The sequence below is a fragment of the Streptomyces sp. NPDC050549 genome (genome assembly GCF_040655035.1).
Taxonomy (GTDB): Bacteria; Actinomycetota; Actinomycetes; order Streptomycetales; family Streptomycetaceae; genus Streptomyces.
Genome location: NZ_JBFAJD010000033.1, coordinates 1 through 57,223, shown reverse-complemented (window position 1 = coordinate 57,223; position 57,223 = coordinate 1). Strand labels below are relative to the sequence as shown.

The 57,223-nt window shown below is 70.6% G+C and carries 48 protein-coding genes and 4 pseudogenes; 22 read left to right on the top strand and 30 right to left on the bottom strand.

The features are described from left to right. The first annotated feature begins 27 nt into the window (after positions 1-27). On the top strand, positions 28-528 hold the full coding sequence (locus tag AB0I51_RS35660; RefSeq protein ID WP_362982457.1) for a PH domain-containing protein: 501 nt from the start codon (positions 28-30) through the stop codon (positions 526-528). Beyond that, on the top strand, positions 525-1,880 hold the full coding sequence (locus AB0I51_RS35655; RefSeq protein WP_362982455.1) for a PH domain-containing protein: 1,356 nt from the start codon (positions 525-527) through the stop codon (positions 1,878-1,880). Before AB0I51_RS35660 ends, AB0I51_RS35655 begins: the two co-directional genes overlap by 4 nt. A 28-nt stretch (positions 1,881-1,908) precedes the next feature. Here the strand turns inward: AB0I51_RS35655 and AB0I51_RS35650 are convergent, their stop codons facing one another. Together AB0I51_RS35650 and AB0I51_RS35645 are read right to left on the bottom strand one after the other, a co-directional pair. Next, positions 1,909-3,195, bottom strand: a complete 1,287-nt coding sequence (locus AB0I51_RS35650; RefSeq protein ID WP_362982453.1) for a hypothetical protein — start codon at positions 3,193-3,195, stop codon at positions 1,909-1,911. A 94-nt stretch (positions 3,196-3,289) separates the two neighbouring features. Beyond that, a complete protein-coding gene (locus AB0I51_RS35645) occupies positions 3,290-4,420 on the bottom strand; it encodes an alpha/beta hydrolase-fold protein (RefSeq protein ID WP_362982451.1) in 1,131 nt (376 codons plus the stop codon). Positions 4,421-4,643: 223 nt separating this feature from the next. Between AB0I51_RS35645 and AB0I51_RS35640 the strand changes: the two genes are divergently transcribed. From AB0I51_RS35640 to AB0I51_RS35615, 6 genes are all read left to right on the top strand, one after another. After that, positions 4,644-6,455, top strand: a complete 1,812-nt coding sequence (locus tag AB0I51_RS35640; RefSeq protein ID WP_362982449.1) for a phosphatidylglycerol lysyltransferase domain-containing protein — start codon at positions 4,644-4,646, stop codon at positions 6,453-6,455. Positions 6,456-6,583: 128 nt separating this feature from the next. Next, the gene (gene folP, locus AB0I51_RS35635; RefSeq protein ID WP_362982447.1) at positions 6,584-7,492 is read left to right on the top strand and encodes a dihydropteroate synthase; all 909 of its coding nucleotides are present in this window, start codon (positions 6,584-6,586) and stop codon (positions 7,490-7,492) included. Beyond that, the gene (locus AB0I51_RS35630) at positions 7,489-7,992 is read left to right on the top strand and encodes a nuclear transport factor 2 family protein (RefSeq protein ID WP_362982445.1); all 504 of its coding nucleotides are present in this window, start codon (positions 7,489-7,491) and stop codon (positions 7,990-7,992) included. Before folP ends, AB0I51_RS35630 begins: the two co-directional genes overlap by 4 nt. Before the next feature lie 268 nt (positions 7,993-8,260). Further along, on the top strand, positions 8,261-8,620 hold the full coding sequence (gene folB, locus AB0I51_RS35625) for a dihydroneopterin aldolase (RefSeq protein ID WP_362982444.1): 360 nt from the start codon (positions 8,261-8,263) through the stop codon (positions 8,618-8,620). Continuing rightward, positions 8,617-9,228, top strand: a complete 612-nt coding sequence (gene folK / locus AB0I51_RS35620; protein WP_362982442.1) for a 2-amino-4-hydroxy-6-hydroxymethyldihydropteridine diphosphokinase — start codon at positions 8,617-8,619, stop codon at positions 9,226-9,228. Before folB ends, folK begins: the two co-directional genes overlap by 4 nt. Before the next feature lie 59 nt (positions 9,229-9,287). Continuing rightward, complete coding sequence (locus AB0I51_RS35615) at positions 9,288-9,776, top strand: DUF3180 domain-containing protein (protein WP_362982440.1); 489 nt, start codon at positions 9,288-9,290, stop codon at positions 9,774-9,776. A gap of 66 nt (positions 9,777-9,842) precedes the next feature. Here the strand turns inward: AB0I51_RS35615 and folE are convergent, their stop codons facing one another. From folE to dacB, 6 genes are all read right to left on the bottom strand, one after another. Next, complete coding sequence (gene folE, locus AB0I51_RS35610; RefSeq protein ID WP_019070218.1) at positions 9,843-10,448, bottom strand: GTP cyclohydrolase I FolE; 606 nt, start codon at positions 10,446-10,448, stop codon at positions 9,843-9,845. 134 nt (positions 10,449-10,582) lie between these two features. After that, the gene (gene ftsH / locus AB0I51_RS35605) at positions 10,583-12,616 is read right to left on the bottom strand and encodes an ATP-dependent zinc metalloprotease FtsH (protein WP_359613968.1); all 2,034 of its coding nucleotides are present in this window, start codon (positions 12,614-12,616) and stop codon (positions 10,583-10,585) included. A gap of 186 nt (positions 12,617-12,802) precedes the next feature. Beyond that, positions 12,803-13,363, bottom strand: coding sequence for a hypoxanthine phosphoribosyltransferase (hpt, locus tag AB0I51_RS35600; protein WP_093627540.1), 561 nt, complete (start codon positions 13,361-13,363; stop codon positions 12,803-12,805). Between the two features lie 65 nt (positions 13,364-13,428). Next, positions 13,429-14,469: a tRNA lysidine(34) synthetase TilS gene (tilS, locus tag AB0I51_RS35595; protein ID WP_019070221.1), complete on the bottom strand. Its 1,041-nt coding sequence runs from the start codon at positions 14,467-14,469 to the stop codon at positions 13,429-13,431. Positions 14,470-14,662: 193 nt separating this feature from the next. After that, on the bottom strand, positions 14,663-15,784 hold the full coding sequence (locus tag AB0I51_RS35590) for a zinc-dependent metalloprotease (protein ID WP_362982436.1): 1,122 nt from the start codon (positions 15,782-15,784) through the stop codon (positions 14,663-14,665). 99 nt (positions 15,785-15,883) lie between these two features. Further along, positions 15,884-17,611, bottom strand: a complete 1,728-nt coding sequence (gene dacB / locus AB0I51_RS35585; RefSeq protein WP_362982434.1) for a D-alanyl-D-alanine carboxypeptidase/D-alanyl-D-alanine-endopeptidase — start codon at positions 17,609-17,611, stop codon at positions 15,884-15,886. 79 nt (positions 17,612-17,690) lie between these two features. Between dacB and AB0I51_RS35580 the strand changes: the two genes are divergently transcribed. Both AB0I51_RS35580 and AB0I51_RS35575 read left to right on the top strand, forming a co-directional pair. Next, a complete protein-coding gene (locus tag AB0I51_RS35580) occupies positions 17,691-18,182 on the top strand; it encodes an inorganic diphosphatase (protein ID WP_019070224.1) in 492 nt (163 codons plus the stop codon). Between the two features lie 105 nt (positions 18,183-18,287). Next, positions 18,288-19,925 (top strand): threonine/serine exporter family protein, encoded by a 1,638-nt coding sequence (locus AB0I51_RS35575; protein ID WP_362982432.1) that lies wholly within the window; start codon positions 18,288-18,290, stop codon positions 19,923-19,925. A 94-nt stretch (positions 19,926-20,019) separates the two neighbouring features. On the opposite strand, the gene AB0I51_RS35570 is transcribed toward AB0I51_RS35575, so the two are convergent. Continuing rightward, complete coding sequence (locus tag AB0I51_RS35570) at positions 20,020-20,937, bottom strand: VTT domain-containing protein (protein ID WP_362982545.1); 918 nt, start codon at positions 20,935-20,937, stop codon at positions 20,020-20,022. A gap of 144 nt (positions 20,938-21,081) precedes the next feature. Here AB0I51_RS35570 and AB0I51_RS35565 point away from each other — a divergent pair, with 144 nt between their 5' ends. Continuing rightward, positions 21,082-21,447 carry a YbjQ family protein gene (locus AB0I51_RS35565; RefSeq protein ID WP_362982430.1) on the top strand — a complete coding sequence of 122 codons (366 nt, stop codon included), beginning with the start codon at positions 21,082-21,084 and terminating at the stop codon, positions 21,445-21,447. 22 nt (positions 21,448-21,469) lie between these two features. Here AB0I51_RS35565 and AB0I51_RS35560 read toward each other — a convergent pair whose 3' ends face one another. Next, positions 21,470-22,252, bottom strand: a complete 783-nt coding sequence (locus AB0I51_RS35560) for a MerR family transcriptional regulator (RefSeq protein WP_362982428.1) — start codon at positions 22,250-22,252, stop codon at positions 21,470-21,472. Between the two features lie 126 nt (positions 22,253-22,378). Between AB0I51_RS35560 and AB0I51_RS35555 the strand changes: the two are divergent. Beyond that, a pseudogene (locus AB0I51_RS35555) lies at positions 22,379-23,661 on the top strand (ion channel protein). A 39-nt stretch (positions 23,662-23,700) separates the two neighbouring features. Continuing rightward, positions 23,701-25,107, top strand: a complete 1,407-nt coding sequence (locus AB0I51_RS35550; protein ID WP_362982426.1) for a glutamate decarboxylase — start codon at positions 23,701-23,703, stop codon at positions 25,105-25,107. Positions 25,108-25,266: 159 nt separating this feature from the next. On the opposite strand, the gene AB0I51_RS35545 is transcribed toward AB0I51_RS35550, so the two are convergent. From AB0I51_RS35545 to AB0I51_RS35520, 6 genes are all read right to left on the bottom strand, one after another. Beyond that, the gene (locus AB0I51_RS35545) at positions 25,267-26,028 is read right to left on the bottom strand and encodes an ABC transporter permease (RefSeq protein WP_362982424.1); all 762 of its coding nucleotides are present in this window, start codon (positions 26,026-26,028) and stop codon (positions 25,267-25,269) included. Continuing rightward, positions 26,025-26,990, bottom strand: a complete 966-nt coding sequence (locus tag AB0I51_RS35540; protein ID WP_362982422.1) for an ATP-binding cassette domain-containing protein — start codon at positions 26,988-26,990, stop codon at positions 26,025-26,027. Before AB0I51_RS35540 ends, AB0I51_RS35545 begins: the two co-directional genes overlap by 4 nt. An 83-nt stretch (positions 26,991-27,073) precedes the next feature. Beyond that, complete coding sequence (locus tag AB0I51_RS35535) at positions 27,074-27,715, bottom strand: PadR family transcriptional regulator (RefSeq protein WP_362982420.1); 642 nt, start codon at positions 27,713-27,715, stop codon at positions 27,074-27,076. 24 nt (positions 27,716-27,739) lie between these two features. Continuing rightward, a complete protein-coding gene (locus AB0I51_RS35530) occupies positions 27,740-28,288 on the bottom strand; it encodes a DinB family protein (RefSeq protein ID WP_362982418.1) in 549 nt (182 codons plus the stop codon). A 159-nt stretch (positions 28,289-28,447) separates the two neighbouring features. Continuing rightward, positions 28,448-29,908: an aldehyde dehydrogenase family protein gene (locus AB0I51_RS35525; RefSeq protein WP_362982416.1), complete on the bottom strand. Its 1,461-nt coding sequence runs from the start codon at positions 29,906-29,908 to the stop codon at positions 28,448-28,450. Positions 29,909-29,998: 90 nt separating this feature from the next. Continuing rightward, positions 29,999-30,823 carry a helix-turn-helix transcriptional regulator gene (locus tag AB0I51_RS35520; RefSeq protein ID WP_362982543.1) on the bottom strand — a complete coding sequence of 275 codons (825 nt, stop codon included), beginning with the start codon at positions 30,821-30,823 and terminating at the stop codon, positions 29,999-30,001. Positions 30,824-31,198: 375 nt separating this feature from the next. Between AB0I51_RS35520 and AB0I51_RS35515 the strand changes: the two genes are divergently transcribed. After that, the gene (locus AB0I51_RS35515) at positions 31,199-31,690 is read left to right on the top strand and encodes an ATP-binding protein (RefSeq protein WP_362982414.1); all 492 of its coding nucleotides are present in this window, start codon (positions 31,199-31,201) and stop codon (positions 31,688-31,690) included. A 66-nt stretch (positions 31,691-31,756) separates the two neighbouring features. On the opposite strand, the gene AB0I51_RS35510 is transcribed toward AB0I51_RS35515, so the two are convergent. The 5 genes from AB0I51_RS35510 to rpmG form a co-directional block, all read right to left on the bottom strand. Continuing rightward, positions 31,757-31,975: a DUF397 domain-containing protein gene (locus AB0I51_RS35510; protein ID WP_051105974.1), complete on the bottom strand. Its 219-nt coding sequence runs from the start codon at positions 31,973-31,975 to the stop codon at positions 31,757-31,759. Between the two features lie 317 nt (positions 31,976-32,292). After that, on the bottom strand, positions 32,293-32,526 hold the full coding sequence (gene rpsR, locus AB0I51_RS35505; RefSeq protein WP_362982412.1) for a 30S ribosomal protein S18: 234 nt from the start codon (positions 32,524-32,526) through the stop codon (positions 32,293-32,295). A gap of 2 nt (positions 32,527-32,528) precedes the next feature. Then, positions 32,529-34,019, bottom strand: a complete 1,491-nt coding sequence (locus AB0I51_RS35500; RefSeq protein ID WP_362982410.1) for a GTP-binding protein — start codon at positions 34,017-34,019, stop codon at positions 32,529-32,531. A gap of 2 nt (positions 34,020-34,021) precedes the next feature. Further along, the gene (locus tag AB0I51_RS35495) at positions 34,022-34,270 is read right to left on the bottom strand and encodes a type B 50S ribosomal protein L31 (protein WP_362982408.1); all 249 of its coding nucleotides are present in this window, start codon (positions 34,268-34,270) and stop codon (positions 34,022-34,024) included. A 5-nt stretch (positions 34,271-34,275) separates the two neighbouring features. Continuing rightward, positions 34,276-34,440 carry a 50S ribosomal protein L33 gene (gene rpmG, locus AB0I51_RS35490; protein WP_030361075.1) on the bottom strand — a complete coding sequence of 55 codons (165 nt, stop codon included), beginning with the start codon at positions 34,438-34,440 and terminating at the stop codon, positions 34,276-34,278. A gap of 74 nt (positions 34,441-34,514) precedes the next feature. On the opposite strand from rpmG, the gene rpmB reads away from it, so the two are divergent. The 4 genes from rpmB (at position 34,515) to AB0I51_RS35470 (ending at position 36,235) form a co-directional block, all read left to right on the top strand. Beyond that, positions 34,515-34,751, top strand: coding sequence for a 50S ribosomal protein L28 (gene rpmB, locus AB0I51_RS35485; RefSeq protein WP_262063132.1), 237 nt, complete (start codon positions 34,515-34,517; stop codon positions 34,749-34,751). Continuing rightward, positions 34,751-35,056 carry a 30S ribosomal protein S14 gene (rpsN, locus tag AB0I51_RS35480; protein WP_362982405.1) on the top strand — a complete coding sequence of 102 codons (306 nt, stop codon included), beginning with the start codon at positions 34,751-34,753 and terminating at the stop codon, positions 35,054-35,056. The genes rpmB and rpsN overlap by 1 nt, the downstream gene beginning before the upstream one ends. 74 nt (positions 35,057-35,130) lie before the next feature. Next, positions 35,131-35,661, top strand: coding sequence for a hypothetical protein (locus tag AB0I51_RS35475; RefSeq protein ID WP_362982403.1), 531 nt, complete (start codon positions 35,131-35,133; stop codon positions 35,659-35,661). Positions 35,662-35,713: 52 nt separating this feature from the next. Continuing rightward, positions 35,714-36,235, top strand: a complete 522-nt coding sequence (locus AB0I51_RS35470; protein ID WP_362982401.1) for a DUF4232 domain-containing protein — start codon at positions 35,714-35,716, stop codon at positions 36,233-36,235. Positions 36,236-36,241: 6 nt separating this feature from the next. Here the strand turns inward: AB0I51_RS35470 and AB0I51_RS35465 are convergent, their stop codons facing one another. Beyond that, a complete protein-coding gene (locus AB0I51_RS35465; RefSeq protein WP_362982399.1) occupies positions 36,242-37,357 on the bottom strand; it encodes a DUF2786 domain-containing protein in 1,116 nt (371 codons plus the stop codon). A 240-nt stretch (positions 37,358-37,597) separates the two neighbouring features. Between AB0I51_RS35465 and AB0I51_RS35460 the strand changes: the two genes are divergently transcribed. Continuing rightward, positions 37,598-38,314, top strand: coding sequence for a Clp protease N-terminal domain-containing protein (locus tag AB0I51_RS35460; RefSeq protein ID WP_362982397.1), 717 nt, complete (start codon positions 37,598-37,600; stop codon positions 38,312-38,314). 10 nt (positions 38,315-38,324) lie between these two features. Here the strand turns inward: AB0I51_RS35460 and AB0I51_RS35455 are convergent, their stop codons facing one another. Beyond that, positions 38,325-38,864 carry a Uma2 family endonuclease gene (locus tag AB0I51_RS35455; protein WP_362982395.1) on the bottom strand — a complete coding sequence of 180 codons (540 nt, stop codon included), beginning with the start codon at positions 38,862-38,864 and terminating at the stop codon, positions 38,325-38,327. A gap of 244 nt (positions 38,865-39,108) precedes the next feature. On the opposite strand from AB0I51_RS35455, the gene AB0I51_RS35450 reads away from it, so the two are divergent. Then, positions 39,109-40,800, top strand: coding sequence for a bifunctional 3'-5' exonuclease/DNA polymerase (locus tag AB0I51_RS35450; RefSeq protein WP_362982393.1), 1,692 nt, complete (start codon positions 39,109-39,111; stop codon positions 40,798-40,800). On the opposite strand, the pseudogene AB0I51_RS35445 reads toward AB0I51_RS35450, so the two are convergent. The 5 genes and pseudogenes from AB0I51_RS35445 to AB0I51_RS35425 form a co-directional block, all read right to left on the bottom strand. Then, positions 40,782-43,845 (bottom strand): annotated as a pseudogene (locus tag AB0I51_RS35445) (BTAD domain-containing putative transcriptional regulator). The gene AB0I51_RS35450 and the pseudogene AB0I51_RS35445 overlap by 19 nt on opposite strands. A gap of 405 nt (positions 43,846-44,250) precedes the next feature. Next, positions 44,251-45,144 (bottom strand): glycosyltransferase, encoded by an 894-nt coding sequence (locus AB0I51_RS35440; protein WP_362982391.1) that lies wholly within the window; start codon positions 45,142-45,144, stop codon positions 44,251-44,253. A 106-nt stretch (positions 45,145-45,250) separates the two neighbouring features. Continuing rightward, positions 45,251-45,697 carry a DUF3052 domain-containing protein gene (locus AB0I51_RS35435; RefSeq protein WP_362982389.1) on the bottom strand — a complete coding sequence of 149 codons (447 nt, stop codon included), beginning with the start codon at positions 45,695-45,697 and terminating at the stop codon, positions 45,251-45,253. An 18-nt stretch (positions 45,698-45,715) separates the two neighbouring features. Further along, positions 45,716-46,579 (bottom strand): hypothetical protein, encoded by an 864-nt coding sequence (locus AB0I51_RS35430; RefSeq protein ID WP_362982387.1) that lies wholly within the window; start codon positions 46,577-46,579, stop codon positions 45,716-45,718. Continuing rightward, entirely contained in the window at positions 46,576-51,771 is a 5,196-nt protein-coding gene (locus AB0I51_RS35425; RefSeq protein WP_362982385.1) for a caspase family protein, read from the bottom strand. Before AB0I51_RS35425 ends, AB0I51_RS35430 begins: the two co-directional genes overlap by 4 nt. A 300-nt stretch (positions 51,772-52,071) precedes the next feature. Between AB0I51_RS35425 and AB0I51_RS35420 the strand changes: the two genes are divergently transcribed. Beyond that, positions 52,072-55,128: an FG-GAP-like repeat-containing protein gene (locus tag AB0I51_RS35420; protein WP_362982383.1), complete on the top strand. Its 3,057-nt coding sequence runs from the start codon at positions 52,072-52,074 to the stop codon at positions 55,126-55,128. A gap of 100 nt (positions 55,129-55,228) precedes the next feature. On the opposite strand, the gene AB0I51_RS35415 is transcribed toward AB0I51_RS35420, so the two are convergent. Then, positions 55,229-55,633: a DUF5707 domain-containing protein gene (locus AB0I51_RS35415; protein ID WP_362982541.1), complete on the bottom strand. Its 405-nt coding sequence runs from the start codon at positions 55,631-55,633 to the stop codon at positions 55,229-55,231. A gap of 129 nt (positions 55,634-55,762) precedes the next feature. On the opposite strand from AB0I51_RS35415, the pseudogene AB0I51_RS35410 reads away from it, so the two are divergent. Beyond that, positions 55,763-56,494, top strand: a pseudogene (locus AB0I51_RS35410) (transposase); the annotation flags it as partial. Between the two features lie 598 nt (positions 56,495-57,092). On the opposite strand, the pseudogene AB0I51_RS35405 reads toward AB0I51_RS35410, so the two are convergent. After that, a pseudogene (locus AB0I51_RS35405) lies at positions 57,093-57,223 on the bottom strand (ABC transporter permease); the annotation flags it as partial.

The window sequence follows — 57,223 nt, the reverse complement described above, 5'->3', positions numbered from 1 at the left end:
ACAGTCTCTCGTACGTACGCTTGCGCCATGGAAACGGGGACTGCCGCCCAGGACGGCGCGGCGCGCGAGCCGGTGTGGACCGGGCTGCCGCCGGGGCTGCTGAAGATGCGACGGATGCTGCTGGTGGTGTGGCTGGGGGTGCTGACCGTCGCCCTCGGGGTGCCGCTTGCCCTGTTCGCCGGCCTGGGGTGGGCGGCGTTCGCGCTGCTGCCGCTCGGCCTCATGGCGTGGGGCTGGGTGGTGCTGGGCCGCAACTGGCGCTCCTGGCGCTACGCCGAGCGCGCCGACGACCTGCTGATAAGCAAGGGCGTGCTGTGGCACCACGAGACGATCGTGCCGTACGGGCGGATGCAGCTCGTGGAGGTGACCTCGGGGCCCGTGGAGCGGCACTTCGGGATCGCGAGCGTGCAGCTGCACACGGCCGCCGCGGCGACCGACGCGACCATCCCGGGGCTCGACCCGGCCGAGGCCGAACGGCTGCGCGACCGGCTCACCGAGCTCGGCGAGGCCCGATCGGCGGGGCTGTGACGACGCCGGGCGCCGACAAGGACGTACCCGGGGCCGCGGAGGTCGTACGGGAACAAGTGCCCGTGGTGGAGCGGCGGTTGCATCCGGTGACGCCGTTGCGCCGGGCGTGGGCGCCGGTCGCCGTCATCATCGGGTGGGCGGTGCACGACCCCACCCAGGCGCAGGAACAGCTGACGCGGCTGACCACCGTCACCCTGCTGATCGCGCTGGCCGTGATCGTGCCGGCCGCCGGTCTGTACGGCTTCCTGACCTGGTGGTTCACCCACTTCGCGGTGACCGACACCGAACTGCGCATCCGTACCGGCCTGTTGTTCCGGCGCACCGCGCACATCCGGCTGGAACGCATCCAGGCGGTCGACGTGACACAGCCGCTCCTCGCGCGCGTGGCGGGCGTCGCCAAGCTGAAGCTGGACGTCGTAGGCACCGACAAGAAGGACGAACTGGCCTTCCTGGGCGAGGGCGAGGCCCGTACGCTGCGGGCCGAACTCCTCGCGCGGGCGGCCGGGTTCGCGCCCGAGACCGCCCACGAGGTCGGCGAGGCGCCCTCGCAGCAGCTGCTGCACGTGCCGGCCGGGGTCCTCGCGGTGTCCCTGGTGCTGACCGGCGCCACCTGGGGGTCGCTGGCCGCCGCACTCGTCGTGCCGCCGCTGCTGTGGCTCGCCACCCACAGCGTGTGGACGGTCCTCGCGACCGCGCTGCCGCTGCTGGGCGCGGCGGGCGCGAGCAGTGTGGGGCGGTTCGTCGGCGAGTACGACTGGACGGTCGGCGAGTCCCCGGACGGGCTGCGCATCGATCACGGGCTGCTGGACCGCACCCACGAGACGGTGCCGCCGGGGCGGGTGCAGACCGTACGGATCGTGGAGCCGCTGCTGTGGCGGCGGCGCGGCTGGGTGCGGGTCGAACTGGACGTGGCCGGTTCGTCCAACTCCGTGCTGGTGCCGGTCGCTCCGCGCGAGATCGCCGAGTCGGTCGTCGCGCGCGTGCTGCCCGGTGTGACGGTGCCGCCGCGCTCGGCGCTGTCCCGGCCGCCGCGCAGGGCGGCCCGGTGCGTGCCGCTGTGGTGGCGTGGTTACGGCCTCGCGGTCACCGACACGGTGTTCGTGGCCCGGCACGGGCTGCTGCGCCGCAGCACGGCGCTGGTGCCGCACGCGAAGGTGCAGAGCGTACGGCTCACGCAAGGTCCCTGGGAGCGGCTCTGGGGGCTTGCCGAGGTGCACGTGGACACCGGGGCCAACGAGACCGTGACAGCCCGTCTGCGGGACGCGGACGAGGCCGCGGAGCTGCTCCGCGGCCAGGCCGAGCGCTCCCGGACGGGCCGCAGGGACGCCCGCCCGGACCGCTGGATGGCCTGAGGACGGCTCGAGAACCCGTCAGCGGCGGTCAGGAAGCCGCGCTGCGCAGTCCGGGAAGGTTGATCTGCTCGGTCTCGTCGTGTGCCGTCAGGTCGATGACCTGGACCGCGCCGACGCCCCGGGACCGCTCGTCGGCCGGCTTGAACTGCGCCTCGGCATCCGCCTTGTGCACCGCCAGGGCCTCCTGGCCCACGACGTCCGCGAGGTCCTCGTTCTGGACGGCGTCCATCTCGGCGGACGCCGCACCCTTATGCATGCCGAAGAAGTCGAACCCGCCCTCGACCATCGGCCGCCGCACGGGGGCCGCCGGTACGACCGCCACCGCGGTCGGCACCGTGAAGTGCCCCGACGGGTGCGCGGGTTGGTCGGACTTCGCGGCCGGGGGGACGGCGGCCGAGTGCTCATGCCCGTCGACCGCCTCGGGCTTCCCCTCCGCCTCGTTCTCCTGCGCGGCCTCCGACTCGGCCGCGGGGCCGCCGGTGGCCTCCACCGGGGCGGGTTCGGCCGGCGCGGAGTCGTCGTCCTTCGGCGCGGGCGCCGCGGACTCGGCGTCGTCGTCGAGCCGTACCAGTGCGGCCTGGGCCCGCAGGAACAGCTTGGACCCCTCCGGGGAGAACACCGGTGAAGCCGCCGGCTTCTTCTCCGCGACGGCCTCGGTCCCGGACTCCTCGTCGGCGTCCTCGGTCCCGTCCTCGGCGTCCGTCGCGGACTCGACCGGGGCAGCCACAGCCCCGGTGCCGTCCGACTCGGTGTCGTCGTCGGCGTCGTCCTGGAGCTCCACGAGATCCAGGTCCACGTCCGCCGGGGCCTCGTCGTCGCCGTCCGCCGCAACCGGTGGCAACGCGCGCGCGTTGGGTTCCGCGGCCTCTATCTCCAGCAGGCGGCGGCCCTCCAGGGCGCTGGCGCGCTCGGTCTCCGCCGTGGCGTACCGGCGCAGCAGCGCCGCGTGTTCGTTGCGCAGGCCCGCGAGCTCGGTGCGCTTGGCGCGCAGCTTGTGCTCCAGCTTGACGCGCAGTTCGCGCGACTCGTCGAGGTCGGACTCGAGTTCGGCGAGCCGCTCCTCGTAGCGCCACTCGTCGCTCGTACGCGCGCGTACCAGGTCGGCGACCTGTTTGCCCGCCTGAGTGTCCCAGCGGCGCATGACTGCCGCCCCGACGAGCGCGGTCGCGGCGGCGACCGCGGCGACTATGCGCAGCGCGGCGGCCTGCGAGAAGACCCACGGCCCGAAGGCGCAGACGAGCGACACGCCTGCGATCGCCGAGGGAGGCAACAGCCGGTGCAACGGCGGGGAATGGCGGTGACGTCCACGTGGCATGGCCAGAAACTTACCGCGCGTAGGCGAATCATGGTGCCCCGCCCGGTAAAAACACAGCCACCCCTCATCCCTCACCTGGCTTCAGCAGCCGCTTTCAGCCGTTGCCGAGCCGTCCGCTCACCCACTCCAGGGTCGCCGGGATCTCCCGCCGCCAGGTGTTGAAGTTGTGGCCGCCACTGTCCAGGATGATCGACGCGATTCGGGTGGAGTCGTTGGCCCTCACCCTGTCGATGAATTTCAGGGTGTCCTTGTAGTTGTGCTCCCCGGCCTTGCTGCTGGTGACGAGCAGTGAGGTGTCGGGCGCGGGCCGGTGCTTGAGGTACCACCACAGGTTCGCCTCGTTCCGCAGCCTCTCGTCGCCCTGGAAGAGGTCACCCGTGGTGGGGTCGGTCGGCGCCTTGTAGTACGGCGACAGGCCGGCGCCCGCCGCGTACACCCCGGGGTGGTGCATCGCGAGCTTCAGGGCGCAGTAACCGCCCGTGGAATCACCGACGATGCCCCAGCTCCCGGGCTTTTTGTCCACCCTGTAGTGGGCCGTCACGGCGTCCGGGAGGTCCTTGGCGAAGAAGGACTCGGTGTGCGGTCCGCCCGGGACGTCCACGCACTCCGTGTCGCGCGGCGGCGCCACCGTGGGACGCAGCATCACCAGGATCATCGGCCGCATCCTGCCGTCCTTGGCCAGCTGCAGTGCCGTGCGCGGGTAGTTGAGCTTGTCGACGAGCGCCTGGGCGGTGCCCGGGTACCCCGTGAGGACGACCGTCGCCGGGAACGTGCGGGTGCGGTACCGCGGCTGGAAGTACTCCGGTGGCAGGTAGACGTAGGCGGGGGTGGCGATGTGGGTCGTACGGCCCACTATGTCGACCCGCTGCACCTGGCCCACGCTGCTCGGCAGGGAGGCGCCGCCCGGGGCGTCCACCCGCCGGGTGCCGACCACGTGGAGCGGGCCGCCCGCGCCCCGGAGCGCCGTGTGGTCGACGACCACTCCCTGGTCGGTCTCCCTGCCGAACAGGTCGGACCAGCTGGCGTAGAACCCGAAGGCCTGGTTGGCGCCGAGGCCCACCGAGGCGAAGAGCACCAACTGCGTCGCCAGGAGCAGGCCCACGCGTCCGCTGACGGCCCGCCAGTTCCGCCGGGCCAGCCGCGGCCACAGCCACACCGTGCCGACGAACAGCAGCACGGCGCACACGAACGCCAGTGCCAACACCTTGTTGCTCGTGAGTCCCATCAGCTGTCCCCGCCTGCGCTTTCCGCCCGACGACACACAACCTTCGCGTGCCTTTGCCCCGGGCTTTCCACTGCCTTTGAACCGGCTTTCCGGTGAGGAAGGAACCTCCTTCCCCTAGACACCGTCCTAGAGGGCGCAATGTCGCCGGATGCCCGAATCGGGCCCGGGTCCAAGGTCTCTCGCAGAACTACGGGATGCGATGTCTGTCAGGATAGATGGGGAAATGTCGGGTGGGGTTCCGAGCCGGTCAGGCCGGGTCCGGCGCATAGTCCGAGGTCCGCGCCCCGAGGTCGTTCCCACGCTCGTCGCCAGGGCCTGCGCCCTCGTCGGCCTGCTGGACATCGCCGCAGGGGTGTTCCCGCGCTTCCGGCACAGCCGTATGCACACCATGGCGGAGGTGCTGCCGGGCGCGCTCGGCCCCTTCGCCGCGGCGCTCTCGCTCAGCGCCGGTGTACTGCTGCTGCTCCTCGCGCACGGGCTCAGGCGGCGCAAGCGCCGGGCCTGGCGGGCCGCGGTGGCGCTGCTGCCGGCGGGCGCGGTGGCACAGTTCGCGTACCGGCACTCGGTCATAGGAGTCGTCATCTCGGCCGCGCTGCTCGCACCGCTGCTGCTGCACCGCGACGAGTTCCGCGCACTGCCCGACCCGCGCAGCCGTTGGCGCGCGCTCGCCAACTTCGTGCTCATGGGCGCCGGTTCCCTCGTCCTGGGACTGGTCATCGTCAGCGTCCACTCCAAGCGCATGGTCGGCGACCCGAGCCTGGCCGACCGGATCAGCCACGTCCTGTACGGCCTGTTCGGCTTCGAGGGACCGGTCGACTACGAGGGCAGCACCTCCTGGACGGTCGCCTTCTCACTGGGCGCCCTGGGGCTGCTCACCGCCGTGACGACGATCTACCTCGCCTTCCGGCCCGAACACCCGGCCGCCCGCCTCACCCCGGAGGACGAGACGCAGCTGCGCGCCCTCCTGGAGAAGCACGGCCGCCGCGACTCGCTCGGCCACTTCGCGCTGCGCCGCGACAAGGCCGTCGTCTTCTCGCCCAGCGGCAAGGCGGCGGTGACGTACCGCGTCGTCTCCGGGGTGATGCTCGCCAGCGGTGACCCCATCGGCGACGTGGAGGCCTGGCCGGGCGCCATCGAGCGGTTCATGGACGAGGCGAAGGCCCACTCCTGGACGCCGGCCGTCATGGGCTGCTCCGAGACGGGCGGCGAGGTGTGGACCCGCGAGACCGGACTCGACGCCCTCGAACTCGGCGACGAGGCGGTGGTCGACGTGGCGGATTTCTCGCTCGCCGGGCGCGCGATGCGCAACGTACGCCAAATGGTGAAGCGCATCGAGCGGGCCGGCTACGAAACCCGGGTACGGCGTGTACGTGACGTCAGCGAAGGCGAACTGGAGCGGATCCGGCTCGCCGCGGAGGCCTGGCGGGGCACCGACACCGAGCGCGGCTTCTCCATGGCGCTCGGCCGCATCGGCGACCCCTCCGACGGCGACTGCTTCGTCGCCACCGCCCACAAGGCCGACGAACAGCCGGGCGAGTTCGGCGACCTCAAGGCGATCCTGCACTTCGTGCCCTGGGGCACCGACGGCATGTCCCTGGACCTGATGCGCCGCGACCGCGCGGCCGACCCGGGGATGAACGAACTGCTGATCGTCGCCTCCCTCCAGGCAGCGCCCAAGCTCGACATCACGCGCGTGTCACTCAACTTCGCGATGTTCCGCGCGGCCCTCGCCCGCGGCGAGAAGATCGGGGCGGGCCCGGTGCTCCGCGCCTGGCGCGGACTGCTCGTCTTCCTGTCCCGCTGGTTCCAGATCGAGTCCCTGTACAAGTTCAACGCCAAGTTCCAGCCCCGCTGGGAGCCGCGCTTCGTCGTCTACCGCGCCTCCGGCGACCTCCCCCGCATCGGCTTCGCCGCGATGCAGGCCGAGGGCTTCGTCAACCTCGCCCTCCCCCTGCCCCGCTTCCTCCGCCGCCGCACGGCCATGGCTCCGGCCTGCGCCCACGGCCTCGCCGAACGGGATGTGCGAGCCGCTTGACCGACCGGGCCGGTCCGGGCGAGCACCCCGCCTCCGGGCGGGGCGCGACAGCCCGGACCGGCCCCTTTGCATTCAGCCCGTTCGGCCCGCGGGACCGTCGCCCCTCCCCCAAGGCCTACGCTGAACGTATGAGCAAGCAGAGCGGGCGCGGGCGCGTCGCGGGCCTTCCGGAATGGGACCGCTGCGCGGTCATGGGGGTCGTGAACGTCACCCCTGATTCCTTCTCCGACGGCGGCCGCTTCTTCGACACCACGGCCGCCGTCAAGCGCGGCCTCGGCCTGGTCACCGAGGGCGCCGACCTCGTGGACGTCGGCGGCGAGTCCACCCGCCCCGGCGCCACCCGCGTCGACGAGGCGGAAGAACTCAAACGCGTCGTCCCCGTAGTGCGCGGCCTCGCCTCCGAGGGCGTCACCGTCTCCGTCGACACCATGCGCGCCTCCGTCGCCGAACAGGCCCTCACCGCCGGCGCCGTCCTCGTCAACGACGTCAGCGGCGGCCTCGCCGACCCCGCGATGATCCCGGTCGTCGCCGCCTCGGGCGCACCCTTCGTCGTCATGCACTGGCGCGGCTTCCTGGAGGGCGGCAACGTCAGGGGCGTCTACGACGACGTCGTCACCGAAGTCGTCGACGAGCTGCACGCACGCGTGGAGGCCGTTCTCGCCGGAGGCGTCGCCCCCGACCGCATCGTCGTCGACCCGGGCCTCGGCTTCTCCAAGGACGCCGAACACGACCTCGTCCTCCTCGCCCACCTCGACCGGCTGCTCGGCCTCGGCCACCCCCTCCTGGTCGCCGCCTCCCGCAAGCGGTTCCTCGGCCATGTCCTCGCCGGCCCCGAGGGAGCGCCCCCACCCGCGCGCGAGCGCGACGCCGCCACCGCCGCGGTCTCCGCGCTCGCGGCGCACGCGGGCGCGTGGGCGGTGCGCGTCCACGAGGTGCACGCCACCTCGGACGCCGTACGCGTCGCACGCGCCATCGAGGGAGCGCGCGCCACCGGTGCCCGCTCGGCCTCGCACACCAGCTCCGAGGGAGCCCGGTGAGCGCCCCCCACACCGACGTCGAGCAGGTCGAACTCGCCAACACCGCGTTCTACGAGACCCTGGAGCGCGGCGACTTCGACGAGCTGTCCGCGCTCTGGCTGACCCCGGCCGACCTGGGCGTCGACGAGGAGTACCACGACCCCGCGGACACCGGCGTGATCTCCTGCGTGCACCCGGGCTGGCCAGTGCTCACCGGACGCGGCGAGGTCCTCCGGTCGTACGCCCTGATCATGGCGAACACCGACTACATCCAGTTCTTCCTGACCGACGTGCACGTCTCGGTGACCGGAGACACCGCCCTCGTCACCTGCACGGAGAACATCCTCAGCGGCGGCCCGGCCCCCGACGACAGCGACGAACTCGGCCCGCTCGTCGGCCAGCTCGTCGTCGCCACGAACGTGTTCCGGCGCACCCCCGAGGGCTGGAAACTCTGGTCGCACCACGCGTCCCCGGTCCTGGCCGAAAACGACGAGGACGAGAGCGACGAGTCACCCTCCTGAGCGGGTAGGCGGCTCCAGAGGCGTCAGCCGGAACCCATCAGGACCAAGAAGTGGTTGGAATCACGAACCGGCGGGTAGGGGCGGCTACCGACCCATGAGCCGCCGGGTTCCCCGGGGGAAACGGTCGGCGAAACCTGCGGGCCCGGACGGCACCCACGCCCTCACGGCCCGGCACTGTCAGTGCCCGCAGGTAGATTCGTTCGAGGCCGGTGCACCGCCCGCACCCGGTACGAACCGGCCACCACCGACGATTGCAGGAGTGATTCGCGTGGATCGTGTCGCGCTGAGCGGCCTCAAGGCCCGCGGGTACCACGGCGTGTTCCCGAAGGAGCGCGCGGAGGGCCAGACCTTCGTCGTGGACCTCGTCCTGGGCCTGGACACCCGGCCGGCCGCCGCCGACGACGACCTGACGAAGACCGTGCACTACGGCATCGTGGCGGAGGAGGTCGTGGCCGTCGTCCAGGGCGAGCCCGTCAACCTCATCGAGACCCTCGCCGAGCGCATCGCGCAGACCTGCCTGAAGCACGAAGGGGTCGAGGAGGTCGAGGTCCGCGTCCACAAGCCGGACGCCCCGATCACCGTCCCCTTCGACGACGTGACCGTCACCATCACCCGGAGCCGAGTATGACCTTCTCGTTCACCGAGGGGCACAGCGACCCGACCGTCCAGCCGGTACCCGCCTCCGTGGTACGACAGGTGGACGCCGCCGACACCACCCTCAGCAACCCGAAGCGCGCCGTCATCTCCATCGGCGCCAACCTCGGCAACCGCCTGGAGACCCTCCAGGGCGCCATCGACGCCCTGGAGGACACCCCCGGCATCCGCATCAAAGCCGTGTCCCCGGTCTACGAGACCGAGCCCTGGGGCGTCGAGCCCGGCAGCCAGCCCTCGTACTTCAACGCGGTCGTCGTCCTCAAGACCACCCTGCCCCCGTCCTCCCTGCTGGAGCGGGCGCACGCGGTCGAGGAGGCCTTCCACCGGGTCCGCGAGGAGCGCTGGGGCGCGCGCACGCTCGACGTCGACATCGTCGCGTACGCCGACGTGGTCTCCGACGACCCCGTGCTGACGCTCCCCCACCCGCGCGCCCACGAACGGGCCTTCGTGCTCGTCCCCTGGCACGATGTGGACCCCGAGGCGCAGTTGCCCGGCCGCGGTCCGGTCGCCGCCCTCCTGGACGACATCACCCGTGACGGTGTCGCGCCCCGCAAGGACCTGGAACTCCGGCTGCCCGAGTAGTCGTTAAGGTCGAGACGACCACAACGCCCGGACAGGGCACGGGGAGCTGAAGGGACACCGTGAGAGAGCTGCGGATCAGGGTGCTGGCCGGCGTGTTCGTCGTCGCCGGAGTGCTGTCCTGGGCGGGTGCGCGACTGTGGAGCGCGGTGGGGACCCTGCCCAGCGTCCCGCTGGCCGCGCCCATCGTCCTCGCCGTGATCGCCGTCGTCCTGCTGGCCACGGCGCTCTCCCTGCGCGCCCGCCTCAAGGCGCAGCGCGAGCGCCGCCCCGGCGCCAAGGGCGTCGACCCCCTGATGGCCGCCCGCGCGGTCGTCTTCGGCCAGGCCAGCGCCCTGGTCGCCGCCCTCGTCGCCGGCATGTACGGCGGCACGGGCGCCTACCTCCTGGAGTCCCTGGACATCCCGGCCCGCCGCGACCAGGCCATCTACGCCGGCTTCTCGGTCCTCGCGGGCATCGCGGTGATAGCGGCGGCGATCTTCCTGGAGCGCGTCTGCAAGCTCCCGGAGGACAACGACAACAACGCGGCGGGGGCTACGCCGGTCACCTGAGCGCCCCAAAGGGGCGCGGGGAACTGCGCGACCAGCCACAAGAAGCCGCACCCGACCGACGCCCCCTCAGCGCGCCATGATGAGACTCATCGCCTCATTACGGGTCGCCGAGTCCCGCAACTGCCCCCGCACAGCCGACGTGATGGTCTTCGCCCCCGGCTTCCGCACCCCCCGCATCGACATGCACATGTGCTCGCACTCGACGACGACGATGACGCCCCGGGGCTCCAGGATCTTCATCAGGGAGTCGGCGATCTGCGTGGTGAGTCGTTCCTGCACCTGCGGCCGACGGGCATAGACGTCCACCAGCCGCGCCAGCTTCGACAGCCCCGTGATCTTGCCGTCGCTGGACGGGATGTACCCCACATGGGCGACCCCGACGAACGGCACCAGATGGTGTTCACAGCTGCTCAGGACCTCGATGTCCTTCACGAGCACCATCTCGTCGTGCCCCAGGTCGAACGTCGTCGTCAGCACGTCCTCGGGCTTCTGCCACAACCCCGCGAATATCTCCTTGTACGCCCGCGCAACCCGCCCCGGCGTCTCCCGCAGCCCCTCCCGGTCCGGGTCCTCGCCGACCGCGATCAGCAGTTCTCGTACGGCGTTCTCGGCGCGCTTCTCGTCGAAGACGCCGATCGCTCCGTCGCCGTCGAGCGTCACGGGGTCGGTCATGTCGTGCCTCGTTCCTGTGCGGGTCACGCGTGTGCGGGACACACGCCTCAGCTGCGGGCAAAACGAAAATGCCGCGTCCCCCAGGCTAAGACCAGGGGGACGCGGCATCCATTTCGGGCCGTGTGAGGCTCGCGTCAGTTCTCGGGGCGCTCCTCCGGGGCCTTCTCCAGCGTGGGAGAGGACTCGGCGGTCGCACCGGCCGTGATCGCGGGACCCGCGCCGTTCGATCCGTTCGTCAGTGACAGCTCCTTGGGGGAGAGCACGGGCGGGCGGGTGGACGGCGTGCGGCGGGAGGAGCCGGTCCACGAGGGGCGGGCCGGGCGCTTCACGATGGGAGCGAAGACCTCGGCGATCTGCTCCTTGTTCAGCGTCTCCTTCTCCAGCAGCTGGAGCACGAGCGCGTCGAGCACGTCACGGTTCTCGACCAGGATTTCCCAGGCCTCGTTGTGCGCGTTCTCGATGAGCTTCTTGACCTCTTCGTCGACGAGCGCGGCGACCTCTTCCGAGTAGTCGCGCGGGTGCGACATCTCACGGCCCAGGAAGGGCTCGGTGTTGTCGCCGCCGAACTTGATCGCGCCGAGGCGCTCGGTCATGCCGTACTGCGTGACCATCGCGCGGGCCGTGGCGGTGGCCTTCTCGATGTCGTTCGCGGCACCCGTGGTCGGGTCGTGGAAGACCAGTTCCTCGGCCGCGCGGCCGCCCAGCATGTAAGCCAGCTGGTCGAGCATCTCGTTGCGCGTGGTCGAGTACTTGTCCTCTTCGGGCAGGACCATCGTGTAGCCCAGAGCACGCCCTCGGGAGAGGATCGTGATCTTGTGGACCGGGTCGGAGTTGGGGGAAGCCGCCGCGACCAGGGCGTGTCCGCCCTCGTGGTACGCGGTGATCTTCTTCTCCTTGTCCGACATGATCCGGGTCCGCTTCTGCGGGCCCGCGACCACACGGTCGATCGCCTCGTCCAGCATGGAGTTGTCGATCAGCTTGCGGTTGCCCCGGGCCGTGAGCAGGGCGGCCTCGTTGAGGACGTTGCTCAGGTCCGCGCCGGTGAAGCCCGGCGTACGACGGGCGACCGCGGAGAGGTCGACGTCCGGTGCGACCGGCTTGCCCTTCTGGTGGACCTTGAGGATCTCCAGACGGCCCTGCATGTCCGGGCGGTCGACCGCGATCTGGCGGTCGAAGCGGCCGGGGCGCAGGAGGGCCGGGTCGAGGATGTCGGGACGGTTCGTCGCGGCGATGAGGATCACGCCGCCCTTGACGTCGAAGCCGTCCATCTCCACGAGCAGCTGGTTCAGCGTCTGCTCGCGCTCGTCGTGACCGCCGCCGAGGCCGGCGCCGCGGTGGCGGCCGACCGCGTCGATCTCGTCGACGAAGACGATCGCCGGAGCGTTCGCCTTGGCCTGCTCGAACAGGTCACGGACTCGGGAGGCACCGACACCGACGAACATCTCGACGAAGTCGGAACCGGAGATCGAGTAGAAGGGCACCCCGGCCTCGCCGGCGACGGCGCGGGCCAGCAGGGTCTTGCCGGTGCCGGGGGGGCCGTACAGGAGTACGCCCTTGGGGATCTTGGCGCCGACGGCCTGGAACTTCGCCGGCTCCTGGAGGAACTCCTTGATCTCGTGCAGTTCCTCGACGGCCTCGTCTGAGCCCGCGACATCCGCGAACGTCGTCTTCGGGGTGTCCTTGGTGATGAGCTTGGCCTTGGACTTCCCGAAGTTCATGACTCGGGAGCCGCCGCCCTGCATCTGGTTCATCAGGAACAGGAAGACGACCACGATGAGGACGAAGGGGAGCAGGGACAGCAGGATCCCGACGAAAGCGTTCTGCTTCGTCGGCGAGACCGTGTAGCCGTCCGGAATCTGCTTGTCCTGGTACTTGGTCTGCAGCGTGGCCGCGAGGTCCACGCCCTGGTCGCCGATGTAGCTCGCCTGGATCTTGGAGCTGCCCTCGACCTTGGAGCCGCTCTTGAGCGTGACCTTGATGGTCTGCTCGTCACCGGTGGTGATCTTGGCCGACTCGACCTTGTTGTCGTTGATCGCCTGGACGACCTGGCCGGTGTCCACCGTCTTGTAGCCGCCGGACGAGCCGACGACCTGCATCAACACGACCACGGCAAGGACGGCCAGCACGATCCACATGACCGGCCCACGGAAGTATCGCTTCACGTCCATCCATACGGAGCGAATTCGCTCCGTCCCTCCTGCCATAGTGAGTTTGATAAAGACAGTTCTTCTGACCGTACCCCAGCAATGTTGCCCGAAGTCGCACGGGACGGCTGGGAGACGTGTCTGCATGCTCCAACGGCGCGAAACCCGCTGGGGTTCCCGATCGTCTTACAGGGCTTGGGCCGAGTGGCCCTAGCCGCCGTAGACGTGCGGCGCGAGCGTACCGACGAACGGGAGGTTGCGGTACTTCTCGGCGTAGTCGAGGCCGTATCCGACGACGAACTCGTTCGGGATGTCGAAGCCCACCCACTCCACGTCGATGGCGACCTTGGCCGCCTCCGGCTTGCGCAGGAGGGTGCAGATCTTCAGCGACTCGGGCTCGCGGGAGCCCAGGTTGGAGATCAGCCAGGACAGCGTCAGACCGGAGTCGATGATGTCCTCGACGATGAGCACGTGCTTGCCCTTGATGTCGGTGTCGAGGTCCTTGAGGATCCGCACGACACCGGAGGACTGGGTGCCCGCGCCGTACGACGACACGGCCATCCAGTCCATGGTGACGGGGGTGGACAGTGCCCGGGCGAGGTCCGCCATGACCATCACCGCGCCCTTGAGGACGCCGACGAGCAGCAGGTCCTTGCCCGCGTACTCCGCGTCGATCTTCGCGGCGAGCTCCACGAGCTTCGCGTCGATCTCTTCCTTGGTGATGAGCACCGACTGGAGGTCGTCACCCATGTCTTTCGCGTCCACCCGCATCACTTTCGGTCGTCCAACCGGCTACTACCTGGCCCCACCCCCGGAGGTCCGGAGGGGGTGTCGATTCAGCCTTGCCGAATCACCAGTCTGCCACCCTGGCGCTGGGCGACGACCTTGCCCGGGAGATTGATGGCTCCCTGGCCGCGCCAGCCGGTGATCAGGCGGTCGACTTCCTCGATGTGCCGGGCAAACAGGGAACCGGCCGGAGCGCCCGCCTGGATGGCGGCACGGCGCAGGACGCGGCGGCGCACGGCGGGCGGCAGGGCGTAGAGCTTGGCGCACTCCAGGAGGCCGGTGGCGTCCCGTACGGAGGCCTCGGCCTGGCTGGCCCAGGTGTCGAGGGCGTCGGCGTCGTCCCGGGAGAGCTGCGCCGTACGGGCGAGCGCCTCTACGACGCCTTTGCCGAGGGCCTTCTCCAGGGCGGGCAGGCCTTCGTGGCGCAGCCGGGAGCGGGTGTAGGCGGGGTCGGCGTTGTGCGGGTCGTCCCAGACGGGCAGCGACTGGACCATGCAGGCCTTGCGGGCGGTCTGCCGGTCGAGCTGGAGGAAGGGGCGGCGGTAACGGCCGTCGGCCCCCGAGACCGCGGCCATTCCGGACAGCGAGCGGATGCCGGAGCCGCGGGCGAGGCCCAGCAGGACGGTTTCCGCCTGGTCGTCGCGGGTGTGTCCGAGCAGGACGGCGGCGGCGCCGTGGCGGGCGGCACACGCGTCGAGGGCGGCGTAGCGGGCGTCCCGGGCGGCTGCCTCGGGGCCGCCCTCGCGGCCCACGGTCACGGCGGTGGCCTCGACGGGGTCCAGGCCCAGTTCGCGCAGGCGCAGGACGACCTCGTCGGCGCGCAGGTCGGAGCCTGCCTGAAGGCCGTGGTCGACGGTGATGCCGCCGGCCCGGATGCCGAGTTTGGGTGCTTCGAAGGCGAGGGCAGAGGCGAGCGCCATGGAGTCGGCGCCGCCGGAGCACGCCACGAGCACGAGCGGCGAGGGCGGGCGCTCGTGCGGGGTGTGCCGGGAGGCGCCTACGGTCTGCAGGGCCTCGTGGTCGGTGAGGATGTCGTGGAGGACGCGGCGGACCGCCAGGCGTATCGCCGCGACCGCAGGATGGGGACCCATGTCCGGTTCCCTTCATGAAGTTTTCGGGGGGTTGGCCCGAGATCCGGTCACTCAGAGTGTGTAGATGGTGACAGAACCGGGGCGTTACCCGAGCATCGCACGCCCACCCATCGCTCACGGTCCCTCGGACGGGTGATTGCGGGGGCGTTCGCCTGCCGTAGGCCGAATCCGTTTCACCACATCCGCGACCGGTTCACGACTCGGCCTTGCGGTGCACCCGCGCGATCCAGTCCGCCGGTTTGGCGATCTCCGTCTTCGTCGGCAACGTGTTCGGGGAGGTCCACACACGGTTGAAGCCGTCCATGCCCACCTGTTCGACGACCGCGCGTACGAATCGCTCGCCGTCCCGGTACTGCCTCAGCTTGGCGTCCAGGCCCAGCAGCTTGCGCAGCGCCGAGTCCAGCCGGGAGGCGCCCTTGGCGCGCCGCTGCTGGAACTTCTCGCGGATCTCCGCGACGCTCGGCACCACCTCCGGGCCGACACCGTCCATCACGAAGTCGGCGTGCCCCTCCAGGAGAGACATCACGGCGGTGAGCCGGCCGAGGATCTCCCGCTGCGCGGGCGTCTGCACGATCTCCACCAGGGACCGGCCCTCGTCGTCCTCCTCACCCTCGGGCCGGCCGCCGGCCAGCGACTGGGCGGCCTCCCGGATGCGCTCCAGGACGGTCATGGGGTCGACCTCGGTCTCCCCCAGGAACGACTGGATTTCGCCCTCCAGGTGGTCCCGCAGCCAGGGCACGGCCGTGAACTGCGTGCGGTGCGTCTCCTCGTGCAGGCACACCCACAGGCGGAAGTCGTGGGGCTGTACGTCGAGTTCGCGCTCCACGTGCACGATGTTCGGCGCGACCAGCAGCAGCCGCCCGCCCTTCGCCCCCGCCGGCAGTTCGCGCGACGCCGGGGCGAACGTCTCGTACTGGCCGAGCACACGCGAGGACAGGAACGACAGCAGCATGCCCAGCTCGACGCCGGTCACCTTGCCGCCGACCGCGCCGAAGACCGCACCGCCCGGGGTGTTGCCGCGCCGCTCCTGCATCTTGTCGAGCAGCGGCTTGAGGATCTCCCGGAACCCGGCGACGTTCGCCCGCACCCAGCCGGGGCGGTCGACGACCAGGATCGGGGTGTCGTGGATGTCGTCCGTGCCCATCCGGGTGAATCCCCGGACGTGTTGCTCCGAGGCCTTCGCATGCCGGCGCAGTTCCGCGACGACGGCCCGGGCCTCGTCACGGCTCACCTCGGGGCCCGGGCGTACAAGTCGGGTCGCGGTCGCCACCGCGAGATTCCAGTCGACCATCTCGGCACCACCGATGCTCGTCATGCGTCAACCGTACGTGAGCGCTGCCGCTGGGGGCAGGCCGCGAGGTCGGTCAGGTGAGCGTCTGTTGGAACGGCACCCGGTGTTGATGGCTGTGCCCACCTATGAACAGCCGCAGGCCGCCAACGCCGTCGCCGTGTGGTCCAGGGCCGCCTGGGCCTCCAGTGCGTTCGTCGTGTTCGACGTCAGGAAGGCGAAGGCCAGGAGTTGGCCGTCCTTGTCGACGACCGTGCCCGCGAGCGTGTTGACGCCCGTGAGGGTGCCGGTCTTGGCGCGTACGACGCCTGCCGCGCCCGTGGCGTCCGTGTAGCGGGTCGTCAGGGTGCCGGTGAAGGCGGCGATGGGGAGGCCGGTGAGGACCGGGCGGAGTTCGGGGTGGGCCGGGGCGCCGGCCTTGACGAGGAGGGCGGTCAGGAGGTCGGCGGTGAGCCGGTCGTCGCGGTTCAGGCCGCTGCCGTCGTTGAACACCGCGCCCTTGACCGGGAGTTGGAGCTTCTTCAGCTGGGCGGCGATCGCGGCGGCGCCCCCGCCGAAGTCGGCGCGCCTGCCGGTCGCGACGGCGGTCTGGCGGGCCAGGGCCTCCGCGATGTCGTTGTCGCTGTTGGTCAGCATCCGCTCGACGATGTCGGACAGCGGGGGCGAGGAGACCGTGGCGAGGGTGTCGGCGCGGCCGGTCGCCTTCGAGGGACCCGGGGACGTCGTCTTGATGCCGTACTCCTCCAGGAAGCCCGCGAACTTCCTGGCCGCGTCCGCCGCCGGGTCCGTCACGCGCTTCACCGGACCGCTGGAGGAGTCGTCCATACGGCCCTCGTCGGCGGACAGGGCACTGACCGGAGCAAGGTTGTCGTTGACCCCGATCGGGTGGAGTTCGGAACCGGCGTACAGGGTCGTGTCGTACGACAGCGTCACCTCGCGCACGCCGCGCTTCTTCAGGGCCGCGGCCGTGTCGTCGGCCAGGGTGCGCAGGCTCGCCCAGCCCTCGGCGTCCTTGTGGGCGGTCAGGGTGGGGTCGCCGCCGCCGACCAGGACGAGTTCCCTGGTGTCGGGCTCCAGGGCGGTACGGGTGGTGAAGCGGTGGTCGGCGCCCATCGCGGAGAGCGCGGCCACGGCGGTGGCGATCTTCGTGGTCGAGGCCGGGGTCAGCGCGTCGTCGGCGCCCACTCCGTAGAGGCGCTTTCCGGTGGACACGTCGACCACGGCGGCCGTGTGGCGGGTGCCGAGCGCCGCGTTGTCCAGGAGGGGGTTCAGGACGTCCGCGAGGGCCGTTCCGGTCGGCGCGGACTTCACCGTGTTCGCGGAACCGCCGAGGGCGACCAGGACGGATGCGGCGCTCGGCGCGGGCCGGGGTGCCTTGGCGGACGTATCGGAATTACGGCCGTGATCTACGCCACCTGAACGTTCCTGTGCGACTGCGTGGTCCCGCTCGGCCGTACGCTGACCGGAAGAGTCCCAGGGACCGGCGGCGGTCACCACGACGGCGGCCAGCGCCATCCCTGCGGTGGTGGCGACGGCGGTGAACCGCCAGGTTCTGTCGGGCCGCGGCAACTTCGCGACCTGCGGTGACAGGGTCCGGACAAGCCGGACGACCCGCGGTGACACGGCGTCAGTGAGCCGCGTCACCCGGGGTTTCACAGCTTGCGTGATCCGCGTGACCCGGGGCTTCACGGCCTGGTTGATCCGTGCGGCCTGGGGTTTCACGGCTTGGGTGAGCCGCGTGACCTGCGGTTTCACGGATTGCGCGGCCCGCTCGAGACGGGGCCGGACGGCTCGCGCGATCCGCGCCACATGCGGTCTCGCGGCCCGCCAAGGCCTCAGCTCCGGCACGACCACCAGCCCCTTTCGCGATCACACACCTGCGTGAGGGACACTTAACCACCAGAACTATGTGCTGATCATGGAGGAGCCACCGGTGGAGTTCGACGTCACGATCGAGATCCCGAAGGGTTCGCGGAACAAGTACGAGGTGGACCACGAGACCGGTCGGATCCGCCTGGACCGTCGACTCTTCACCTCGACCAGTTACCCGGCCGACTACGGCTTCGTCGAGAACACTCTCGGCGAGGACGGCGACCCGCTGGACGCGCTGGTCATCCTGGAGGAGCCGACCTTCCCCGGCTGCCTCATCAAGTGCCGCGCGATCGGCATGTTCCGGATGACCGACGAGGCCGGCGGCGACGACAAGCTGCTGTGCGTCCCGGCGTCCGACCCTCGTGTGGAGCACCTGCGTGACATCCACCACGTGTCGGAGTTCGACCGCCTGGAGATCCAGCACTTCTTCGAGGTCTACAAGGACCTGGAGCCCGGCAAGTCGGTCGAGGGTGCCAACTGGGTGGGCCGTACGGACGCCGAGGCGGAGATCGAGCGCTCGTACAAGCGACTGAAGGAGCAGGGCGGCCACTGAGCCCCCTGTCCGCAAACGGGCCGCACGCGTGCGCGTGCGGCCCGTTTGCATGTCTGTGCGCATACTGAGGATCACCCGGAGGCGTCGTACAGGGAGTGCTACGGAGTGACGGAAGCGGAGGACCGCAAACCGCAGTCGGACGAGGTCAGGAGCGCGTTCACAGCTCCCTCGGGCGTCTCGGCCATTGACGGCGAGTCGTCCACGACGTCCGAGTTCGCCGTTCCGCGCGGGCTCGACGTGGCCGCGCCGGCCGCGGACGAGTCCGAGGGGTCGGCGTTCAGTCGGCCCAGCACCTACCGCGCCAGAGAGGCACCTCCCGCCTTCACCCCGCCCACCGGCATTCCCCTCGTCAGCCTCACCAAGGACGTGCCCTGGCAGGACCGGATGCGCACGATGCTGCGCATGCCGGTGACCGAGCGGCCCGCGCCGGAGCCGGTGCAGAAGCCGGACGACAGCGGCCCCGCCGTCCCGCGCGTGCTCGATCTGACGCTCCGCATCGGCGAGTTGCTGCTCGCGGGCGGGGAGGGCGCGGAGGACGTCGAGGCGGCGATGTTCGCGGTCTGCCGCTCCTACGGCCTCGATCGCTGCGAGCCGACGGTCACCTTCACACTCCTGTCGATCTCCTATCAGCCCTCCCTGGTGGACGATCCGGTGACCGCGTCGCGGACGGTACGGCGCCGGGGCACCGACTACACCCGGCTCGCGGCCGTGTTCCGACTGGTCCAGGACCTCAGCGACCCGGAAACCGCGCTCTCCTTGGAGGACGCCTACCGGCGGCTCGCGGAGATGCGGCGCAACCGGCACCCGTACCCCGGCTGGGTCCTGACCTCCGCGAGCGGGCTGCTCGCGGGCGCCGCCTCCGTGCTCGTCGGCGGCGACATCGTCGTGTTCTTCGCCGCCGCGCTCGGCGCGATGCTCGGCGACCGGCTGGCGTGGCTGTGCGCGGGACGCGGGCTGCCGGAGTTCTACCAGTTCACGGTCGCCGCGATGCCGCCCGCCGCGATAGGGGTAGCCCTCACGGTCGCCGACGTCGATGTGAAGGCCTCCGCGGTCATCACCGGCGGTCTCTTCGCGCTGCTGCCCGGGCGGGCGCTGGTGGCGGGCGTACAGGACGGCCTGACCGGCTTCTACATCACCGCGGCGGCCCGGCTCCTGGAGGTCATGTACTTCTTCGTCGGCATCGTGGCCGGCGTGCTGACCGTCCTGTACTTCGGCGTGAAGTTCGACGCCCAGCTCAACCCGGACGTGGCCCTGGGCAACTCCGAACGCCCCCTGTGGCAGATCGGCGCGTCCGTCCTGCTGTCCCTGACCTTCGCCGTCCTGCTCCAGCAGGAACGATTCACCGTGCTGCCCGTGTCCCTCAACGGAGGTGTCGCCTGGTCGGTCTACGGCGCGATGCACTACGTCGCCGGGATCTCGCCGGTTGCCTCTACGGCCGTTGCGGCGGGCCTGGTCGGGCTGTTCGGGCAGCTGCTGTCCCGGTACCGGTTCGCGTCGGCGCTGCCGTACACGACCGCGGCGATCGGGCCCCTGCTGCCAGGTTCGGCCACGTATTTCGGGTTGTTGGCGATCGCTCAGAACGAGGTCGACAAGGGGCTGGTGTCGTTGGCCACGGCGGCGTCGCTGGCCATGGCCATCGCGATCGGGGTGAATCTCGGGTCGGAGATCTCACGGTTGTTCTTGCGGGTTCCGGGGGCTTCGGCCGGGGCGCGGCGGGCGGCCAAGCGGACTCGGGGGTTCTGAGCGCCCAGTAGCTCGGGGGGCCTTGTACGTGGGCGGGTGCGGGTTCGTTGTGGCTGGTCGCGCAGTTCCCCGCGCCCCTTGGGGCGCGCTGTCGCTAGCCCTGTGGATAGCCCTGGTTGTTGTACGGCGGGTACTGCTCGTACTGGTCGTACTGCTGGTTGCCGTAGGGCTGCTGCTGGTACGGCTGTTGTTGCTGAGGCTGCGCGTAGTACTGGTCGTAACCGTTGTCCTGGTCGTAACCGTTGTTCTGCTCGTAGCCGTTGTTCTGCTGCTGGGGCTGCTGCTGAGGTGTGTCCACTCGGCGGAGCTGGGTCGTCGAGTCGTCCATGATGACCGGGAACGGCTGGGTCGCGGCCGGATCTGCGGGCTGCTCCTCGTGCCCCTGCGGGGCCTTCCTGGCCTTGGAGCGGGCGCGCAGGAACTCGATGACGATCGGGATCACGGAGACGAAGACGATCAGGATGAGGATCGCTTCGATGTTCTTGTGGACGAAGTCGATGTTGCCGAGCCAGGAGCCGAGCAGGGTCACGCCCGCGCCCCACAGCACGCCGCCGATGATGTTGAACGTGAGGAACGAGCGGTACTTCATGCCGCTGACGCCGGCGATGATCGGCGTGAACGTGCGCACGATGGGCACGAAGCGGGCCAGGACCAGGGACTTGGGGCCGTACTTCTCGAAGAACTCGTGCGCCTTGACCACGTTCTCCTGCTTGAACAAGCGTGAGTCCGGGCGGCTGAAGAGCGAGGGGCCGACCTTCTTGCCGAAGACGTAGCCCGCCTGGTCGCCGAGGATCGCAGCGACGCAGATCAGCGCGACGGCCGCCCACAGCGGGAAGTCCAGCGTGCCCGCAGTGATCAGCAGACCGCAGGTGAACAGCAGGGAGTCACCCGGCAGGAAGAACCCGATGAGCAGGCCGGACTCCGCGAAGACCACGAGCAGGAGGCCCCAGATCCCGAACCGGTCGAGCATGGTGTTCGGGTCGAGCCAGCTCGGGCCGAGGGCGAGCGTCATCACGGTTCCGGGCTCCTGAGGGGTGGAGGGAGGTGCCAGCGTCCAGGTACAGCCGCACAAAGCTATCAACGCGATGTGTCCGCCCCAGGTTCCACCGGTGTCTCCAGGATGCACTGTGGGCCGCATAGGACAAAGCTGTGAGCCATGGGTATCGACGAATACGGCGGCGGCCAGGGGCCGCAGGCCGATGTGCTGGTCGTCACGACGAACGACGTTCCGGGGTACCGGGTCGAGCAGGTGATCGGCGAGGTGTTCGGGCTGACCGTGCGCTCACGGCATCTCGGCAGCCAGATCGGCGCCGGTCTGAAGTCGATGGTCGGAGGTGAGCTGAAGGGGCTCACCAAGACCCTCGTGCAGACCCGCAACCAGGCCATGGAACGGCTCATCGAGCAGGCACGCGCGCGTGGCGCCAACGGCGTCCTGGCGTTCCGCTTCGACGTGACCGAGGCGGCGGACGTGGGCACCGAGGTGTGCGCCTACGGGACGGCTGTCGTGCTGGCCCGGCTGTGACGAGCACCCCGGGCCGGCACTCCTAGGAGGTGTGCCGGGACGCGTTCGACAGGATCGCGTCCCGGAGGTGTTCGGCCAGACCCGGTGCCATGGAGTCGTAGAACGCCTTGAAGCGCTCGTCGGAGACGTACATCCCGGCGAGGCAGACGTGCATCTCGTAGGAGCACGCGTAGAACCACCGGTCGATGTGGAGCCTGTGTTCCTCGGCCAGGTCCATGGCCTCCTCGGCGGTGGGTGGTTCGCCGGCGGTCACCAGGGTGGCGTAGCGCTCGCTCCAGTCGTCGACCTCCGCCTGGAGGCGCTTCCAGTCGGCCTTGGTGTAGCGGGCGGCCCTGCGCTGCGACTCGGCGTAGGACTCTGTGCCGCCCCAGCGCTGTTCGGCCTCTTCGGCGTACTGCTCGGGGTCCTTGTCGCCGAAGACCTCGAAGCGTTCCTCGGGGGTGAGGTTGATGCCCATCGTGCGTGCCTCCATGGCGTGTTCCACGGCCTCGGCCATCTTCTGGAGCTTCTCGATCCGGGCGGTCAGCAGCTCGTGCTGGCGGCGCAGATGCGCGCGCGGGTCCGTCTCCGGGTCGTCGAGCAGGGCCGCGACCTCGTCGAGCGGGAAGCCGAGCTCCCGGTAGAACAGGATCTGCTGCAGCCGGTCGAGGTCCGCGTCGCCGTAGCGCCGGTGACCCGCGTGGCTGCGCCCACTGGGGACGAGCAGGCCGATGTCGTCGTAGTGGTGCAGCGTGCGCACGGTGACCCCGGCGAATCCGGCGACCTGTCCCACGGAGTAGGAGCCCTGTCCCACGGAGTGGCTCACTTCCGCTCCCTTCTGTGTCCGCGCTCCACGGTGGGGCCTCACGTCACGTGAGGTGCAAGCCCCGCACGCTCTCAGGATGTTCGACCTCAAGATGTTGGGTCCGTTTTACCCACTTATGGTGAGCGCGTGGCCCAGGACAGCGTGCACCAGGCACCCGTTGCCCCTACGACCCCGGCGCGCACCCTGCTGCCGTCGATCGTCCCCGCTCTGGTCGTGGGCGTGCTCGCGAGCCTGCTGTTCATCGGCGTGAGCTCGGCGGCCGAGCAGCTCCAGCACGTGCTGTGGAACAACCTGCCGGACGCCCTGGGCATCGGCCGCTACTCGGTGCTGTGGATGCTCGTCATGCTGACGGCCACCGGCATCGCGGTCGGGCTCGTGGTGTGGAAGGCGCCCGGGCACGCCGGTCCCGATCCGGCCACCATCGGGCTGGAGGCCGCGGCGCTGCCGCCCGTCGTGCTGCCGGGCCTGGTGCTGGCGACCGCGCTGATGCTCGCGGGCGGACCGAGTCTCGGGCCGGAGAATCCGATCATCGCCGTGAACGTGGCACTCACGCTGTGGGCCGGACGCAGGCTGGCGCCCCGGGTGCCGGGCGGGGCGTGGGGGGCGCTGGCCGAGTCGGCGACGATCGGGGCGCTGTTCGGGACGCCGGTGGCGGCGGCGCTGCTCATCTCCGAGGCGCTGGCCGGACGGCAGACCAAGGGCGCCCTGTGGGACAACGTGTTCGCGCCGCTCGCCGCGGCCGGGGTGGGCGCCATGACGACCACCCTGGTGGCCCATCCGACCTTCGACCTGCATCTGCCCCCGCTCGGCCGGCCCGGCTGGAGCGACCTGCTGGCCGTCCTGGTGCTGGCGCCGCTGGCCGCGCTGCTGGGGATGGCCGCCGTCTACGTGTTCCCGTACGTCCACAGCGCCTTCTCCCGGCTCGGGCACCCCATGCTGGCGCTTCCGCCGGTGGACTGGTCCTGGGCCTTCTGGCGGCCGTGGGCGGCCAGCTGACGCTCTTCAAGGGGCTGGACCAGATCGGGACCCTGGCGGCCGATCCCGAGGGCTGGTCGGCGGGGCAGTTCGCGACGATGACGGTGGTGAAACTGGCCGCGATGCTCGTCGCCACGTCCTGCGGCTTCCGGGGCGGGCGCATCTTCCCGTCGGTGTTCATCGGCGTCGCCCTCGGCCTGTTCGCCCATGCGGTCGTACCGGCGGTGCATCCGGCGCTGGGCGTCGCCGCAAGCGTGCTCGGCATGCTCCTGGCGATCACCCGGCAGGGCTGGCTGAGCCTGTTCACGGCCGCGATCCTGGTGGCCTCGCCGGCGATCCTCGCCCTGCTCTGCATCGGCTCGCTGCCGGCCTGGCTGTTGGTGACCGGGAGGCCGCAGATGCAGTTGCGCGCCGACGGAACTCCGGTTCGCTAGTACCCGTTGGTTGTATTGATCCTTATCGGAGGCACGCCCATGCCGTTGCACAAAGGTCCCGAGCAGCCCGAAGAGCGCCCGATGTCGGTGAACCCCTTCTACGGGGAGGCCAATCCGGTCGGCGGCATGACCGAGGCGCCGCCCAAGCACCGGCTCCCGGACACGCCGCTGCCGCCGATGACGGCGGCCCAGCTGGTCCACGACGAGCTGATGCTGGACGGCAACTCCCGGCTGAACCTGGCGACTTTCGTCACCACCTGGATGGAGCCGGAAGCCGGCGTCCTGATGGCGGAGTGCCGGGACAAGAACATGATCGACAAGGACGAGTACCCGCGCACGGCCGAGTTGGAGCGCCGCTGCGTGGCGATGCTCGCCGACCTGTGGAACGCGCCGGACCCCTCGGCCGCCATCGGCTGTTCCACGACCGGTTCCAGCGAGGCCTGCATGCTCGCCGGAATGGCCCTGAAGCGCCGCTGGACGCAACGCAACAAGGACCGCTACCCGGCCGCCCGCCCGAACCTGGTGATGGGCGTCAACGTCCAGGTCTGCTGGGAGAAGTTCTGCAACTTCTGGGAGGTCGAAGCCCGCCAAGTACCCATGGAGGGCGACCGCTTCAACCTGGACCCACAAGCAGCGGCCGAGCTGTGCGACGAGAACACCATCGGCGTCGTAGGCATCCTCGGCTCCACCTTCGACGGCTCCTACGAGCCGATCGCCGACCTGTGCGCCGCCCTCGACGCCCTCCAGGAGCGCACCGGCATCGACATCCCGGTGCACGTGGACGGCGCGTCCGGCGCCATGGTCGCCCCCTTCCTGGACGAGGAGCTGGTCTGGGACTTCCGCCTCCCGCGCGTGGCCTCGATCAACACCTCCGGGCACAAGTACGGCCTGGTCTACCCGGGCGTCGGCTGGGCCCTGTGGCGCGACGCGGACGCCCTCCCGGAGGAACTGGTCTTCCGCGTCAACTACTTGGGCGGCGACATGCCCACCTTCGCCCTCAACTTCTCCCGCCCCGGCGCCCAAGTGGTAGCCCAGTACTACACATTCCTACGCCTCGGCCGCGAGGGCTACCGCGCGGTACAGCAGTCCACCCGCAACGTGGCCCGAGGCCTGGCAAACCACATCGAGGCCCTGGACGACTTCAAACTCCTCACCCGGGGCGACGAGCTGCCGGTCTTCGCCTTCACCACAAACCCAAACGTCAAGGCCTACGACGTCTTCGACGTCTCCCGCCGCCTACGCGAACGCGGCTGGCTGGTCCCGGCGTACACCTTCCCGGCAAACCGCGAGGACCTCTCGGTCCTCCGCATCGTCTGCCGCAACGGCTTCTCGGCAGACCTGGCAGAACTCTTCCTGGACGACCTGACGCAACTACTCCCCCAACTACGGAACCAGCCGTACCCCCTGACCCGCGACAAGGGAACAGCCACGGGCTTCCACCACTGAGCCCGTCGCCGCGTACGGCGCGAAGGTGCCGTGCCGGGGGTGTCCGCCCGCAGCGGTTGGCGCGTCAACACCGCCACGACCTTGAGCGACCGATTCCGCGCCGTTCCGAGGACGGACACCCCCCGGCGCGGCACCGACCCACACCAAACGGAAGGCGACTCACCGCCCGAGCCCCCGGAACCGCCGTACGGCGAGCGGGAAGAACACGGCCAACAGCGCGAGCGGCCAGGCAACCGCCGCCCACACGTGCCCCGCTTCCCCGCCGGGCCCGCCGAAGAGATCGCGTACGGCGGTCGCGGTCTGGGACATCGGATTCCACTGGACGACCGTGCCCAGCCAGCCGGGCATGGCAGCAGGCGTGGCAAGCGCGTTGGACAGAAAACCAACCGGCCAAACCAGGATCTGCACGGCCTGCACCATCTCGGGCCGCCCCGCGACCAGCGCCAGCTGAATGCCGACCCACAACATGGCGAACCGAAAAAGCAACAGCAGCCCCAAGGCACCCAGAAAGCCCCCGGGGCCACCCTGCGGGCGCCAGCCCAGCGCCAGCCCGACCCCGATCAGCACGACCAACCCGATCGCCGACTGGAGCATGTCCGCAGCCGAACGCCCCACCAGAACCGCTTCGTCGGCCATCGGCATGGACCGGAACCGGTCGATCACTCCCTTGTTGAGATCCTGGGTGACTGCCAGCATCGTGCCCTCCAGCCCGAAGGCCATGGTCAGCGCGAGCATCCCGGGAACCAGATAGTCGACGTAGGCGCCCTCGACCGCCCGCCCGCCGCCGATCAGATAGCCGAACATCAGCAGCAGCATCACCGGAAAGACGAGACTCACCACGACCCGCACGGGCTGCCGCGCCCAGTGGGCGAGTTCACGCCGGGTCATGGTCCAGGAATCCGTCAGGACATACGCGCTCACGCGGCCTCCTTCTCCGCTCCCGTGAGATGCAGGAACACCTCGTCCAGCGTCGGCCGCCGCAACGCCACGTCCTCGGCGTCGATCCCGGCCTCCTCCAGCGCCCGTACGACACCGGAGAGCGCCGTCATCCGGTCGGTGACCGGGGCGCTGAGCAGCCGGCGGTCGACGTCGACGGAGACGCCCGCCTCGGGGACGGGCAACAGGGCGACGGCGGCGCCCAGTTGACCCGCGTCGCGCAGGACGACGTCGATACGGTCGCCGCCCGTGCGGGACTTCAGCTCGTCCGGAGTGCCGTCGGCGATGACCCGACCCCGGTCGACCACCGAGATACGTCCGGCGAGTTGGTCCGCCTCCTCCAGGTACTGGGTGGTGAGCAGCACCGTCGTACCACCGCCGACGAGGGACCGGACCGCCGACCACACCTCGGCCCGGCCGCGCGGATCGAGCCCGGTCGTCGGCTCGTCCAGGAACAGGATCTCCGGATCGGTGACGAGCGAGGCGGCGAGGTCCAGACGGCGGCGCATGCCCCCGCTGTAGGCGCGGACGGGCTTGCGGCCGGTGTCGGCGAGGTCGAACCGCTCCAGGAGCTCGTCGGCACGCACACGCGCGTGGCGGGCGCCGAGATGGTGGAGGCGGCCGAACATCTCCAGGTTCTGCCGGCCATCCAACTCCTCGTCCAGAGCAGCGTGTTGACCGAGCAGACCAATCCGAAACCGAACCGCTCGCGCCTCGGCCAGCACGTCGTACCCGGCCACTTCCACTCGCCCGGAGTCGGGCCGCAGCAGGGTGGACAGAATGCGCACCAGGGTGGTCTTGCCGGCACCGTTGGGCCCGAGCACGCCATGCACGGTGCCGCGCATGACCCCGAGGTCGAGCCCGTCGAGGGCCTTCTTCACGTCCTTGCCCGTCTTCCCCCCGTACGTCTTGTGTGCGCCCTCAACGCTGATCGCCATGTCGGCCACGCGAGCACCCTCCACTAGTCAAGTTTGACTACCTGCTCGAAGGCTTCGAAGGTAACGCCACAGACAGCATTAGTCAAACTTGATTAGCGAGCATCCCCGGGATGCCGGTCACCCGTCGCGTAAGGGTTCTCCTCGCCGTCCTTCAGGACACCGACGAACGGCGCGCCCTCCCCCACGAACGTGTAGGCCCCGCCTTCGATCCGGTCGATCAGCCCCCGGGTCCACGCGGCCTCCGCGTCGGCCGTGTGGATCCAGAGGTTCATGATCTCGCCGATGTGGCCCAGCTGCTCGGGCCCGTCCTCGGGGATGTAGTGCTCGGTGACCGAGGCCCGCCACTCGGCGATACCCCGGGTGCGCTCCTTGAGCAGAGCCACCGCCTCGGCCCTCGGCAGGTCCACGATGCCCCCGATCGCCGCCGACTTCACGTCCATCTGCTGGTCGTAGGACTTCAACGCCTCGCGCAGCAGCCGGAAGTACTCCTCGGTGCCCCAGTCGGTGATCTCGTACTCCGTGCGGGGCGGTCCCCCGACGGTGGACGGCGCGACCTCATGAGCGTGCAGGAAGCCCTGCTTGGCCAGCTGCTTGAGCGCGTGGTAGATCGAGCCGGGTTTGGCGTTGGACCACTCGTGCGCGCCCCAGTACTCCAGGTCGTTGCGCACCTGGTAGCCGTGGGCCCGCCCGTGCTGGCGCACGGCGTTGAGCACGAGGAGACGGATCGCTGACATGGGGCCAGCGTAGGACCCGGCAGGTCACCCCCAGCTCGTGCCCTGCTCCTTGGCGACCAGCTCGAACGCGGTCGCCCCGTCGAGGGACTCGCGGACGATGTCGGCGTGGCCGGCGTGCCGGGCCGTCTCGCGGATCAGGTGCAGGCAGACCCAGCGCACGGAGACCCGCCCCTCCGGCGGGAACCACGGGTCGTTCGGCAGCGGAAACGTGTCGTCGAGGCTGGGCACCGACCGCACGTACGCCTCGGTCTCGGCGGCGACCTTCTCCCAGTAGGCGAGCTGGGACTCGACGGTCTCACCGTCGACCAGCTGGAACGTCTCGTGCCAGTTGGTCTGGTCCCGCTGGATGGCCGGCGGCTCCTGCTTGGCACGCGCGATCCAGCTCTGCTCGACCTCGGCGACATGCTTGAGCAGGCCGGAAAGGGACAGCTCACTCGCGCTGGGCTTACTGGCAGCCTGTTCCTCGGTCAGTCCGAGCAGCGCCCGGCGGATGCCGCCCCGCTGCTCCTCGATGAACGAGAGCAGCGCCCCGCGCTCGTCGCCCCGCGCCTCTGCCGCCACATGCGTGACCATGACCGTCACCTTTCGCCGATGCCGGCGGGGAGCCCGTCTCCCTGCCCGACACCGACGAAGCTACGGGCCATTGAGGTCAGGTTCTGTCCTCAATGGCCCGGCTTACGACGACGTACTCAAGACGGACGCCTCAAGACGGACGTACTCGCGAAGGACGAATCAGAACGGGAACCCGCTCCGCCCGTGCTGCACCGAGATCCACTTCAGAGTGGTGAACGCGTCCAGCATCGTGTCGCCGTTGAGGCGGCCGAGGCCGGAGGACTTCTCGCCGCCGAAGGGGACGATCGGCTCGTCGTGGACGGTGCCGTCGTTGACGTGGAACATGCCCGTGTCGATCTGCTTGGCGAAGTTGACGCCCCGCTCGATGTCACCGGTGTGGACGGCGCCGCTCAGCCCGTACGGCGTGTCGTTGACGATGCCCACCGCCTCCTCCTCGCCGTCGAACGGGATGAGGAAGGCGACCGGGCCGAAGACCTCCTGGCGGAGCAGTTCCGAGTCGGCGGGGAGGCCGGTGAGGACCGAGGGCTCGACCAGGTTGTCGTTGGTCGCGCCGTGGACCAGGGCCGTCGCGCCTTCCGCGATCGCCTGCTCGACGACACCCGAAAGGGCGTCCGCCTGCGAGGAGTTGATGACCGGACCGATCACGGTCTGCGGGTCGCGCGGGTCGCCGACCTTGAGGGACTTGACCTTGGCGACGAACTTCTCGGTGAACTCGGGGGCGATCGAGCGGTCGACCAGGACACGGTTCGCGGCCATGCAGACCTGGCCCTGGTGGACGTAGCGGCTGAAGACCGCCGCGTCGACCGCGTAGTCGATGTCGGCGTCGTCGAGGACCACGAGGGCGCTGTTGCCGCCGAGTTCGAGGACCGAGCGCTTGAACTGCGAGGCGCAGACGGTCGCGACGTGGCGGCCGACCTTGTCGGAGCCGGTGAAGGAGATGACCTTCGGTATCGGGTGCTCGATGAACGCGTCGCCGATCTCCGCGATGTCGGTGATGACGACGTTCAGGAGGCCGCCCGGCAGGCCCGCGTCCTCGAAGATCTTCGCGACCAGGGAACCGCCGACGATCGGGGTGTTCTGGTGCGGCTTGAGGACCACGCCGTTGCCCAACGCCAGTGCGGGGGCAACCGACTTGAGGGAGAGCAGGAAGGGGAAGTTGAAGGGGCTGATGACGCCGACGACGCCCACCGGGACGCTGTAGACGCGGTTCTCCTTGCCGTCGACCGGCGAGGGGATGATCCGGCCCTGGGGGCGCAGCGCGAGATGGATCGCCTCGCGCAGGAACTCCTTGGCGAGGTGCAGTTCGAAGCCGGCCTTGAGGTGCGTGCCGCCGAGTTCGGCGATGATCACCTCGGCGATCTCCTGCTCGCGGTCCTCGATGAGCCGCAGTGCCTTCTCGAACACGGCGCGGCGGGCGTAGGGGTTGGTCGCAGCCCACGTCTTCTGGGCCCGGGCGGCGGCCTTGTACGCCTCGTCGACCTCGTCGACCGTGGCTATCGTGATCGACGCCAGCTTCTCGCCGTCGTACGGGTTGAAGTCGATGATGTCCCAGGAGCCGGTGCCCGGGCGCCACTCACCGTCGATGTACTGCTGAGCCAGGTCGGTGAAGTAGGACGACATGTGTGATCCCTCAATCGCTAGCAGACACGATCAACAGCAGACCCGATCATCGATCATCACGGTCTGATCACACGTCATCGTACTTGTGTTTCAAGAGAGTTGAAGCAGTCCCCGGAGAAGATCCCGGCTCTCGTCCGGGCCCGGACTGTCCTGCTGGAGCTCCTTCAGCGCCTTCTCGTACTGGGCCACATCCTCGGCCTTGTCGAGGTACAGCGCGCTGGTGAGCTGCTCCAGGTAGACGACGTCGGAGAGGTCCGACTCCGGGAAGGAGAGGATCGTGAAGGCACCGGACTCGCCGGAGTGGCCGCCGAAGCCGAACGGCATGATCTGCAGCCGCACGTTGGGGTGTTCGGAGACGTCGATCAGATGCTGGAGCTGATCGCGCATCACCTCGCGGTCGCCGTAGGGGCGGCGCAGAGCGGCCTCGTCCAGGACGATGTGGAAGTCCGGGGCGTTCTCGTTCACCAGGTACTTCTGCCGCTCCAGGCGCAGCGCCACGCGCCGCTCGACGTCGGCCTCGCTCGCGCCCTTCATGCCGCGCCGGACGACCGCGCGGGCATAGGCCTCGGTCTGCAGCAGTCCGTGCACGAACTGCACCTCGTAGGCGCGGATGAGCGAGGCGGCGCCCTCCAGGCCCACATAGGTGGGGAACCAACTGGGCAGGACGTCCGAGTAACTGTGCCACCAGCCCGCTACGTTGGCCTCCTTCGCGAGGGAGAGGAGTGAGATGCGCTCCGCCTCGTCCGTGATGCCGTACAGCGTCAACAGGTCCTCGACATCCCGCGTCTTGAAGCTCACTCGACCCAGCTCCATGCGACTGATCTTGGATTCGGAGGCACGGATCGAGTACCCCGCGGCCTCGCGAGTGATCCCACGCGCTTCCCGCAGTCGCCTGAGTTGCGAGCCGAGCAGCATCCGCCGCACCACCGATCCGGGCTCTCCCGCGCTCACGTTCGCCAGCCTCCCCAACCGTCTTCAGGGGCCGCAGTCTGCCACTAAAACACTTCGAGCAGTACTCGTTCGATTACAGAAATGGAAAGAAGGGACTCCTGTTCACAGGAAGTTGCCAGGAAGAAGTCAGCAAGATGCAAGGTCCGAGGCCGAGATCGGCGTGAAGTTGGCGGAAAAAATGGCCAACAAGCGGTACGGGAGGGTCCAATTCGGTCAGCTGCACGTGCATCTGCCCTTGCATCTGCCCTACGCATCCGAAACCATGGTCTCGCGCCACCGCTGCATCGCAACGACCGCGAATTCCCGGGAGTGCCTCGCATGGGGACGAATGGATCGACCATGCTCGAGCCGTTACGGCAGGGCCTTCCGCCGCTGGACCCCTCGACCGTGTCCAGCGCCGCATCGTGTTCTCTGCCCGCCCGCTACGAAGCGGTGCGCGAGGCACGGCAGTTCACCCGTCGCACGCTCGACCAGTGGGACACAGGCGACCGCTTCGACGACGTCTGCCTGGTGGTCTCCGAACTCGTCACCAACGCGCTGCGGCACGCGCTGCCGGCCAACACCCCGCGCGCAGCCGAGCAGGGGCCGCCCGTGCGGCTGCATCTGATGCGGTGGACCGAGCGGCTGGTGTGCGCGGTGCGCGACCCCAGTCACGACAGCCCCGTCGCCCGCGACTCGGAGGACTTCTCGGCGGAGTCGGGCCGCGGCCTGTTCCTCGTCGACTCGTTCAGCGACGGCTGGGGCTGGCACCCGCTGGCGGGCACGCTCAGCGGCAAGGTGGTCTGGGCGCTGTTCCGGCTGCAGCCGGACTGTCTGCGCGATGACACGTGAGAACCGCGGCGCATTTTGGCGCCGCGGTTCTACGCGCGTTGTGGGCCCGGTGTCCTGCGGTGACGGCTATCCCGCTATCAGGTGGTCGAACTCGCCGTCCTTGATGCCCAGGAGCATCGCCTCGATCTCGGCGCGCGTGTAGACGAGGGCGGGACCGTCGGGGAAGCGCGAGTTGCGCACCGCGACGTCGCCGCCGGGCAGCCGCGCGAACTCCACGCAGGAACCCTGCGAGTTGCTGTGCCTGCTCTTCTGCCAGGCCACTCCGTCCAGCTGCGTGGCAGCCATGCCGTTGTACACGTCGTACCCCAAGTACACGCTGTCAACGCGGTGGTCCACAGGTCGCTCCCGGTTGTGCACTGGCTGGTGTGGCCATTGATGCAGTGGTCAACTGTTCCGGATCATAGCCCTGTTCATGTGCAGATGCATGGGCAGATGCACGTGCACGCGGCGTGCTCCTCCGGTTACAGCTTTGACGACCGCTTTACCGATGCCGTTCCAGCGTCTGCCCCGGTCCATGCGGGACATGTGCTTCCGCTACTTCCTCACAGGACGTGCACTAGTGAAGACGCGCGGCGGGGCCCCCGTGTTCCGGGAGGGGCCGGCTATCGCGTCGCGTAGGGCAACAATGCCATCTCCCGGGCGTTCTTGATCGCGGCGGCCAACTGCCTTTGCTGCTGGGCATTTACGCCCGTGACCCGGCGGCTGCGGATCTTGCCGCGGTCGGAGACGAACTTCCGCAGCAGGTCGGTGTCCTTGTAGTCGATGTACGTCACTCCGGCCGCGTCCAGGGGATTGCGGCGGGACTTGACGGTCCTGCGCTCGGGCTTGCGGGGCACGGTCAGATCTCCAGGAGGGTGTCGAAGGCGGGCGGGAGGCGTTTCCAGGCGGCGCGGCCTGCGGCGTACTCGGCGTCGGTCAACAGGCAGTGGTCCAGGAGCCGTTCGAGGCCTTCGCGGTCGAGGCCGGGGGACGTGAAGACGAGGTGCTGGCAGCGGTCGCCGTGCTCGGGGTGCCAGTCGAGCGCGGCGGCGGCACGGCGTATCGGGGGCACCAACTCCCAGGCCGCGTCGGGCAGTGAGGCCAGCCACGGTCCCGCGCCCTCCACGCACAGGGCGCCGCCGGCCGCGTCCCAGTGGAGCAGCGCGTCAGGTCTGTCGGCGAGCCAGAACCGGCCCCGGCTGCGGGCTGCGGCGCAGGTCAGATCCTCAAGCGCCGCGTACAGCCGCTCCGGGTGGAAGGGCCGGCACCGGTGCCAGACGAAGGTGCTCACCCCGTACGCGTCGGCCTCGACGGGGAGCAGGGCGCAGGCCGGGTGCTGGGCGGCAGCAGCGGCCTCGACATCGAAACCGGCGAGAGCGGCACGCCCCAACTCGCCACGCGGGGGCCGGGCGGAGCCGGCCGGGTCACCGGGCACGGGCCGGGCGGGATCCGCCGGGTCACCAGGCACGGGCCGGGCAGTGCCCGCCGAGTCGCCGGGCACAGGCCAGAGGAGATCCACCGGGTCACCAGGCGCCGGCCGGCCGGGACCCACCACGCCGTCGCGCACAGGCCGAGCAGAACCCGCCGGGCCACCAGGCACCGGCCGGGCGGGATCCGCCACGCCGTCGCGCACGGGCCGAGCAGAGCCCGCCGAGTCGCCAGGCACGGGTCGGCCAGAGCCCTCCGGGTCGCCGGGCACCGGCCGGGCAGAGCCCGCGTCGCCGTATCCTTCCCGGGCGTGGGCCGCCAAGTCACCTCCCCCCAGCGGTATTTGCAGTGCCGTCGGATGCAACTGCCCGAGCAGTTCCCGGTCCTCGTCGTCGGCCTCCTCGGAGTCGAGGACCGCGAGGACGGGGGCGTACTCCAGTTGGCGGGCGAAGGTGTCGGCGATGGTTCGCTGGTCCGTGGCCGCCGCGGCGAGGCCGGCGTCGGCGAGGTCGTCGCCGTTGCCGAGGCAGGGCAGGAGCAGGGCCGGGTCCACGGCGGTGATGACGCCGGTGACCGTGAGGCCGCCGGAGGTGATCACCTCGGCCATCGCCCTGGGTTCGACGGAGTCCCACAACTCGACGATCGCGAGCCGGACTTGACCGGTCGCCGCCAGTCGGCGCAGTTCCGGGACCAGGTCCTCGCGGAGCGCGCAGCACGCGCAGTCGTCGACGAGGGGGGCCTCGCCGGCGTCGAGGATGCCGGTGGCGTCCCTGATCGTGCGGATGACGGTGCCGGCGGCGGCCGTGGCGAGGTCGTGGTGGAGTACGACGCTGCCGGGGACGTCGTGGAGGAGGCGGGCGACGGTCGCTCTGCGGGCGTCGGCGTGCAGGCCGGCGACGATCGCGACGGAGAGGTCGGGCACGGTCAGTCCTGCTTCCCGTACCGGCGCTCGAAGCGCTCCACGCGGCCGGCCGTGTCCAGGACGCGGGCTGTGCCGGTGTAGAAGGGGTGGCTGACGTTCGAGATCTCGACGTCGACGACGGGGTAGGTGTTCCCGTCCTCCCACTCGATCGTCCTCGTGCTCGTCATCGTCGAGCGGGTGAGAAAGGCGTGGTTCGCGGCCCGGTCCCGAAAGACGACGGGGCCGTAGGACGGGTGGATGTTCTGGCGCATCTCGGTCAGCGCTCCTCTCGGAAGTCGACGTGGCGGCCGGCGACCGGGTCGTACTTGCGCAGGGTCAGGCGGTCGGGGTCGTTGCGGCGGTTCTTGCGGGTCACGTAGGTGTAGCCGGTGCCGGCGGTGGACCGGAGCTTGATGACCGGGCGGAGTTCGTTGCGAGCCATGCTGGTACCTTACTGAAAATGAATTCCATTAGCACCATCGGCTTCGGCCGCGATGGAAGAGAGGTACGTCACCCGTGTCCGCCCACTGCATGCTGACCGGCGCACAGCCCGGCTTCGGCAACCGCATCTCCCACTCCCACCGGCGCACCTCACGCCGCTTCGACCCGAACATCCAGTCCAAGCGCTACTGGCTGCCCGGCGAGGGCCGTTACGTACGGCTGCGGCTGAGCACCAAGGGGATCAGGACCGTCGACGCGATCGGCGTCGAGGCGGCCGTGGCCCGGATCCGTGCCCGCGGGGTGAGGATCTGATGGCCAAGAAGAGCAAGATCGCGAAGAACGAGCAGCGGCAGCGGATCGTCGCGCGGTACGCGGCGCGGCGGGCCGAGCTGAAGGAGATCATCCGGCGGCCCGGCTCGACCGAGGCCGAACGGGCCGCCGCCCAGCGGGAGTTGCGGAGCCAGCCGCGTGACGCCGGCGCCACCCGGGTCCGCAACCGCGACCAGGTCGACGGACGCCCCCGCGGGTACTTCCGCGCGTTCGGGCTGTCCCGGGTGAACCTGCGCGGGCAGGCTCACAGCGGATACCTACCCGGCGTCCGCAAATCCTCCTGGTAGTCACTGGTAGCTTGCTGCGGTCGTCCGGCCAAGGCCGACCGGACGACCGTCCGGCTACAGCTTGGGAGCTACCAGTGACTACGGCGATTTCGACGGTGTCGACGGTACGGATCGCGGCGGCCGCCGCCGGTCTGGCGGGCGCACTCGTCCTGACCGCGTGCAGCGGCGGCGACTCCAAGGACGACTCCTCGTCCACGCCGAGCGCGTCCGCGACCTCGACCTCGGCCCCGACCTCGACCGCTTCCGCGGACTCCGGGGGCTCCACCGGCAGCAGCCCGTCGGCCGTCGCCGCCGAGCTGCAGGGCAGCTGGCTCGCGACGACCGACGGCAAGGCCGTGGCGCTGGTGGTCACCGGCACGCAGGCCGCCCTCTTCACCACCGGGGGGAGCATCTGCAGCGGGACCGCCGGCAAGGAGGCGGGCATGCAGATGATCCACCTCAAGTGCACGGACAAGAGCACGGCCCGGGCGACCGGAATGGTCGGCTCCGTCAGCAAGTCGGGCCTCTCGGTCACCTGGTCGGGCAGTCTCGGCAAGGAGACCTACACCAAGGCGGAGGGCGGAAAGCTGCCCTCGGGTCTGCCCACGGCGGGCCTCGGGTCGTAGCCCCGTCCCGGTCGTGTCGGCGGACCGGCGTCCGGTGCGGGATGATCCCCTCATGCGCACCATTCCTCTCGCCGTCACCGCCGTCGCGTCGGCCCTCCTCCTGACCGCGTGCGGCGGCAGCGGCGGCTCGTCCTCCTCCGACAGCAAGAACGGCTCGGCCTGCTCCTTCGACGGAGTCGCCGTCCAGGTCGGTCCCGCCAGCACCGCACCGTCCGCCGGCGACACGGGCGAGGTCCCCGTCTCGCTCACCAACCAGAGCAAGCCGTGCACCCTGGACGGCTTCGCCGGCGCCTCCCTGGAGGGCGGCGGCACCAAGGTCGCCCTCGCCACCCAACAGGGCGCCAAGGCACAGAAGTTGAAGCTCGCCAAGGGCGACGCGGCGTCCTTCACCGTCACCTATGTGCGCGGCAAGGCGGGCGACAAGCTGAGCCTGGCCGCCACGAAGCTGGTCATCACCCTGCCCGGCAGCAACGACAGCGCGAGCTACAAGTGGTCGTACGGCCCCGTCCAGGGCAAGACCTCCGTGAGCGACTCGGACGCCTCGGTCAGCGCCTTTACCCAGGCCGGCGACTGACGCCCCTCAGTCCAGCCGCGGCCGGGCCCCGACCTGGGCCCGGTCGGCCGCCTCGGCGCCCTGCGTCCAGCCCGCCTCGTCGCTGACCCCGCGCAGCCGGGTCGTGGTCGTCTCCGGGAACATCTCGTCGAGCCGGCCGGTGACGGCGACCTCGCGGGTGGCGAGCACGGGCAGCAGGTCGTCGGTCACCTGGGTCCCAGCGGCTTCCGTGAGCCGGGTCCCGATGCGGTGGGCGTAGGCCGCGAGGAAGGAATGCCGGAAGGTCTTGGTCCGCCGCCGCCCGCCCGCGCGCTGGGCCGCCTCCGCCTTCGTCATCGCGGTCGTGGCCTGCACCAGCAGCGAGGTGTACAGCAGCTCGACCACCTCCAGGTCCCCTTCGAACCCGACGACGGTCGAGAAACCGAAGGCCTCGTTCCACACCGCCCGGCAGTGGTTCGCCCCGGCAACCGCGTCCAGCAGCACCGCCTTCGCCTGCTCGTACGGCGCCTCGACCCCGATCCGGCACGCACCGGGCGCGTCCTTCGCCGGCGCCTGGGCGTCGAGCAGCGCCTCGTCGATGCTGTGCCGCGCCATCAGCTCCTGCGCCTTGGCGCTCAACGCCTCCGCCTCTTCCGGGAACCCGGTCGCCTCCGCCTTCGCGAGCAGCGCGCGGATCCGGGTGAGCATGCGGGAGGCGGGCCGCCCGCTGTCGTGCCGCCGCTTCGGCTCGTCCAGGGGTTCGAGACCCGGCAGCCGCAGCAGCAGCCGGTACAGCTCCAGCGCGGTGGTGGCATGCGTGAAGCGATCGGTGCGGACGGGCTTCGCGGTGGCGGCCAGTTCGTCCAACTGCGCGGACCAACGCGGGCCGCGCGCCCGATCGTCGGGCGCCTGCGCACGAATCAGCTCCGCCAGCAGCCTTACGTGTACGTCCTCCAACTCCCGCCGCACCAGCCGTACGACATCCGCGGGCTGCCACCCGCGCCGCCAGGCCGCCGCCACGAACTCCCGCCCCCGCCGGTCGAGTTCGGCGTCGGCCGCGGGGTCGGCGGCGAGGATCGAGGCGCCCGTGTCGAGGGCGTCCTGGGTGTCGGAGTAGAGGGCGGCCTCGAAGGCGCGCTCGACGGTGCCGGTCGTGCTGCTCACCCGTCGATCGTGTCATGGGGCGGCAGGGAGGGGGGACGTCGAGGTGCGGCGCGGGCCGTCCGTCGCCCGGGTGTCGGGGAAGCCTGCTCATCCACACCCTGTGGACAACCAACTCCCGTCCATGACAAGGGTGTTGGAAGCGGTGCGGACAGGTGGCCGCGGACGGCGGGATGCGGTCACACCCCCCTTTGATGTCAACCCGAGGTTGACACTCGCATGCCGTCAACCTACGGTTGACACATGACGACCGACCCGAACGTCACCGCATCCGTACGTCTCGACGACCTCATCGCGGCCATCAAGAAGGTCCACCCCGCCCCGCTCGACCAGCTCCAGGACGCGGTCATCGCCGCCGACCACCTGGGCGACGTGGCCGACCACCTGATCGGCCACTTCGTGGACCAGGCCCGGCGCTCGGGCGCCTCCTGGACCGACATCGGCAGGAGCATGGGGGTCACCCGGCAGGCCGCGCAGAAGCGCTTCGTGGCCAAGGAGTCCGCGGACCTCGACCTGAGTCAGGGGTTCAGCCGGTACACCGTCCGGGCCCGCAACGTGGTGATGGCCGCCCACAACGAGGCCATCGCCGCCCGCAACCCCGAGGGCCGTCGCGAACACCTCGTCCTCGGTCTGCTCGCCGAACCGGACGCCCTCGCGGGCAGAGCGATCACGGCACAGGGGGTCCTCCTGGACGCCGTACGCCAGGCGGCCACCGCGGCGCTGCCGCCGGCCGCCGAAGAGGTCCCGGACCTCGTCCCCTACGGCCCCGACGCCAAGAAGGTCCTGGAACTCACCTTCCGCGAGGCCCTGCGCCTGGGCCACAACTACATCGGCACCGAACACATCCTGCTCGCCCTGCTGGAGCACGAGAACGGCGAGGGCGTGCTCAACGGCCTGGGCATCGACAAGCCCACGAGCGAACGGCACATCGCCGAGATGCTGCACCGGCTCCAGGGCTGACGGGCCGACCTCAGAACCGGCTCGTGTCGAGGTCGAACCCGAGCGGCTCCGGCAGCGCCACGGTCTTGGAGATCTCGATCTCGGCGGCACGCGTGTAGCGGTCCGCGGAGGGCTCGCTGTAGACGATGACCGTCCCGGCCCCGCGGTCGATCAGCAGGTAGCAGGGGATACCGGCGCGGGCGTAACCGCGGAGCTTCGGCCCCCGGTCGTTGGCGGCGGTGGACTCGGAGGTCACCTCGCCGACGAGGACCACGGGTGCGGGGTCGTGATAGCGCTGGTCGTCGGCGAAACTGCCCTTCGGGGCGATCACCAGATCGGGGACCACCTTGCCGGTGTCGGATGCTTCGGGGACGTGCAGACCGATGCCGGTGTAGCGACCGAAGTCCTTTCGATGGTCCCGGACCTGCCCGGTGACCTCGGACACGATCTCTTCATGCTCCCCATTTGCCGGAGGCACCACGTGGATCTCCCCTTCGATCAACTCCACGCGCCATCCCTCCGGGGCCGCAGCGTCGAACGCATCGAAGGCGGCCTCGACCGACGAGTCCATGCGCCTCTCCTCCGTCGGACTCGGACGAGGACTCGGTTGACGCTCTGGGGCGGTCAGTGCCACGGCGGACCTCCTTCGTACGGAGCGACACTGCCAGCGTAGGCGAGACACCCTCCCGCGATCTCGTGATGCGCCACTCGTACGAGTGTGCGTGTGACGTTTCTTCGCTCGGACACCGCTTCGCCCGCGAGGCGGTCCGCGCAGGTCGGGGCCGCTGTCAGACCTCCGTGCCACACTCGCGAACATGACCGAGCGGTGGGCTCTCGCTCCGGCCGAGGGTGGTGGCGTGGAGGTCGCCGCCCTCGGTCCCGACGGGCTGCCCGGGCCGGGGGCCGTGCGGTGGGAGCCGGATCTCGTCGAGGCCGTGCGCGGGCGGCCCGACGTGGGCCGCTGGGTGTGGCGGTCCACCGCCGAGGTGTATCCGGCGCTGCTCGCCGCGGGGGTGCGGGTGGAGCGGTGCTACGACGTGGAGGACGCCGAGACCCTCCTGCTCGGGCACGAGGGTCGGCACGGCGAGCCGCGGTCGGCCGCCGCCGCGCTGGCCCGGCTGCGCGGCGGACCGGTACCGCCGGATCCGCCGCAGCGGGCCGCCGAACCCGGCTCGCAGTCCTCGCTCTTCGAGCCGCAGAGCGTCCGTCTGCCCCTCGCCGACCTCCTCGCCGTGTACGCCGAGCAGCAGCGGCGGCACGACAGCACCGCGCACCCCGACCGGATGCGGCTGCTCACCGCCTCCGAGTCGGCGGGCATGCTGGTCGCCGCCGAGATGAACCGGGCGGGGCTGCCGTGGAGCGCCGACGTGCACCGGGAGCTGCTGCACGAGTTGCTGGGCGAGCGGTATGCGGGTGGGGGTGAGCCGCGGCGGCTGGCCGAGCTGGCGGACGAGGTGTCCGCCGCGTTCGGGAGACGGGTGCGGCCCGATCTGCCCGCGGACGTCGTCAAGGCCTTCGCACAGGCAGGCGTCAAGGTCGGGTCGACCCGGCGCTGGGAGATCCAGTCCCTCGACCATCCGGCGGTGAAGCCGCTGCTGGAGTACAAGAAGCTGTACCGGATCTGGGTCGCCCACGGCTGGTCCTGGCTGCAGGACTGGGTGCGCGACGGGCGGTTCCGGCCCGAGTTCCTGGCCGGCGGGACCGTCACCGGACGCTGGGTCACCAACGGCGGGGGCGGGTTGCAGATCCCCAAAATCATCCGGCGCGCGGTGGTCGCCGACCCGGGCTGGCGGCTCGTCGTCGCCGACGCCGACCAGATGGAGCCGCGGGTGCTCGCCGCGATCTCCCGCGACCCCGGGCTGATGGAGGTGGCCGGCCGCCCCACCGACCTCTACCAGTCCGTGTCCGACCGCGCCTTCTCCGGCGACCGCGACCAGGCCAAGATCGCGGTGCTCGGCGCGGTCTACGGCCAGACCTCCGGCGACGGCCTCAAGAACCTCGCCGCGCTCAGACGCCGGTTCCCCAAGGCGGTGGCGTACGTCGACGAGGCCGCGCGGGCCGGTGAGGAGGGGCGGCTCGTGCGGACCTGGCTGGGGCGGACCTGCCCACCGGTGGCCGGCGGCGAGGACGCGGCGGAGGAGGCGGGCATCCCGCAGGACGAACCCGCCACCACCCCCGCCGAACAGGGCTGGGTGCCCGGTTACGCCTCCACCTACTCCCGTGCCCGGGGCCGCTTCGCCCGCAACTTCGTCGTCCAGGGCAGCGCCGCCGACTGGGCCCTGCTGATGCTCGCCGCGCTCCGCAGGTCCTGTGCGGAACTGTCGGCCGAGCTGGTCTTCTTCCAGCACGACGAGGTGATCGTGCACTGTCCGGAGGCGGAGGCCGAGACCGTGTCCGCCGCGATACGGGAGGCGGCCGACCTGGCCGGACGCCTGACGTTCGGCGAGACACCCGTCCGCTTCCCGTTCACCGTCGCGGTCGTCGAGTGCTACGCCGACGCGAAATAGGGGCGCGGGCTACGGCTGTCAACGCGCGTCACGCTGTGCCAACAGCTCACCCAGCTCCTCGACGACGGCCTTCTCGTCCGTCCCGTCGAGCGCGGCGAGGGCGGTACGCCACTCCTCGTACGCCTCCTCCGCCCGCCCCTGTTCCCGTAGCAGCAGGCCGAGTTGGTGACGGGCGAGACCGCCCATGTAACGGTCGGCGCGGGCGTCCGCGCGGCGCAGCAGTTCCGCGCACTCACCACGGGCGGCCTCCGTCCGGCCGAGCAGCCGCAGCGCCCGGACCAGTCCGAGCCGGGTCTGCGACTCGCCGTGCCAGTCGCCGAGGTCGCCGAGGATGCGCAGGCTCTCCTCGAAGTGCGGTACGGCGGCGGCCGGTTCGCCGAGGGTGAGGTGGGCGTAGCCGATGTTGCAGTGCGCGGAGTGCTGCACGATCACCGCGCCGATCTCCACGCCGATGGCCAGCGAACGCCGGTGCTGCTCGATGGCGGCGCGCGGATCGGTGTGCTCGTACAGGTTGCCGAGATGGCTGTACGTCACGGCCTCGCCGTAGGGGTCGGCCAACTGCCGTGAGTACGCGAGGCTCTGGCGCAGCGCGACCCCGGACTCGTCGTGCCGGCCCAGGCCTTCGAGGAGGAGGCCGCGGTTGTTGAGGCACCGCCGGATCCAGGAGGTCGCGTCGAGCCGCCACCAGATCGCCAGCGCCTGATCGTTGAGGCCCAGCGCCTCGCTCTGCCGGCCGGTCAGGAAGTGCAGCCCGGCGAGATCGCCCAGCGCGTACGCCTCCGCCGCCGCGTCCCCGAGTCGCCGCGCCGCGCCCAGGGCGGCCCGGCCGAGCACCTCCATCTCGGCGACCCGGCCACCGCGCAGCACGTACGGGAAGAGCAGCCGGACGAGGGTCGAGACATGGGCGGTTCTGCGCCGGTCGGGGGTGTCGCCGTGGCGGTTGACGAGCGTCACCACGTTCTCCAGCTCCAAGTCGCCCCAGGCGAAGGCGTCCTGGGAGTCGCGGAAGGGAGCGGTGGCCGCCACCTCCGCAGCGTGGCCGGGGAGTTGGGCGGCGGTCGGGCGACGGCGGTCGTCCTGGTCGAGGCCGGGTTCGACGATCGCGGTGAGTGTGCGCTCGGCGAGGGCGGCATACCAGGCGAGGGCGACCTCGACGAGGTCACTGCGCGGCCCGGCCGCCGCCAGTTCGCGGGCGAAGTCGCGGACCAGGTCGTGGGGGGCGTAACGGCCGTATGCCGTCTCCTCCAGGAGGGCCACGTCGACCAGGCGGTCGAGGGCGGCCTCGGCGCGGCGTTCGTCGGTGGCGGCGAGGCGGGCGAGCAGGGGGGCGCCGTAGGCCGGGAGGTCGAGTGTGCCGATGTGGCGCAGGGCGAGGGCCGCGTCGCGGTCGGTCTCGCGTTCGGAGGCGGCGAGCGCGTCGTGGGCCACCGCCAGGGAGCGGCGGACGCTGAGGTCGTCGTACTCCAGATGGTGCAACCGGCTCTCCGCGGCGGCCAGTTGACCGGCGAGGACGCCCGGGGTGAGGGCCCGGCGCGCGGCGAGGCGGGCGGCGACGACGCGCAGGGCGAGCGGGAGGCGGCCGGTGAGTTCGACGAGCGGGTGGGCCGCGTCGAGACCGTCCCGGCCGGACACCGCTCGCAGCAGTGCCGCGCTGTCCTCCCCGGACAGCGGCGCGAGCGGGAAACGGCGGGCGCCGTCGAGGGCGGTCAGCGGCGAACGGCTGGTGACGAGCACCGCGCAGCCGGTGCCGCCCGGCAGCAACGGCCGTACCTGGGCGGCGTTCCCGGCGTCGTCCAACACCATCAGCGTGCGGGTGGGGGCCAGCAGGGAGCGGAGCAACGCGGCTGCCGCGTCCGGGTGTTCGGGGATGTGCCGGGGTTCGGCGCCGAGGTCGCGGAGCAGTGCGTGGAGGGCCCGGCCGGCGGTGAGGGGGGCCATGCCCGGGGTGGCGCCGTGCAGGTTCACGTACAACTGCCCGTCGGGAAAGTGTTCCCGCAGCTCATGGGCGGTGTGCAGCGCGAGGGCGCTCTTACCCACGCCGGCCATGCCGCTGATCACGACCAGTGGGTGCGAGCCGGGCTCCCCGGAGGGGCGCGCGAGGGTGTCGCGCAGGGCGTCGAGGGTGTCCGCGCGGCCGGTGAAGTGCGCGGGCGGGGGCGGGAGTTGGGCGGGGTGGGGCGGCGGCGGCGAGTGGGCGGCGGGCGCACCGGCCGCGGCGGGTACGTCCGCCGGCCGGTCCGCGCCGACGCCCGCACCGGCCTCGACCGGACCCGGGTTCCCTTCCCGGAGCGCCACTCCCCGCAACACCTCCACATGCGCCTCCCGCACCCCCGCCCCCGGCTCGATGCCGAGCTCCTCGATCAGGCGGTTGCGCAGGTCGCGGTGGACGGCCAGGGCCTCGGGCTGGCGGCCGGTGCGGTGGAGGGCGAGCATCAGCTGCCGGTGATAGCCCTCGCGGAGGGGATGGTCGGCGACCAGCGCGGCCAGCTCCGGTACCAGTGCGCCGAGTCGGGCGCCGCCGAGGGCGAGCTCGGCGTCGTAGCGCCATTCGAGGGCGAGGAGGCGGGCCTCGGTGAGGCGTTGGGCGAAGGCGTAGCCGCCGAGTTCGGCGGGCAGGCCGCTGAGCGGGGTGCCGCGCCACAGGGCGAGGGCCGCCGTGCAGGCGCGGACGGTCCGGGGCCAGTCCCGGGCGGTGTGTGCAGCGCGGGCAGCGGTGACGTGGGATTCGAAGACATGGACGTCCAACTCGCCCTCGTCGACGCGGAGTTGGTATCCCGGCGGGATCGCGCGCAACCGTTCGGGATCGTCGAGGAGGCGGCGCAGCCGGGTCACGTGGTTGTGCAGGGAGGCGTGCGCGGAGGCCGGCGGTGAGCCGCCCCACAGGGCGTCCTTGAGCGCGTCGACGGAGACGACCCGGCCGGGTTCCAGGAGCAGCGCGGCGAGCAGGACCCGCACCTTGGTGCCGCCGATGGGCCGCACCAGGTCGCCGTCACGGCCGTAGAGGACAGTCGTGCCCAGCAGTCCGAACCGCAGCTCGCACCGCATCACACCGACCCGTCGCCCTTCCGCGCGGCCCCGGCGGCCGCGCTCCGCGGCGGAGTGCTCCGCCGTCCCTGGCGGATTTCCGCCCTGTGTCCGGCGGTTTCCCGCCAGCCCGTCCCGGTCGTCGAGGGCCGGGATCCGCTACCGTACCCGCCCTCTCCCGCTGCCGCGCGGCGACTTCAGGCCATCCGCCCCCGGAGCATCGGGCGCACCGTTGGCCACATGTTAGCGATTCGTTGGCGCGACCTGATGTGATCACTTCATCGGATCTGGCCCGACGGTGCGCGCGTACGACGCGCAACTCGGGGGAGTGTCGCCGTCGTGGCCGGGTCCGGGGACGCGAGAGGGCCCCGGTCGGCGGAGGTGAACGACCGGGGCCCTCGTCCCTTACGTCTGCGGCACCGCGGATCAGATCACGGGCGGGCGGCCCAGCCGCGTCAGCCGCCACACCGTCCGCCAGCGCATGGCCCGCTGCTCCCCCGCCGGTTCGCGCACACCCTCCACGAACCCGCCGAACCAGGCCCGCAGTCCGCCGAGCGACCTCGTCCGTACGAGGGTGAGCAGCGTCCACACGCCCAGGTGCACCGGGATCAGCGGGAGCGGCAGCCGGCGCCGGACCAGCCAGACCCGGTTGCGGGCGGTGACGCGGTAGTAGATGGCGTGCCGGGCGGGCGAGGTCTTGGGGTGCTGGAGGAGGAGTTCGGGGGCGTAGCGGATGTGCCAGCCGGCGTCGGCGGCCCGCCAGGCGAGGTCGGTCTCCTCGTGCGCGAAGAAGAACTCGGCCGGCCAGTCCCCCGTCTCCGCGAGCATCGCCATGCTCAGCGCGTGCCCGCCGCCGAGGAACCCGGTGACGTATCCGCCCTGCATCGGGTCCCCCGCGCCGACCCGCGGCACATGCCGCCGCTGGGTCTCGCCTTGCTCGTCGGCGATCCGGAACCCGACGATGCCGAGGCGCGGTTCCGCCGCGTACAGGTCCCGCACCCGGCGCAGCACGTCCGCGTCGACGAGCAGTCCGTCGTCGTCGAGTTCCACTACGACGTCCACGTCCCCGAACTCGCGCAGCCGGGCCAGGCCGACGTTGCGTCCGCCGGGGCAGCCGAGATTCTCGTCGACGTCGATGGTGGTGACCTCGCCGGGCAGGGAGAGCCGGTCGGCGAACTCCGGGAGCCGGCAGCCGTTTCCGACGATCACGATGCGGGTCGGCGGGAGGTCCTGTTTGGCCACGGATTCGAGGAGCGCGTCCACCTCGGCGGGCCGGTTTCCCATGGTCACCACGGCGACGGCGATCCTCGGCTCCACCACGTCCCTCACTCCATCCGGCCATCCGGCGATGTCCGCGCCCTGATCGCGCAGCACTCGCCGTTCACCAAGATGTTGCCTTACGTCGGCGGGTGCCTACGACTCAAGTTCATTTTGCGGGACCTTTGTTGCGGCTTTGCCGGTTTTCCCTCCGCCGCACGAACTTCAGCCCCGACCAGTCCTCCCCCAGCGCCGCGACCTTCACATCCACCACCCCGAGCGGGAGGAAGAGGTCACGCAGACCGTTCTCGGTGATGTCACTGACGTGCCCCGCGGCCCTGCGCGGCCAGGCGATCCACAGCAGGGCGGTGTCGGCGAGACCGAGGACGAGTTCCATCCCCTCCGCGTCCAGTTCCTTCCACTCCCGGTAGAAGGCGACGGTGACGTCCGCGCCGCGCGTCCCGCCGTCGGAGACCTCGCAGTCGTCGGGCAGCCCCGGGATGTCCCACTCGACGGGCGCGTGCCGCAGCCGGACCTGATGCCCCGGCTTGACGCCGATCTTCTTGGCGAGCGGGGTGGCGGAGTAACCTCCTGCCGCCGCACTGGAGTTGACCATGCTCTGACCTCCGGAGCCTCAGTCGCCGCCCGGCCCGGCGAGCGCCTTGCCGATGGCCTCGCCCGTTTCGAGAGCCGTGAGATAGGGGTGTACGTCGTGGGCTTTCGCCCCATTGTGTACGGCGACGTCGTCGACCCGCTTGCCGAACGCCGACGCGAGTTCTTTCACCAGCGCAACCACGTCGCCCCGGTCGGCGATATTGGTCCACGCCTTCACCGGGGCGGGCCAGCGGGCCAGCCCGTCCCGGGGTGGCGGCACCAGCCGGTCGAACACAGTCCCTCGAACGGCCAGCGGCGACCCGAGTGTGACCAGCGTGAGGTCGCGCCACTCCGGGTGGGCACACAGCGTCTCGTACGCGACCACCGAGCCCAGCGAGTGCGCGACGATCACCTCGGTGTCGTCCGTGACCGCCCTGACGAGACGTTCGCCCACAGCCGCGCGGATGTCGGGTTCCGTGAAGTAGCGGCGGACCTGGCGGGCGCTGGAGATCATCATCCGCTCGGCCGGCGCCGCGAAGAACGAGGAGTGGCTGAGCGCGTCCAGGGCCCGCTGGACCCGCCGCGAGGTCCGCAGCCTGACTGGTGCGTCGGGACCGGTCACCTGGCTCTCGACGGCCGCCGCAGACTCCCACCACTGGAGCAACAGGTCCTCTTCCAGACCCACTTCGACATCGGACGCGTCGAGGTCGGGCTCGCCCACGGAGCGATGGCCCTTCGGGCGGAACAGGTCGCCGTAGAAGGCCATGGAGACCTCCTCGGCGGGGACGACGGGACGGTCCGCCAGGGTCAGGCCGTCGCGGAGTGCGGGGTACCAGTGGTCGAGGAGCGACTGAGGGCCCTTCACCTGCTGGGCGATGCCGTGGACGAGGACGACGCGGGTCATCGGGCGGTCATCTCCTCGTTGAGTCGCAGAGCGACCACGCCCATGTCGGTGCCCACGCAGACCCGGCCGTGCTCGTCGAGGGCGATGTCGCTGATGCCGCTGCCGATGTCGAGGGAGAAGTTCCAGCCGGGTGAGCGGGTGTCCCAGAGGCGGAGCTGGCCGTAGCTGTCGCCGGCGACCAGGGTGGGGGCGTCGTTGACCCGGGCCACTCGGATCGCGGTGACAGGGGCCGAGAAGGATTCCAACTCCCATTCCGCGCTGCGGCGTTGGGCCAGGTCCCAGAAGTGGAGACGCCCTTTGCCGGACCCGGAGATCACGAAGTCTCCCTGGTCGAGGCGGGCTATTTCGAGGGAGGTGGCTCCCAGCTCGTGGCGCGGCAGCGGCTCGGCCCACGGTAGGCCGGTACGCAGGTCCCACAGGCGCACGGTTCCGTCACCGGAGGCGCTGGCCGCGAGTTCAGCTCCGTCGAAGGTCCAGGTCCGCACCTCGTTGATGTAGGAGGTGTGGCCCTTCATGGGCGGGCAGACCGCGGCCTGGGTCTCGAGGTCCCAGGCATCGAGCTCGTACGCTCTCCCCACCGACACCACCACGCTCCTGCCGTCCAAGATGTGCGCGCGAGGCCACTCGGAAGGCTGGGAGCGGACCGTCCTGCGCTCCCGGTTTGCCATGTTCCACACCTCGGCCTTGGCCCAGCCACCACGGACCAGCAACGGGCCGCCCTCCCCCTGCCCGGGTACGGTCGTCATGCCGTCGCCGACGCCCTTGACGGCCGGGATCTGATCCTCCACCTGGTGGCCGTCCGCCAGAGAGTGGACGCGGATCAGTCCGTCCGTGTCCGCAGTGGCGAGCACCGCCCCATGGACAGCGGTCTCGGAGATGGTGACCGACCGGATGCCCCAGTTACGGCCGCACAGCGGCTCCCCCAGCGGATGGAGGGAGGTGAAGTCCCAGATCCGGACCCGGGAGTGGGTTGTCAGCACCACCGGAATGCTGTCGATCCGGCCGAACAACGGTGCCGCGTACAGGGAGGAGCCCCGCATCTGAAGCGGCTCCCCGAGCACAGTACCCGTGTCGAGGTCCCAGAGCCGGGCGGAATCCTCCAGGTCCGAGGTCGCCACGACATCCCTGTCGCCCACCCGCCCCAAGACCGCGGAGTGGACCGAAGCGGTGTGACCACTGAACGGCCCGGCCACCAGTGACCTGTCGTACAGGTCCAGCACATGCACGTCGTTGCCCTCGACCGAGCAGAGGACCGAGGGACGGCCCCGGTGGAAGGCGACCCCCGCGACCCTGGCCGACTGGGCGTAGTCCTCGAGGGCGAAATGGGTTTTGTCCTGCGGGGCGGATGCCTTCAGGTAGTAGCAGTGCCCCGATGACGTGGCCAGGGCGATCTCCAGATGTCTGCCCGACTGCCGCAGCGCCAAGTGCCGCACGCCTCCGACGAGCCCCACGATCGGCGGCCCGACCTGCTCCCCCGAGCGGATGTCCCACAGCCGGGCGGTGCCGTCCTCGCTGCCGCTGACCACGACGAGGACACCGTCCAATTCGCCGATGGCGACACAGGTCACCTCGTTCGTGTGGCCGGTCAGCACCGGCCCGACCGGTTCGTCCGACAAGGGACGCCACAGTCGGACCGTGGTGTCGTCACCGCCCGTCGCGACGATCACCCGGCCGTCCTCCGCGTGGATCGCGACCGCGTCGACCGTACCGGAATGGCCCTCCATCGACGGCGCTGCCTGTTCCCGGGTGCGCAGGTCCCAGAGCCGCGCCGTACGGTCGTACGAACCGGTGAGCAGCAGGGGCCGTCCCTCGACCTCGACGAAGGCCATCGCGCTCACCTCGCGGATGTGCCCCTCCTCCGGCTGCTCGGTGGTGAGGTCCCAGATGCGCGCGGTGCGGTCGTTGCTGACGGTCACGGCCAGGGCTTCTCCCGCGCGGTCGACGAGCGCGGCGGCCCTGATGTACTCCACGTGCCCGCGCAGCGGTTGTCCGATCTGCTGGAGCCGGGCCAGGTCCCACAGACGTACGTCTTCGCCACCGCTGGTCAGCACCACCGCCTGGCCGTCGAACTCACCGATGGCAACGGAGTAGACCCCACTGGTTGAGAGGGACCTGTGCGCCGGCACCGGTTCCCCCGACTGCCGCCGGTCGTGCAGGTCCCAGACGCTGAGCAGGCCATAGCCGTCCCCGACGACCGCGACCGTACGGCCGTCGAGACGCGCCACGCCGAGCGATTCGACAGAAGCCGCGGTGCCCAGCAGCGGATTGCCGTCCTGCCGTGCGTTCCCACCGGTCGCCACATCGCTCAAATCCCATACGTACAGCGCCTGGTCGTCCCCGCCGGTGACCGCGATCGGTCTTCCGTCGAGTTCACCGAAGGCCGCGTCGTTGACCGTCCGGCGGTGGGCGCTCAACTCCCGTCCCAACTGCTCCCGTGTATCGAGGTCCCAGATACGGGCCGTTCCGTCTGCGCTGGCCGTGAGGACGACGGAGCGGCTGCCGAGGGTGCCGACAGCGATGCTCTCGACGCGGTTGGTGTGGCCGGTGAGCGGACGGTCGTACTCCTGGCCCGCCGACAGGTCCCAGACGCGCACGCTGCCGTCCTCGGCACCGGTCAACGCGACGGTGTAGTCGCCCAGTTCACCGATGGCGATGGCGCTCACCGCGATACCGACACGCAGGGGCTCGCCGATCTGGCGCTGGGAGACCAGGTCCCAGATGCGGGCGGTACCGTCGAGGCTTCCCGTGACGGCGATGGGGCGGCCGTCCAGGACGCCCACGGCCGTACACCCGATCGCCTTGGTGTGACCGCTCAGCAGACGGTGCACCCCGCTGGTCGACCACCAGGCCCAACTCGCCGACCAGGGCATCGGGATGCCCAACCGGCCGATGCGGTCGGCGAGTTCGTTGGCCTCGCAACGGCGGGCGGACAGTTGCAGGTCGGCGGCCCGTTCACCGAGGGCGCGGTCGGCGGCAAGGCGGTGCGCGACCTGTTCGTAGGCACCCCTGATACGCCGGGCCGCCGGGCCCTCAGCGGCGGCGAACGCTCCGAGCAGGGCGAGGGGTTCGGCGGCGAGCAGGAAGCCTGGGTCCTCCATCAGGGAGGACAGCCTCCCGGCCGCCGCAGCATGCGTCGCGAGATGCTGACCGACGTACGGCGGTGCCCCGAACCAGTCCGGTAGTCCGTCCGGACCGGCGGGGACGAGCGAGACGAGGGCCTCGACGATCGAGCGCTGGATGTCCTCCGCCTGGCGGGGGGCGGTGTCGCGCAGATGCTCGGCGAGCGCCTTGTGGTAGAGCCGGTAGACCGATCGCCGGTCGTCGTCGACCACTTCGGCGACGTACGCCCCGGCGACGTCCAGCGCCCAGGCGATGTCGGCCTCGGTGCAGGGGACACCGGCGATCACCGAACTCAGCTCTGTCCACACCGGCCCGCGGGGCAGGCCCTTGCCCTCGGAGAACGCGAGGGCGAGCAGCATGCGTCGTACCCGCTCCTCGGCCTCGCCGAAGCGGGCGAGGTAGTCGTCGAAGGCACCGCCGATCTCGCTGGGCAGTCTGTCCCGCCAGCCGGGCACTCCGACGTCGATGGGCTCGTGGTCAGAACGCAGGGTGCGCGCGGTGGTCCTGGCGTAGAGGTAGACGCCGTCGGCCTTCTCGGCGACGGCGGCGGCGACCGTGTGGGCCAGTTCCGGCCGGCCGCGGTAGGGGGTGCGGACGTCGGGTTCCTCGGCGGCGAGCAGCACCCTGGTGACATAGCCGGTCACGTCGGTGACGTCCGCGCGACAGTCGGGCTGGTCGAGGTCCACGCAGGTGAAGGTGGGGCCGAGGGCGCGGACCAGTTCGTCGCGGGTGCCGACCAGGAGCCGTACGCCCCGGATCTCCGACATGGGGCGCAGCAGTTCGCGGCTGATCCGACGGGGCTCGCCGTGGCCGCCGGCGTCGGCCGCGGTGTCCGATCCGGCCTCGTCGACGGCGTCCACGACGATCACCACCGGCGGGCCCGTACGGCCGCGCCGGGTAAGTTCCTGGAGGAGGGCCGCCGCGCCGTCGGTGGGCGCGCCAAGGGCCTCCCCGATCCGCTCGACCACCTCTTCGAGCCGCTTGTGCCGGGCGTGCACGGCGACGGCAACGCACTCCTCCGGTACGACGGTCGCCGGGTCCACGTCCGAGAGGTTCAGTTTCGCTCGGTAGCGGACGTCGGAGAGCGCGACGATCCGGCCGAGCACCGCCGACTTCCCGCAACCGGGGCTGCCGGTGACGATGCGTCCGCGGCCGTCGCCCTCCTCTGCGGTCAGCCAGTCCACGAGCCCGGTGAGCACCTTGCCTCGGCCACTGAAGTACAGGCCCTGCTCGGACTCGAACTCGACGCCGCGCGAACGCGGTCCGAAATGTTCGTCGAGATCACGGCCCGCGACCTGCCGCTGCCGCTCCAAGTCGGTGCCCAGGGGCGGGAGTTCGGGGCGGTAACCGGCGTTGGGCAGGAAGGGGGCGAGGCCGTTGACATGGCCGCTGGCCAACTCGGCGCGCTGGCCGCTGCCTTCGGACTCGAACCGCTCGTTGACCGCCTGCACGAGCGCGGTCAGGTCGAGGTACCGCTGCCGCTGTCCCGTGCGCTGCACGGTGGTGGCGATCGCCTCCGTGAACACCGGCACGAACTTGCCGTCCAGGGCGGTGTCCTTGCGGCGGGCGGAGGCCAGGAACCACAGACCGGTGGAGCCCGTACCGGTGGGGTTGCGGGCCAGCCGGTTCAGGGCGACGGTGGCCGCGTCCGCGCTGCCCGCGCCGCCCGCGCAGGTGTCGAGGATCAGCAGCAGATGCCGTAGGTCCCCCTTGGCGAGGATGCGGACCAGGTCCTCGGTGGCGAGCGCGGTGGCGGCGAGGTCCTCGGGGTCGGAGTCCCAGGTGAACAGGTAGTGCCGGTCGCGGTCTTCGACGGCGCCGTGGCCCGCGAAGTAGAGGACGACCGCGTCATCGCCTGTGGGGGCGGTGTCGGCGAACCAGTGGCGCAGCTTCTGGCGGATCTGTTCGGCGCCCTCGTACTCACCGAGTCCGGGCAGTACCGCTGTATAGCCGAGCCCGGTGAACAGTTCCCGGGCCGCCCTGATGTCGTCCGGCACGAAGGCGAGTTGCTCGTCGTCGGGAAGGTTCTGGTACCGACCGCTGCCCAGCGCAATGAAGAATCGTCGCCCCACCCAACCGCCCCACCGCCGCGTACCACCGTCCCGGGAGCAAGACTGTAGCCATCTCATCGCTCCCCGCACCGGGGAACCAGGAAACCCCGGCTCGGACAACCGCAGCTTCGTCCCGTGCACCGTTATGAGGAAGTGACGCGGGGTTCACCCGATGATCCAGGGGCCGCTGTTAGCCTCCTGTGCATCTTGCATGGGGGGACAGCCGGGGGGCTGTACATACGCAGATACGTCACGGAATCCGCCGACGCGCACCCGGCCACCGCCGTCCCGCCACGCCCAGCCCTCGTCCAGGAGGCCGCGTTGGCCCGTCGTACCACCGCCCGTGGCCTCGTCGCCGCGTTGGCGGTCCTTGTCGTGACCGCCGGCCCCGGCCCGCTGTCCGTCCCCGCCGGCGCGACCGGGAGCTCCCCGGTCACGGCGGAGAAGGTCTTCCAGTCGGACCGCTACGTGCCGCGCGGCGACCGGCTGTACTCCGCCGGTCCGAGCGGCTATCTGCATGCGCGGGAGGGCAGTTCGGGCTATCTGTGGACGTCGTACGGCACCGGTGACACCACCGCGCTGGGCGCCCTCACCCGCCTGGAGCTCCCGGCGTACCTCGGTTCGTCGTCCGACATCGTGACCGAGGTCGTCTCGTCCACCTCGAAGGTCGTCCTCAAGGACATGTCCTCCGGTACGAGCACGGATGTCGCCCTGACCCATGGCGCGTACTGGGCGACGTACGGCACCCATGTGCTGACCCAGGCACGGGCCGCCGACGGCAGTCGTCTGCTGTACCTGTACGGCGACGGCGCGCCCGCCGACGGCACGCTCGTCGAGGGCTGGCCGGCCGGCGTCACCGCCAACTTCCAGGTCCTGGGCGGCGACAGCGGCACCGCCGTCATCAGTTACGCGGCCGGGGACGACCAGCGCCACCTGGCGGTGGTGGACCTGGCCGCCGCGAAGGTCGTCGGCGACGTGGCCGTGACCGTCGCTCCGACGGCCGTCGCGCTGAGCGCGGACCGGCTGGTCTACGTGACGGGCGGCACCACCGCGCACGTCCTGGACCGCGCCGACCTCTCCGCCACCGGGACGACCGTGCCGCTGCCCGGCACGACGGGCACCCCGACCGTGGGCATCGCCGGCCGCTGGCTGGTGGTCGCCCGCTCCGTGACGTCGGACGACTACATCGACTCCTCCGGCAAGCAGTTGACGGCCGTCCCCCTCGCGGGCGGCGACGCGGTCACCCTGCTCCGGCACGCGAACACCTCGGTCGTCCCGGCGCCGGACGGCGGCCTGCTGGTCGCGGGCGGCGCCGACTCCGCGCACTGGGCGGTGCGCGAGGTCACCGACACGGGCGCGGACGCGCCGACGCTGACGGAGGTGACGGACATACCGCCGGTGGCGGCGACGATCGACCGGCTGTCGCTGCAGAACGGCAGTCTGGTCACCGACGAGCGCAACACCAGCTTCCTGGGCGCCTACTACAGCCGGCAGGTCTCGATCACCGGCACCTCCTACGCGCCGGGCACACCGGTCTGGCAGACGTGGGACGGGCGCGGGACGGGCCCGTACACCACCGGTGAGGGGCACGCGGTGACGTTGACGGCCGGCGCCGGCGACCCCTCCGGTTCGCTCGTCCAGTCGATCGACTCCGACCCGGTGGGCTTCTATCTGCCCTCCGCCGCCGGAACGGTCCTCGACGTCTCCGGCCGCTATGTGATCGTCAACGGCTCCTCCCCCGCCAAGCAGTACGTCGGCGACCTCGGCGTCTACAGCGACCTGAAGCCCGTCGTCACCCGCTCCGTCACCGCCGCCTCCGTCTGGGGCACCAAGCTGTGGACCCCGGGCACCGGCAACGGCGTGGTCACCGCGAAGGACCTCAAGACCGGCAGGACGACCGACACGGTCAGCACCGGCGCCCCGTGCACCGCCAAGGAGTTGCAGGTCGTCGGCCGGTGGATCTACTGGTCCTGCGGCCCGACCGCCGCGGCCGGCGTCTGGGACCGCACGGCGAAGAAGAACATCACCGTCCCGTCCGGCGAGGCGCTGCTCGGCGACGGCTACCTCGTCCGGCACGACACCGCCGCCGGGGAACTCCGGCTCACCGCCTTCGCCGACGGCACCGCGACCACCCGCACGATCGGCACGCTCGCGGCGGGAGCAGGCAACTCCAGTCTGCGCGGGGTGACTTGGACCGTGGACAAGTTCGGCGGACCGGCGGCCTACGTCGACGCGGACCACCGTATCCATCTGGTGCCCGGCCAAGTCCCCCCACAGCCGCTCGCCGTCACCGAGTCCGACGTCACCCGGGGCGACACGATCAGCAGCCCGTGGTGGCAGTACCGCGCGGTGCTCTCCCGGCCCGCCGCCTCCTGGACGGCCACGCTCACCAGCAAGGCCACCGGCGCCGTGGTGCGTACGCTGACCGGCGGAGAGGTGGACGGCACGCTCACCGCGCGCTGGGACCTCCGCAACACGGCGGGCGCGCTCGTGCCCAATGGCGCCTACACCCTCAAACTGACGGCCCCGCCCGCCGACGGCTCGGGGGCCGCGCTGACGATTTCACAGACGGTGCCCGTGTCCACCGGCGCCGCCGTGCGCCGCGACTTCACCAACCGCGCCAGCTGGGGGCCCGACGGCATCGGCGACATCCTCGCCCTCTCCTCGAACGGTGTCGTCGCCTACCGCCCCGGCAACGGCACCGGCGGCCTCTCCGGCGCGATGCCGGCCTCCGGCTGGCCCTCGACAGTGACCCTGGTCCCGTTCGGCGACGTGAACGGCGACCGCCAGAACGACGTCCTCGTCCGCTTTGCGAGCGGTGAACTGCGCGTCTACCGCACCTTGCGCGGCCAGGCGTTCACCACCAACACACCGCACACCTCGCTGGGCACCGGCTGGAACCAGTACAACCTCCTGACCTCCCCCGGCGACCTCACCGGCGACGGCCTGCCCGACCTGATCGCCCGCAAGACCTCCACCGGCGAGGCCTTCCTCTACAAGGGCACCAGCACGGGCAGGCTGTCGGCGCGGGTGCGCATCGCGACCGGCTGGAACGGCTACAAGAAGATCGTCGGCGTCGGCGACTTCAACGGTGACGGCCGCGGCGACCTCCTCGCCCAGGACAAGTCGAACGCCCTGTGGCGCTACGACGGCAACGGCAACGGCGGCTTCAAGCCCCGCGTGAAGCTCGCGTCCAATTGGGGCTCCGACTACAACACCGTCATCGGCGTGGGCGACCTCACCGGCGACGGAAAGCCCGACCTCGTCTCCCGCGACACCGCGGGCACCATGTGGCGCAACTCCGGCAACGGCAAGGGTTCGTTCGGCCCGCGCGTGAAGGTGGCGACGGGCTGGCAGACGTACAAGGGCCTGTTCTGACGCCCGTCCCTCTCCTTCTCCTTCTCCTTTTTTTCTACGACAACGGTGCCCCGTCCCGATCGGGACGAGGCGCCGTTGTCGGTGTGTGCGTGCCTCCGGGTCAGCCCGCGACCTCGAAGGTGATGGCCTTGGACACGAACGCCGTGCCGCCGTCCTTGGCCGTGGCCAGCGTCGAGACGTTCCAGGTGCCCTTGGCCGCGTCGTCCACCTCCTTCTTGGTGACCTTGAAGGTGTAGATGCAGCGCGAGGTGTCGGCCAAAGTGCTCTTGCACTTGGCGGAGTCGACGTACCGGAAGTCCGCCTTGGTCGGGTTCAGCTTCGAACTCGCGGGCCACGCAATGACCTTGAGGCCACGGATGCCCGAGTCGTCGGTGACGTCCACGGTGTAGGTGAACGAGCCGGCGGCGCTCGCGGTCGGGGCCGTGTAGTGGGCGGAGCCGTTCGTGAGGGTCGGCTCGGTGGGCGTGGATGGTGTGCGAGGCGGTGGTCGACCGCTTCCCTCGATGTGATCGAGCCTAGGAGCGGGGCGGGGCGCGGTCCTCCGGCTGGAGGACGGTTGCCGCCTTGAACCAGAGATGGAGAAGCGCTCGGCCGTAATCCCCCTTCAGCCTGAGCCGGGCCGCTCACCTGCGCCCGCGGCCTGCTCACCCAGTTCCACCCCAGCCTGGAGCGCGTCCTGGGCCCGCGCCTGGACCACACCACCGTGACCTGGCTGCTGGAACGTTACGGATCCCCGGCCAGCTTGCGAAAGGCCGGTCGCCGCAGGCTCGTTGAGCTCATCAGACCCAAGGCTCCGCGCATGGCCCAGCAGCTGATCGACGAGGTCTTCGACGCGCTCGACGAGCAGAACGTCGTGGTCCCGGGCACCGGCACCCTCGACATCGTCATCCCCTCCCTGGCCCGTTCGCTCGCCGCCGTCCACGAACAGCGACGAGCCCTGGAAGCCCAGATCGGACAGCTGCTGGAGGCTCACCCTCTTTCCCCGGTCCTGACCTCGATTCCGGGGGTCGCGGTCAGGACTGCCGCCACCTTGCTGGTCACCGTCGGCGACGCAACCAGCTTCCCCACCGCCGCCCACCTCGCCTCCTACGCCGACCTTGCCCCGACCACGAAGTCGTCGGGGACCTCGATCCACGACGAACACGCGCCCAGAGGCGGCAACCGGCAACTGAAACGCGCGATGTTCCTGTCCGCGTTCGCCTCCCTGCACGACCCCGCCTCCCGCACCTACTACGACAGGAAACGCGGCGAAGGCAAACGCCACAACGCCGCCCTGATCTGCCTCACCCGCCGCAGGATCGATGTCCTGCACGCCATGCTCAAACACCGCGCCGCCTACCAGCCGACACACGAACAAGCCGCCTGACCAAGCCCGCAGACCTTGACCGAACAGATAAGAGCACCCCCCTGCCGTGGTATCCGGTAAAGCAAAAGCCCCAGGTCACGGCAAGTGAGTCCTGAGGCTTCCGCAGAGCCGCCTTCGGGATTCGAACCCGAGACCTACGCATTACGAGAGCATGAGCAATCATGGTGCGTAGTGCCTTGTCGTGCTGCCCGGTTACGTTCTGCCTGATCAGAGCTCATGCAACAGGCTGACCCGTGCCACCCCGTGACGCACCGTCCAAAGGCGGCTGTCCAACGGCTTTCGACCGGACGGGAGAGGCGATCGGAGGTCGCTGTGGGACCTCTACAAGCCATCCACCGCGTCAACGACGACGTCGGCACCGGCACCGGCGTGCAGCACGCCCCGTCCGCGATGACTGCGTATCGCCTGACGTTTCGCCGTCTGAGGAATGCGCACACACAACCAGGGCAGGTCCCGGCGCAATGCCGAAGACCGCCCTCCGATGTCAAAGCAGGCTGTTCGCCTCCCTCCCCTCGGCAGCCGAGGACGCACGCATGGCGGCCGCCGAGGGAGTGATCCCGCTGAGGACCACGGACGTTCTCCTCATTCATGTCTTTCTCTAGGAAGGTGCCCGGAGCGCGTCCACCGGTTCCAACCGGGCGGCGCGCAGCGACGGGTAGAGACCGGCGAGCAGGCCGACGAGAGCTCCGGCGAGCGGGGCGCCGAGGGCGAGGTTCATGTCCAGGACCG

What these genes read in the sequence shown, in the direction of transcription:
- AB0I51_RS35660 (WP_362982457.1), top strand. Translation starts at nt 28, where the DNA reads ATGGAAACGGGGACTGCCGCCCAGGACGGCGCGGCGCGCGAGCCGGTG.
- AB0I51_RS35650 (WP_362982453.1), bottom strand. Translation starts at nt 3,195, where the DNA reads ATGCCACGTGGACGTCACCGCCATTCCCCGCCGTTGCACCGGCTGTTG.
- AB0I51_RS35645 (WP_362982451.1), bottom strand. Translation starts at nt 4,420, where the DNA reads ATGGGACTCACGAGCAACAAGGTGTTGGCACTGGCGTTCGTGTGCGCC.
- AB0I51_RS35640 (WP_362982449.1), top strand. Translation starts at nt 4,644, where the DNA reads ATGTCGGGTGGGGTTCCGAGCCGGTCAGGCCGGGTCCGGCGCATAGTC.
- folP (WP_362982447.1), top strand. Translation starts at nt 6,584, where the DNA reads ATGAGCAAGCAGAGCGGGCGCGGGCGCGTCGCGGGCCTTCCGGAATGG.
- folK (WP_362982442.1), top strand. Translation starts at nt 8,617, where the DNA reads ATGACCTTCTCGTTCACCGAGGGGCACAGCGACCCGACCGTCCAGCCG.
- folE (WP_019070218.1), bottom strand. Translation starts at nt 10,448, where the DNA reads ATGACCGACCCCGTGACGCTCGACGGCGACGGAGCGATCGGCGTCTTC.
- ftsH (WP_359613968.1), bottom strand. Translation starts at nt 12,616, where the DNA reads ATGGACGTGAAGCGATACTTCCGTGGGCCGGTCATGTGGATCGTGCTG.
- hpt (WP_093627540.1), bottom strand. Translation starts at nt 13,363, where the DNA reads ATGCGGGTGGACGCGAAAGACATGGGTGACGACCTCCAGTCGGTGCTC.
- tilS (WP_019070221.1), bottom strand. Translation starts at nt 14,469, where the DNA reads ATGGGTCCCCATCCTGCGGTCGCGGCGATACGCCTGGCGGTCCGCCGC.
- AB0I51_RS35590 (WP_362982436.1), bottom strand. Translation starts at nt 15,784, where the DNA reads ATGACGAGCATCGGTGGTGCCGAGATGGTCGACTGGAATCTCGCGGTG.
- AB0I51_RS35570 (WP_362982545.1), bottom strand. Translation starts at nt 20,937, where the DNA reads ATGACGCTCGCCCTCGGCCCGAGCTGGCTCGACCCGAACACCATGCTC.
- AB0I51_RS35565 (WP_362982430.1), top strand. Translation starts at nt 21,082, where the DNA reads ATGGGTATCGACGAATACGGCGGCGGCCAGGGGCCGCAGGCCGATGTG.
- AB0I51_RS35550 (WP_362982426.1), top strand. Translation starts at nt 23,701, where the DNA reads ATGCCGTTGCACAAAGGTCCCGAGCAGCCCGAAGAGCGCCCGATGTCG.
- AB0I51_RS35535 (WP_362982420.1), bottom strand. Translation starts at nt 27,715, where the DNA reads ATGTCAGCGATCCGTCTCCTCGTGCTCAACGCCGTGCGCCAGCACGGG.
- AB0I51_RS35530 (WP_362982418.1), bottom strand. Translation starts at nt 28,288, where the DNA reads ATGGTCACGCATGTGGCGGCAGAGGCGCGGGGCGACGAGCGCGGGGCG.
- AB0I51_RS35525 (WP_362982416.1), bottom strand. Translation starts at nt 29,908, where the DNA reads ATGTCGTCCTACTTCACCGACCTGGCTCAGCAGTACATCGACGGTGAG.
- AB0I51_RS35520 (WP_362982543.1), bottom strand. Translation starts at nt 30,823, where the DNA reads ATGCTGCTCGGCTCGCAACTCAGGCGACTGCGGGAAGCGCGTGGGATC.
- AB0I51_RS35515 (WP_362982414.1), top strand. Translation starts at nt 31,199, where the DNA reads ATGCTCGAGCCGTTACGGCAGGGCCTTCCGCCGCTGGACCCCTCGACC.
- AB0I51_RS35510 (WP_051105974.1), bottom strand. Translation starts at nt 31,975, where the DNA reads ATGGCTGCCACGCAGCTGGACGGAGTGGCCTGGCAGAAGAGCAGGCAC.
- AB0I51_RS35495 (WP_362982408.1), bottom strand. Translation starts at nt 34,270, where the DNA reads ATGCGCCAGAACATCCACCCGTCCTACGGCCCCGTCGTCTTTCGGGAC.
- rpmG (WP_030361075.1), bottom strand. Translation starts at nt 34,440, where the DNA reads ATGGCTCGCAACGAACTCCGCCCGGTCATCAAGCTCCGGTCCACCGCC.
- rpsN (WP_362982405.1), top strand. Translation starts at nt 34,751, where the DNA reads ATGGCCAAGAAGAGCAAGATCGCGAAGAACGAGCAGCGGCAGCGGATC.
- AB0I51_RS35470 (WP_362982401.1), top strand. Translation starts at nt 35,714, where the DNA reads ATGCGCACCATTCCTCTCGCCGTCACCGCCGTCGCGTCGGCCCTCCTC.
- AB0I51_RS35460 (WP_362982397.1), top strand. Translation starts at nt 37,598, where the DNA reads ATGACGACCGACCCGAACGTCACCGCATCCGTACGTCTCGACGACCTC.
- AB0I51_RS35455 (WP_362982395.1), bottom strand. Translation starts at nt 38,864, where the DNA reads ATGGACTCGTCGGTCGAGGCCGCCTTCGATGCGTTCGACGCTGCGGCC.
- AB0I51_RS35450 (WP_362982393.1), top strand. Translation starts at nt 39,109, where the DNA reads ATGACCGAGCGGTGGGCTCTCGCTCCGGCCGAGGGTGGTGGCGTGGAG.
- AB0I51_RS35435 (WP_362982389.1), bottom strand. Translation starts at nt 45,697, where the DNA reads ATGGTCAACTCCAGTGCGGCGGCAGGAGGTTACTCCGCCACCCCGCTC.
- AB0I51_RS35430 (WP_362982387.1), bottom strand. Translation starts at nt 46,579, where the DNA reads ATGACCCGCGTCGTCCTCGTCCACGGCATCGCCCAGCAGGTGAAGGGC.